Here is a 48,100-nt window from a genome sequence, read left to right on the forward strand (position 1 = left end):
GCACAAGGTCGGCGAACGCATCGGCGCCCGTATCGACGGCGTCCGGCTCTCCGGCGAGATCCCGACGGCGACGGCGGAGGCGATCCGGCTCGCGCTGGCGCTGCACAAGGTCGTGTTCTTCCGCGACCAGCAGCACGTCGACGACGCGGTCCAGTACGAGTTCGCGACCACCCTCGGCACGCCGACGACCACCCACCCGACCCTGCGCTCCGACGACGGCAAGATCCTCGTCCTCGACGGCGCCGCCAGCAGCTGGCACACCGACGTCACCTTCGTCGACCGCATTCCGAAGGCCTCGATCCTGCGGCCGGTGGTGCTGCCCGAGTACGGCGGCGCGACCACCTGGGCGTCGACCACCGCCGCCTACGATCAGCTGCCCGCGTCGCTGAAGGGGCTGGTGGAGAACCTGCGTGCCGTGCACACCAACGCGTACGACTACGCGGAGGTGCTCTCCGGCCGCGAGGTGGACGCGGCCGACGCCCGGTTCCGCGAATTCACCCGGGAGATCTACGAGACCGAGCACCCGGTGGTGCGCGTGCACCCGGAGACCGGCGAGAAGTCGCTGCTGCTGGGCCATTTCGTGCAGGAGTTCGTCGGGCTCAAGCCGTCGGAGTCGACCGCACTGTTCCAGCTGCTGCAGGCGCGGATCACCAAGCTGGAGAACACCGTGCGGTGGAACTGGTCCCTCGGCGACGTCGCCATCTGGGACAACCGGGCCACCCAGCACTACGGCGTCTCCGACTACGGCTCACAGGCGCGCAGCATCCACCGGGTGACCCTCGCCGGCGACGTGCCCGTCGACGTGCACGGGGAGACCAGCCGCGCACTCAAGGGCGACGCGTCGGCGTTCTCGGTGGTCGAGCAGGTGCGTCCGCTGGCCGGGGCGCGCGCCGCCTGACCGGAGCGTCCGGGCCCCGGACCAGACCCGCGCGAATCAGCGCGGGTCGGGGCCCGTCGGCGTGCGGGGTCGCGCAGTCAGGCCACCAGGTCGCGGTACTCGCCGTGGCCCTCGATGAACTCGGCGACGAACGAGCACGAGGGGACGATCTTGAGGCCCTGCCGGCGGGTGACGTCGAGCGCGTACCGGATCAGCTCGGTGGCCAGCCCCTGGTCCTGGAAACGGGGATAGGTCACGGTGTGGCTGAAGTTCCGGGTCTCGGTCATGTCGACGTAGTCGGCGAACGCCGCCAGGTCATCTCCGACGTACAACTCGAACTGCTCCTGTTCGACGTTCTGCACGAGGCGTGCGGCCACCGAAAACACCTCCCACCAGGGCTGGAGTCGCATGGATAAGTCAACCGTACGCGCCGCCGCGCCGCCGTGGCATCCGTTCGGGCAGGCGACTTCGGGGATCGGTGCCCGGGGACGGAAATCGAGAGTTATAGTTGCGCAGTGCAACACGAGGTGCGGTCCGCGGCGGTCGAGGCCGTGCATGACCAGCTGGTGCAGATAGTGCGCCAACTGGTGACCGGCGATCGTGGCGACCCCGATCGGCAGATCAGCTTCGCCCAGCAGTCGCTGCTCGCCTTCGTCGCGCGCAACCCCGGCTGCCGGGCCACCGAGATCGCCGTCGCGTTCGCGGTCCACCGGTCCACGGTCTCGCGTCAGGTGCGCGGATGTGTGGAATCCGGCTGGATCGAGTCCGGTGCGGGCAGCGTCCGCACCGGGTATCCGCTCGAACTGACCGACGCGGGCCGCCGGGTGCTCGACGCGACCGCGTCCAAGGACCGCGACGAGGTCGGCGTCCGGCTGTCGGCGTGGTCGCAGGGCGAGGTCGAGGACTTCGCCCGCGCGCTGACCCGGTTCGCCCAGACCACGCCGCCGCCCACCCACGAGACCACCGGAGACAGTCCCCATGCGTGAATTCGCCTGCAACGCCACGTTCGGCATCGGCGACGACGAGTCGATCGTCCGGTCGGTGTTCACCCAGGCCGAGCAGCACCCCGCGCGGGTGCTGTTCTCCCGGCCCGTCGGCACCGGCTGGCAGGACGTCACCGCCGCCGGGTTCGCCGAACTCGTCACCGGGGTCGCCAAGGGGCTGATCGCCGAGGGTGTGGCGCCGGGCGACCGGGTGATCCTGCTCGCCGCCACCCGCTTCGAGTGGACGCTGCTGGACTTCGCGATCTGGGCCGCCGGCGCGGTCACCGTGCCGATCTACGATTCGTCGTCCTCGGACCAGGTGCACTGGATCGCCTCGGACTCCGCCGCGGTGCTCGCCGTCGTCGAGACCGGCGACCACGCGGCGTTGTTCGACCGCACCGACCTGCCCGAGGCGTTGCACAAGATCGTCACCATCGACGACGGCGCGGTCGACGCGTTGGTCGCCGCCGGCGTCGGCGTGCCGGAGGCCGACCTGACCGCCCGCCTGGACGGGGTGCGGGCCGACGCGCCGGCCTCGCTGGTCTACACCTCCGGCACGACGGGCCGGCCGAAGGGCTGCGTGCTGACCCACCGCAACTTCCTCGCCGAGGTCCGCGGGATCCTCACCTCCTCGATCGGCCGGACCGCGGCCTATCCGGGCCGGCGCATCCTGACGTTCCTGCCGCTCGCCCATGTGCTCGCCCGCGCGGTCTCGCTCGCCGCCTTCGAGGCCGGCGCGACGCAGGCCCACTGGTCGGACTTCAAGACGATCACCGGACAGTTCGCCCGGTTCGCGCCGCACACGATCCTCGGGGTGCCGCGGGTGTTCGAGAAGGTGCGCGACGCCGCGGCCAAGCAGGCCGAGACCGGCGGGGCCGCGAAGGCGCGGATCTTCGCGTTCGCCGAGCGCACCGCGATCCGCTACAGCCAAGCGCAGGACGGCCCGCGGTCCGTCCCGGTCGGACTGAAGTTGCAGCACACGCTGTGTGACCGGCTGGTGTACGCGAAACTGCGTGCCGCGCTGGGTGGTTCGTGCGAGGTGACGATCTCGGGCGGCGGCGCGCTGGCGGACCGGATCGGGCACTTCTTCCGCGGCCTGGGTGTGCCGATCTACGAGGGTTACGGGCTGACCGAGACCACTGCGGCGCACTGCGTCAACATGCCCGGCGCGCAACGCATCGGCACGGTCGGGCGGCCGCTCGGCGGCAACAGCGTCCGCATCGCCGAGGACGGTGAGATCGAACTGGGCGGCGGGGTCGTCTTCGGCGGCTACTGGAACAACGAGGCCGCGACCGCCGATGCGCTGTACGACGGTTGGCTGCGCACCGGCGACCTGGGCCGGCTCGACGAGGACGGCTACCTGCGGATCACCGGCCGCAAGAAGGACCTGCTGATCACCGCCGGCGGCAAGAACGTCGCCCCCGGCCCGATGGAGGACCGGCTGCGCTCGCACACGCTGGTCTCGCAGGCGGTCGTCGTCGGGGACGGGCGGCCGTTCATCGGCGCGCTGCTCACGGTCGACCCCGAGACGTTCGACGACTGGAAGAGCGCCCACGGCAAGGCCGCCGACGCCACCATCGCGCACCTGCGCGCGGACGCGGACCTGCTGAGCGAGTTGCAGCTCGCCGTCGAGGACGCGAACTCCGGTGTCTCGCACGCCGAGTCGATCAAGAAGTTCGTGGTGCTCGAACGCGACCTGACCGAGGAGTCGGGTGAGCTGACGCCCACGTTGAAGGTCAAGCGGCACGTGGTCGCCGAGCGGTTCGCCGACGAGATCGACGGCCTGTACGTGCGCTGACTGCGGCGCCACCTGCGCGGTCGTTGGTAGCGTGGACAGTGGGAGCACGATCGCAGGGAGGACCGCCGTGACCGGAACGTTGACCGCCCGAACCCCTTACGGCGATGCCCGCGGCCGCGACGAGGGCGGCGTGTTCGTCTGGCGCGGCATCCCGTATGCCGCGCCGCCGGTGGGGGAGCTGCGGTTCCGCGCGCCCCGTCCACCCGCCGTCTGGTCGGGCACGCGCGACTGCACCGAGTTCGGGCCGATCGCGCCGCAGAGCCTGGACAACGCGATCCCGATGGACCCGGCCTCGGTGCGCGACGAGGACTGTCTCACGGTGAACGTCTGGGCGGCGCCGCCGTCCGCCGAACCGCGCCCGGTGATGGTGTGGATCCACGGCGGTGCCTACTACCTCGGGGGCTCGTCGCAGGCCATCTACGACGCCCACCGGCTCGCGGCCTCCGGCGAGGTCGTGGTCGTCACCGTCAACTTTCGGGTCGGGGTGTTCGGTTTCCTGGATCTGTCCTCGCTGTCCGACGCCGAGCACGTGTTCGAGACGAACCTGGGCCTGCGCGACCAGATCGCCGCCCTCGAATGGGTGCGGGACTGCATCGGTGGGTTCGGCGGCGACCCCGGCTGTGTCACCGTGTTCGGCGAGTCGTCCGGTGCCGGATCGATCACGACGCTGATGACGGTGCCGCGCGCGCAAGGACTGTTCCACCGCGCCATCGCGCAGAGCCCGCCCGCCACCTCGGTGTACGGCGGCGACCGGGCGGCGACCGTCGCACGCCGCTTCCTCGACCTGGTCGACCTCGCCCCGGAGCACGCGGGCAAGCTCGTCGAGATGCCGGTCGACCAGTTGATCGCCGCCGGCGACACGCTCGTCGACGAGATCCCCACGAAGGTGCCCGGCACGCTCGCGATGGCCCCCGTCGTCGACCGCGACCTGGTGCCGCACTATCCAGTGGCGGCGTTCCAGAAAGGGCTCGCGCACCGGATCCCGCTGATCATCGGGACCAACCGCGACGAGGCGTCGATCTTCCGGCTGATGCGTTCGCCGCTCATGCCGGTCACCTCCGACTCGGTCAGCGCGATGTTCGCCGGCATCGTCGCCGACAACGAGGGTTTGCCGCCCGAACGCATCGCCGCGATCATCGCCGCCTACCCGGATCTGCCGAGGGCCAAGGGAGTCATGGCGCTCTCGCGCGACGCGGCGTTCCGGATGCCGAGCCAGTGGATCGCCGACGCGCACAGCCGGTTCGCGCCGACCTGGATGTATCGCTTCGACCAGGCCACCCCGATGCTCAAGGCCGCACGGATCGGGGCGGGTCACGCCGCTGAACTGCCGTATGTGTTCGGCAATTTCGGCACGATGAGCCCCGACCCGACGTTCCTGCTCGGCGGGCGGCGCACCGCGCTCGAGGTGTCCGGCCGGATGCGCCGGCGCTGGGTGTCGTTCGGTGCGCACGGCGTGCCCGCGGCCCTCGACGGCTCCAAGCACTGGACGCGCTACGACGAGGACACCCGCACCACCCTGGTCATCGACAAGGTCGACACGCTCGTCGACGATCCGGACTCCGCGCTGCGGCAGGCCTGGGGCGACGACGTGATGGGCTTCAGCTGACGGTCATGAGCCGGTGACCGCGGCGACCGACAGCTGGTGGAGTTGCGCGTCGGTGCCGGCGCAGCCCGTGCCCTCGTGCGGCAGGACCACCGAGTCGAAATCGTTGGGCGGGTACACGCGCAGCCCGCTGACCGGCGTCGGCTTGCATTCGTCGGCCGGATAGTTCGCCACCTGCACGGCGCGCACCTGCGCACTCGCCTTCGCGCCGGGAGCCAGCTGCACCGGCCCGCCGGACGGCCCGTTGCGGGTGGCCGCCGCGCCGACCTGTGCCGCGCCGTCGGCGCCGACGTACGAGACGCCTGGGAAGCCGTCGAGTTCGCAGGTGCGCGAACCGGTGTTGGTGAACACGATCGGGAACATCACCGACCCTGCAGCGCCGTTCGCCTGACCGAGCGTGATCGACAGCTCGCCGGTGCGGCAACCGTTCGGGTTGGCGGCGGTCGAGGCCGGCGCGGCGGTGGTGGCGGGCGCCGCGCCCTCGGACCCGGAGGCGCTGTCGGTGCCGGACCCGGAATTCTGGCCGGGGGACTGCGCGGTGGTCTGCGCCGCCGGGTGCGAGGACGAGGCCGCGGTCGGGGAGCCGGACGTGCTGCACGCCGACAAGCCCAGTGCGGCTGTGCAACCCAGCACGGCAAGGCCTCCGAGGGTCCTTCGGGAAGGGTGCATGTCAGCCTCCCACCAGCGGTCGCAGGGTGCGTCCGGCCAGTTCGACGACGCCGGGCGTGTGGCCGTTGACGGCCATGTTGATGACCAGACCGTCGATGCCGTGGTCGAGCACGCGGGTGCGCAGCTGCTCGGCCACCTCGTCGGGGGAACCCACGAACTGGCGCGCGGTGGCCGCTGCGCGTTCGGACGCGGACATCGCATCGAGGTCGACGCCGCGCACCCCCAGGTACTCGCGCTGCAGCCGGCGGGCGCGATCGCCGTCCTCGTCGAGGATGACCGACGCCAGGTAGCTGGTCTCCAGCGTGCCGCGGTCCCGGCCGGACTCCTCGCAGCGGTCGGCGAGGGCGGCCATCTTGCGGGGCAGCTCGTCGGCGTTGCAGATGATGTTGAGGTGGTCGGCGTAGCGCGCGGCGAACCCGAACGTCTTACGCTCCCCGCTGCCGCCCAGCAGGATCGGCAGGTCGTCACGGAAGCGCGGCTCGTTGATGGCGCCGTCCGCGCGATACCACTTGCCCTCGTAGGTCGGCCGGTCGCCGCGCAGCATCGGCGCGATGATCTCCAGCGCCTCGCCGAGCCGCGCGAACCGGTCGGTGAACGTGCCGAACTCGTAGCCCAGCTGCTGGTGTTCGAGCTCGAACCAGCCTGCGCCGATGCCCAGAACCGCCCGCCCGCCGCTGACCACGTCGAGCGTGGTCACCGTCTTCGCGAGCATCGTCGGGTTGCGGTAGGTGTTGCCGGTGACCAGCGCCGAGAGCTGGATCGTCGAGGTCGCGGTGGCCAGGCCCGCGAGCGCCGTGTAGGACTCGAGCATCGGCTCGTCCAGCTGCCCGAGACCGGGCAGCTGATAGAAGTGGTCCATCACGAACACGGTGTCGAATCCGGACGACTCCGCTTCGCGCGCTTGAGCGATGACGGTCGGGAACAGGTCCGCGACCGGACCGCCGTAGCTGAAGTTGGGGATCTGGTATCCGAGTCGAATGCTCACGGGGTCGGACGCTACTCCGCTCCCGGTGCACGCGCACGGGTGTTGCGCCCCCGCGCGGGTCGGCCCGGTGATCCGCTCAGGCGAGCCGGGTGCGCATCAGCATCACGTTGTAGTCCGACCAGGTCGTTGCGACGTAGTACAGATCCGGCCCGCTCGACCACGGGTGGATGTATGCGCCGTACAGCCCAGGCACGGACCGCCCGCTGATCAGCACCTTCGGCGTCGACCACGGACCCTGCGGTCGGTCGGCCGTGCGCATGACCACCGAGCTGGTCGCGTCGGTGTAGAGCGTGACGAACTTGTGCAGATAGTCGTTGTACGCCACCGACATCTCGCTGACCGGCGAGGCCATCACCGGCACCGCGGCGGCCGGGAGCGTCGGGGTCCAGCCGGTGCCGTTCCAGTACTCGTACGCCAGTTGATCGGTGAAGTCGGCCTCCCGCACGCGCGACAGGTAGGCGGCGCCGTCCCGGCCGGACGGGGTGCCGAAGGCGTAGACGTAGCCGTCGCTCTTCACGTAGGCGGCCATCTGGAAGTTGTGGTTGCCGGTGACCGGGTCGTTGGTGCGCGCGGTCGTCGGGAGGACTGTCCAGTTCTCGCCGTTGTCGGTGGACGATGCGAGCGCCGAGAAGTTGGTGATCCAGGCGCCGGGAAGTCCCCAGGACCGCACCGACATGTAGTTGATGTACTGCACGCCGCCGACCTCGATTCCCGCGGTCGGGATCGTGGTCATCTCCACGCCGTTGATCTTCTTGCTGGGGATGATCTCCTTGGCGTGGTTGCGCCGGTCCAGTGCGGCGCTGTCGATGCGCATGCCCCGGCTCAGGTCACGATCGCTGCTGCGCAGCAACACGTTCGAGCGCCAGTCGCCGAGCAGGCCCTGGCACAACGGGTTCCAGCTGAAGCCGACGGTGTCGCCGAAGGCGGTCAGCACCTGTCCGCCGCCGTTGTCCCACATGATGCCGAGATCGGTGCCGACGACGTTGAACCGGAAGGCGGTGTCGTTGGGGCTGTCCAGGCCGGTGATGTGCTGCACCGCCTGGGTCTCGCCCTTGAGGTTCGGCAGTCCGCCGTCGCGGCCGTTGAGCCAGGGGATCGGGTTGGTGCTGCCGAAGGAGCTGCCCTGGGAACTGCCGGTGCCGCCGATGCTCCCGGTACCGCCGACACTGCCGGTCAGCCCGGTGCTGCCGAGACTGCCGGTGCCGGGGCCGTCGCTGCTGCGGCACGGCAGGATCCCGGCGGTCGCGGCGGTCGCGGCGGGCGCCAGCGTCGCCGGTGCGACCGCGGCCAGCGTCGCGAGCGACAGTGCGGTCGTCGCGAGGGAGGTGAGCAGACGGGTGCGGGGACGCGGCATCGGATCGGCCCTTCGGTCGGCGACGGTGTCGTCCGGGACGATGAATCGAGATGCCCGGGCACGCCGACGTTAGCAACCGCGGTGTGCGCCGGGCGCCGTCATCCGGTCACGATTCGGTCAAACGACCGACGGGCCGGCGGCTGCCGGTCACATGGCCGTATCGGCAGACGCCGGAAGTGCTTGTCGTCGGCTAGCGTGATGTCGATGTCGTCCGAGGAATCCTGGGCCGAGGCGTTCGGTCGCATGCAGGCGTTCGCGTTCACCACCGTCCACGGGCTGATGCGTTCCCAGGTCCACGAGGACGGCGCCACCGAAGAGCGCGAGGTCGAGTTCTGGCACCAGAGTCCGGATCGGTGGCGGATCGAAGACGAGCTGGGCCTGTGGTACCTGGACGACGGCGAACGCGTCCTGCTGCGCACCGGCAACGACATGGCACTGGTCTCGTTGACGACCCACCTGGGGCCGCTGCCGCATCCGCGGACGGTGCTGGGAACCGTGTTCGGTGGGCGGCGCGTGTTCGGGTGGTCCGACGACTTCACCCGGCCGCTCGGCTCCGGCACGCCCGTGGTGGTCGCCGGACGCCGCGCCACGGAGTTTCGGCTCGCCGCAACACCCGGCAAACGGGCGGACAAGCCCTACCCGCTGCGGGTCGCGGTCGACGAACGAACGGGAATTCCGCTGCGGGTGGCCACCCCAGAGGCGGGGTACGTTCACGAGATCGTTGCGCTCGACGTGGATTCGATACTGCCGCCGGACATCTTCGAATGGCGCGGGCCGGTGTCGACCGCCACGCGCGACGAGCGCGAACGCCGCAGGGCAGGACAGAACTGGGCGCGCGAGCAGGACCTGCCGGTGCCGCGGTGGTGGCCGCGGGGTGTGAGCTACTCACCGAGGGAGGGCGACCCGGAGACCGGAGCGTTCAGGGCCACACTGGACGTCAACGGTCTCGCCGTCCTGTTCCGCTGGCCGTGTGGCACAGCGCTTCCAGAGAAGTGGAAGGACGGATTCCGTCAGTATCCGTTGCACGAGTGGGCCGACGAGGAATGGCATTGGGCGCTGCTGGTCGACACGCCACTGAGCGAGAGCGACCTCGCGCGGGTCGTCGAATCGATACCGCGCGATCGATGACCGGAGCACCGGTTGCCGGTGTGCACCCGGCTCGGTGACCTAGTCTTCGGACGGCTCGTCGGGGGCCGAATCTGTTGGGACTTCGGTGTCCGGAGCCGCGGGGGAGGCCTCGTCGAGCACGCTGGCGGTCACCCCGTACGGCAGGAACCGCACCCGGCGCCGGCGGTCGGTGTTGTCCTTGAACACGCGTAGCGCGTCGAGCTCGCCGGCGAAGACCTGGTCGACGCGGGCACTGCCGTCGGCATCGACGGTGTAGATCGCCCAGACCCCGTCGCCGGACTCGCCGGTCGTCTCGGGCTGACGGCGGCCGCCGGTGAACACGTGCGAGAACACCGCGGTGTTGCCGGACTGTTCGATGTAGCGGCCGACGCGGTCGAACGCGTCGCGCAGGCCCTCACCGGCCTCGCGGGCGAGCCGTTCGATGTCGTCGGGATCGAATCCGAAGGGACCGTTGCTGCTCATGTCCCCAGTATCACCGGCTCGCGGTGGACCCGCCAGCCTGCGCGGTGGCCTGCTGCTCGAGCGCGCGCCTCGACTCCTCGTGCAGCAGGTCGAGCAGTTCGCGTTCGATCGCCGCGAACTCCGGCGCCGTCAGCAGCGACAGCTCCCGTGGCCGCGGCAGGTCGACGACGACCTCGCGGCGCACCGTCGCCGGCCGCGCCGACAGCACCACCACCCGGTCCGACAGGAACACCGCCTCGCGCACGTCGTGGGTGATCATCAGCACCGTCCACCGGTAGCGCTGCCACACCTGCTGCAGCCACGACTGCATCTCGGTGCGCGTGAGCGAGTCCAGCGCGCCGAACGGCTCGTCGAGCAGCAGCAGGTCCCGGCCCTGCACGACCGTGCGCAGCAGCGCCGCGCGCTGGCGCATGCCGCCGGAGAGCTCACCGGGCCGGGCGTCCTCGAAGCCGCCCAGCCCGAATGCGGGGAACAGTTCCCGCGCGCGATCGCGGGCCTCGCGCTTGCCCACACCGGCGACCTGTAACCCGAGAACGGTGTTGTCGAGCACCGAGCGCCACGGGAACAGCAGGTCCTTCTGCGGCATGTATGCGCAGTGGCCGGGTCGGCCGGTCACGTCCTGTCCGGCGGCACTGCCGTCGCCGACCAGTACCCGGCCCGAGTCAGGCCTGTCGAGGCCGGCGATGACGTTGAACAGCGTCGACTTGCCGCAGCCGCTCGGCCCGATCAGTGAGACGAACTCGCCGGGCTGCACACGCAGCGACATCGCATCGAGGACCGGTCGGGCACGCCCGCGACCGAGTGGGAACGCGCGCTCGACCCGCTCGCAGGACAGGGCGTCAGACACGGCTCGCCTCGTTTCGTAGCGGGCCACGTTCGGCGCGGGCCCACGGCGCGACCACCTTCTCGACGGCGTAGGTCAGCGCGAACAGCACCAGCGAGATCAGCGCGGTCACCAGCACCGCCGCCAGCACCAGGTCGGTGCGGAACGAGTTCTTCTGCAGGCTCATGTAGATGCCCAGTCCCTCGCTGGCGCCGACATACTCGGCGAACACCGCCCCGACCACCGCATAGGTGATGCCGATCCGCAGCGCGGTGAAGAATCGGGGCAGCGCCGACGGCAGCCGCACATACCGGAACACCTGCCACCGGGAGGCCCCCATCGACCGCAACAGCGCGCCCGCGTCCGCGTCGGTCGCGGCGAAGCCCTCGATCAGCCCGATGGCCATCGGGAAGAAAGTGGCCAGCGCGATCACCACGATCTTCGGCAGCAGACCGAAGCCGAACCAGATGATCACCAGCGGCGCGATCGCGATGATCGGCAGCGTCTGCGAGACGACGAACAGCGGCACCAGCGCGCGGCGCAGCCAGCTCGAGAAGTCCACCGCGATCGCCAGCGCCCAGGCGAGCGCCAGCGACACCGCGAACCCGATCAGCGTCTCACGCACCGTCGCCCAACTGTTCAGGGCGAGGTCGTCGCGGTGCGCCCAGCCCTGCTCGACCACCCGCAGCGGCGACGGCAGGATCTGCGGGCTGATCCCGCTGGTCTGCACGTACACCTGCCACACCGCGATCAGCGCAGCCAGCGTGAGCATCGCCGGCAGTACACGTCGCAGCACCGCCGCGACCCCGCCGGCCGGGGTGTCGCGATGTGCCCGCAGCGCGGCGCTACGCGTGGCCGAGATACTCATCGGTGAAGTACGTCGACCAATCCGGTTCGTGCGCAAGTGGTTTGCCGTCGGGGCCGCTGAGCAGTCCGTGCTGATACAGGTATCCGGAATAGCCCGCCCACTGCTGGGTAGTCTGGCTGCCTACCTCGCCCTGCACGTCCTTCATATAGTCGGCGGCAAGCATCCGCTGGCCCTCGTGGACCAGCCCCGGGTCCTCGAACGCGCCGGGGTTGGCATCGATGAGGTCCTGTGCGGCCCGGTCCGGGTTGTCCGCCGCGAACCGGTAGCCGCGCTGCAGCGCCTGGACGAACTTTCGGGCCTGGTCGGGATGGGCGGCGAGCCAGTCACGGTTGCCGTCGACGACGATCGCGTACGCGTCAGGGAAGCCGTAGTCGGTGTACTTGAAGTACTTCATCGGCGTGCCGGCCCGCTGCGCCTCGATGCCCTCCCAGGCGTTGTAGGAGACGGTGAAGTCGGCCTTGCCGGAGTACACCGCCTGGTACGCAGAGGTGCCGAGCGTGACCGACTTGAAGTCCCCCTTGCCGCCGGCGCCGCGGATGACGCCCTGCAGCGTCGCCACCTCGCCGGGGTCGCCGAAGCCCGCGTACGTCTTGCCATCGAGGTCCTTCGGGGAGGTGATGTCGGCGCGGTCGGCGCGCACGCCGATACCGGTGGCCCAGTGCTGCAGCGGGGCGAGCACCGACTCGACGTTCGCGCCGGCGGCCTGCGAGAACGTCGACTGGTCCTGGGTGCTGATCCCGAACTCGGCGTTGCCGGAGCCGACAAGCGTGTCCACCGAGGTGTTGTTGTACGGCAGGATCTGCACGTCCAGGCCGGCATCCTTGAAGTAGCCCTCGCGCTCGGCCACGTACAGCCCGGTGTGGTTGGTGTTCGGCGTCCAGTCCAGCGCGAACCGGATGGTGTTCGGCGAGGAGGTCCCGCTGCTCGCGCAGGCGCTCAGTCCGGCGGCCGCGGCGACGACCACCGTCGCGCCGGCCAACAGGCGCCGCAGGCGGGTCACGCTGTATCCCCGGCGGGCTCGTCCCCGGCGGGCCACGTCAGCGGGTGCAGCGCGGTGTCCCAGAACATCAACTCGTAGCGCATGGCGACCGTGAACGCCTCGGTCATCGCGTCGCGCTCGGATGCGGTGGCGGCCTCGGCGGCCGCGTCGACGAGGGCGCGGGCGGTGGCCGCGGACTCCTGGAACTCCGGTGCGTCGTAGGTGCTCACCCAGCGCGCGTACGGGTGTTCGGGGTCGCGCTCGAGCACCTGCTGCGCGCTGCGGGCCAGGTCGCGGCCCACCTCGGCGTAGATCCAGAAGCACGGCAGCACCGCGGCGGCGGCCACCGGATAGGGCGCGGTCGCGGCCGTCGCGATCAGATAGGAGTAGTAGCCCAGGCAGGTCGGCGACGGTTCGGGCGCAGTGTCGGCCGGGGGCAGCGCGGCGAGCAGCGACTCGTGCAGCGTCGACTCGACCGTGGTCGCGGTGGCCGAGGAGTTCGCCCAGAACGCGGCGGTCTGCGGGTCGGGCGCCTGCGCGGCGGTCAGTGCCAGCGCCCGCGCGAAGCCGGTCAGGTACAGCTCGTCCTGCTCGACGTAGCAGCGGAACGCCGGCAGCGGCAGGGTGCCGTCGCCGAGGCGGCGTAGGAACTCGAGGTTCTCGATGGCCGCGCGAAGTGGCTTTGTCCGGTCCCACAGGTGATCGGTGAAGCGTCCGGACTCCGGACAGGTGTCGCCCATGACATCCCTTCGTCAGCATTACCTGAACAGGTGTGCGGGTGTTGTCTCAGCCCCGCCCGTGCGGAGCACCCCGTGTCGAGGATCGAGGCTAACACCTGGGATGTGGAGGTCGGGCGTTGCTGTGGGTGCGCCATTCCCAACACAAATCGACCCGATTCCGTGGTTTCCCCGTTTTCGACTCGATCTGTGTGTGGACAGGCGCGTTTCCACAGGCGTGGCGGCTCTCCACAACCGCTCCTCGCCGACGGTGGGTGCGATGTGGGCGCGGTGACACTGAGCCGGTGCGTCCACCGTTCGGGGTCCAGACCCTGGCCCAGCTCACCGCCACCGGCATCGACCGTTCGACGGTTCAGCGGCGCGGTCGGTACACCCGGCTGCTGCCGGCGATCTACGCGACCGAGCAGGTCACCACCCTGGCCAGGTGTTTCGCCGTGACGCTGTGGCAGCCTCGCGCGGTGCTGAGTCACCGCACCGCGGCGTGGTTGTGGCGGCTCACCGACGAGCCCGACGTCGTCGAGGCGACGGTGCCGCGTGCGGTGTCCGTCGGCGCGCAGGCCCCGTCGTGGCTGCGGCTGTACCGGCGCAACCTGGACCGCGACGCGAGGAGTTCCGCGTGGGGCATGCCGGTGGTGACCGACGCGCGCGCCCTGCTCGACTGCGTGGCCGTGCTCGAGGGCGAGGAGGCCGACCGGCTCGTCGACGCGGCCCTCGACCGCACCATCTCGCGTCGGGCAGTTGAGCAGCGGTGTGCTCGTGACGCGGGCACGCACGGTGCGCCGGCCGCTCGCCGCCAGCTGCGCGAGGCCGCCACCCTCGCCGACTCCGAACCGGAACGGCTGCTGGGCAGGGCGCTCGCGCGCCGCGGGTACCGGCTGCCGGCGAACACGGTCCGTGTTGTGGGCTACTGGCCGGACCTGGTCGACGTGCGTTCGCGGACGCTCATCGAGGTCGACGGGCTCGGCCCGCACAGTGAGCCGCCGACGTTCCGCCGCGATCGTCGACGTCAGAACGCGCTGATCGCCGAGCGCTGGTATGTGCTGCGCTACGCCGGCGCGGACGTGATGGCCGATGTGGAGGGTATTGCCGACGAGATCGTGTCGGTCCTGCGTCGCCGCCGGGCCAACCGGCGCGGGTGAGGCGGGGTGCGAGGTGGGCTAGATGGGCGAACCGGCGCGCCATCTCCAACACAAATCGCGCCGAAACCGGGGAAACCACGGAATCGAGTCGATTCGTGTGAGGAAAAGCGCGCGCGGGAGCGCAGCGGGTGGGAGAAGAGAGCGCGCGAGGACGAAGAGTGCGGCGCGGCGTGGTGTGGGAGCGACGGACAGCGCGGGTGCACGGACCAGGGCGCGCCGCCAACATCGGCGCACTGTCGTACCCGCGGTGCACGATGGACCCATGCCCGACGCCCTGGACCGCTTCACCGCCCCCACGCGGGAGTGGTTCCTCGGCGCGTTCGACGGCCCGACCCCGGCACAACTCGGGGCGTGGGAGTCGATCGGCGGCGGCGCGCACACACTGGTCGTCGCACCGACCGGGTCCGGCAAGACGCTCGCCGCGTTCCTGTGGGAACTCGACAAGCTCTCGGCCCGCGCGGAGCGGGTGCGCGGCACGAAGGTCCTCTACGTCTCGCCGCTCAAGGCACTGGCGGTCGACGTCGAGCGCAACCTGCGCGCACCGCTGGTCGGCATCACCCAGACCGCCAAACGTCTCGGGGTCGAGCCGCCGGAGATCACCGTCGGCGTGCGGTCGGGCGACACCACTCCGGCCGACCGGCGCGCGCTGGTCAAGTCGCCGCCGGACATCCTCATCACCACCCCCGAGTCGCTGTTCCTCATGCTCACCTCGGCCGCCCGCCAGACCCTGGCCACTGTCGACACCGTCATCGTCGACGAGGTGCACGCGGTGGCCGGCACCAAACGCGGTGCGCACCTGGCGCTTTCCCTCGAACGACTCGACCTGCTGACGGAGCGCCCCGTGCAGCGGATCGGTCTGTCGGCGACCGTGCGGCCGCACGAGGAGGTCGGCCGCTTCCTGGTCGGCGGCGCGCCCATCCGCATCGTCGCGCCGCCCGCGGCGAAGACCTTCGACCTGAGCGTGCGGGTGCCGGTCGCGGACATGACAGAGCTGGGTACCGATGGAGGCTCCGACGGCTTGAGCGGAGGGGACGCCCGGGTGCCTCAGCAGGGGTCCATCTGGCCGCACGTCGAGGAGCAGATCACGGATCTGGTGCTGGCCCACCGGTCCTCGATCGTGTTTGCGAACTCACGGCGGCTGGCCGAGCGGCTGACCGCGCGGCTCAACGAGGTGTACGCGGAAAGGCTGGGCGATCCGGTCGACCTCGACCACGCGCCGCCCGCGCTGCTCGGGGCGTCGACCGACGTCATCCACGGCGCCTCGCCGCTGCTCGCGCGGGCGCACCACGGTTCGGTCAGCAAGGACCAGCGCGCGCTGATCGAGGACGACCTCAAGTCCGGGCGGCTGCGCTGTGTGGTCGCCACGTCGAGCCTGGAGTTGGGCATCGACATGGGCGCGGTCGACCTGGTCGTGCAGGTGGAGGCGCCGCCGTCGGTGGCCAGCGGGCTGCAGCGCATCGGCCGCGCCGGGCACCAGGTCGGAGAGGTCTCGCGCGGGGTGCTGTTTCCGAAACACCGCACCGACCTGATCCACTGCGCGGTCACCGCCGCCCGCATGGTCGCCGGGCAGATCGAGGCGCTGGCGGTCCCGGCCAACCCGCTCGACATCCTCGCCCAGCAGACCGTCGCGGCGACCGCACTCGAACCGATCGACGTCGACGAGTGGTTCGACACCGTCCGGCGCAGCGGGTCCTTCGCGACGCTGCCGCGCAGCGCCTACGAGGCGACGCTCGACCTGCTCGCCGGTCGGTACCCGTCCGACGAGTTCGCCGAACTGCGGCCGCGGGTGGTGTGGGACCGGGACGCGGGCACGCTCACCGGCCGCCCCGGCGCGCAGCGGTTGGCGGTCACCTCCGGCGGCGCCATCCCCGACCGCGGGCTGTTCGCGGTGTTCATGGTCGGCGAGGGCGGTTCCCGGGTCGGCGAACTCGACGAGGAGATGGTCTACGAGTCGCGCGTCGGCGACGTGTTCGCGCTCGGCGCCACCAGTTGGCGCATCGAGGAGATCACCCACGACCGGGTGCTGGTCAGCCCCGCCTACGGGTTGCCCGGACGATTGCCGTTCTGGCACGGCGACGGGCTGGGCCGTCCCGCCGAGTTGGGGCAGGCGCTCGGCGCGTTCCTACGAGAGTCGGCTGCCGCGGACCCGGAGCAGTTGCGCTCGAAACTGGGCGACGACGGTCTCGACGAGAACGCCGCGGCGAACCTGGTCGCGCTGATCGGCGAGCAGGCCACCTGCACCGGCCGGGTGCCGAGCGACCGCACGCTGCTGGTGGAGCGATTCCGCGACGAACTCGGCGACTGGCGGCTGGTGCTGCACTCGCCGTACGGCCGGCCCGTGCACGCGCCGTGGGCGCTGGCGATCGGCGCGCGGCTGCAGCAGCGGTACGGGATCGATGCGGCGCCGACCGCGTCGGACGACGGCATCATCGTGCGGCTGCCCGACATGGAAGACGAGCCGCCCGGTGCGGACCTGTTCGTGTTCGACCGCAACGAGATCGAGGATGTGGTCACCGAACAGGTCGGCGGCTCTTCACTGTTCGCGTCGCGATTCCGTGAGTGCGCCGCCCGTGCGCTGCTGCTGCCGCGCCGCAACCCCGGCAAACGCGCACCACTGTGGCAGCAGCGGCAGCGGTCCGCGCAGCTGCTCGACGTCGCCCGCAGATATCCGCAGTTCCCGATCCTTCTCGAGACGGTCCGCGAATGCCTGCAGGACGTGTACGACCTGCCGTCGCTGCGCGAGCTGCTCGGCCGGGTCGAGCGTCGCCAGGTCCGTATCGCCGAGGTCGAGACCGCCACGCCGTCGCCGTTCGCCGCGGCGCTGCTGTTCGGCTACGTGGGCGAGTTCATGTACGAGGGCGACAGCCCGCTGGCCGAACGTCGGGCCGCCGCACTGTCGTTGGACACGAGCCTGCTTGCCGAACTGCTCGGCCGCGTCGAGCTGCGTGAGCTGCTGGACCCGGCGGTCATCGAGCAGACCGAGCAGGAACTGCAACGGCTCACCCCCGAGCGGCACGCACGCGACGCCGAGGGTGTCGCCGACCTGCTGCGGCTGCTCGGCCCGCTCACCGACCACGAGCTGCGGGCACGCAGCAACGCCGTCGGCGACGGGGCCACCGCGTGGGCGCAGGAACTGGTCGACGCGAAACGCGCACTGCGGGTGGGCTTCGCCGGCCGGCATTGGTGGTCGGCGATCGAGGACGCGGCGCGGCTGCGCGATGCGCTGGGGGTGCCGCTGCCGATCGGCGTCCCGACGGCGTTCATCGAACCGGTCGCCGACCCGCTGGGCGACCTGATCGGCCGGTTCGCCCGCACCCACGGCCCGTTCACGGTCGACGAGGTGGCCGCCCGGTTCGGTCTGGGCACAGCGGTCGCCCGCGACGCGCTGGTCCGGCTGGCCGCCGACAAGCGGGTGCTCGAGGGGGAGTTCCGCCCCGAACTGGCCGGCAGCGAATGGTGCGACGCGGAGGTGCTGCGGCGGCTGCGACGGCGCTCGCTCGCCGCCGCCCGCGAGGAGATCGAACCGGTCAGCGCCGCCGCGCTGGGACGGTTCCTGCCCGACTGGCAGCACGTCGGTCGGCAGGCCCGCGGGCTCGACGGCGTGGTCGCGGTGGTCGAACAGCTTGCGGGCGCACCGATTCCGGCGTCGGCGTGGGAGTCGCTGGTGCTGCCGCAGCGGGTGGCGGACTACCGTCCCGGCATGCTCGACGAGCTCACCGCCACCGGCGAATTGGTGTGGTCGGGGACCGGGGCAATCTCGGGTCGCGACGGCTGGGTCGCGCTGCACCTGGCAGACACCGCGCCGCTGACCCTCGTCCCGCCCGCCGAACTCGAACTCGCCGCGTTGCACACCGCGATCGTCGACGTGCTCGGCGGCGGGGGTGCGTACTTCTTCCGCCAACTCGCCGACCAGCTAGGGCCGGAGGTCGACGATGCCGCGACCGTCGCCGCGCTGTGGGACCTGGTGTGGGCGGGGCGGGTCAGCAACGACACGCTGGCCCCGGTGCGGGCGCTGCTGCACGGGACAGTGCGGTCCACGCCGAGCCACCGGGTGCCGCGGCGGGCCCCGCGCGCCCGGGTGTACGGCCGGGCCGCCCGGCTCTCGGCCGCGGCGCTGCCCACCCGGACCGGCCCGCCGACCGCCGCCGGCCGCTGGTCGCTGCTGCCGGCCGTCGAACCGGACCCGACGATCCGCGCGCACGCGCAGGCCGAGCAACTGCTCGACCGGTACGGCGTGGTCACCCGCGGCGCGGTCGTGGCGGAGGAGATCCCCGGCGGGTTCGCGTCGATGTACAAGGTGCTCAGCGGCTTCGAGGACGGCGGGCGGTGTCGGCGCGGCTACTTCGTCGCGGGCCTCGGCGGCGCCCAGTTCGCCACCTCGGCGGTCGTCGACCGGTTGCGCGGTCACGGCGACCGCCTCGACCAGACCGAGCCGCTGCGCTGCGCGATCACCCTGGCCGCGTGCGATCCGGCGAACCCGTACGGCGCAGCGCTGGCCTGGCCCACCCGCCCGGACCCTGCCGCGGGGGACGTCGCGTCCGGTGACAGGGGTGTCGGGCACCGGCCGGGGCGAAAGGCCGGGGGACTGGTCGTGCTCGTCGACGGCGAACTGGTGCTGTTCGTCGAGCGCGGCGGCAAGACGCTGCTGACCTTCGCCGACGGACCGGACACGCTGCACGCCGCGGCGCAGTCGTTGGCCGACACTGTCATCGAGGGTGCTGTCGACAAGGTGGTCGTCGAGAAGGTCGACGGGCAGTCCGTGCACGCGAGCGCGCTGGCGGCGACATTGACCGAGGTGGGCTTCTCGGCGACACCCCGGGGTTTGCGGTTGCGCTATGCGCCGGGGCTGCGGCTGACACCCGCCCGGCAACCTCAACAGGGGCGGGACGGCCGTGCCCGAGGGTGACACCGTCTGGCAGGCCGCACGGTTGCTGGACCGGGCACTGTCGGGAAAGACGCTGCGCCGGTGCGACATCCGCGTCCCCACCTTCGCCACCGTCGACCTCGCCGGGCAGGTCGTGGATTCGGCGGTCAGCCGCGGCAAGCATCTGCTCATCCGGGTCGGCGACTTCGACGTGCACACGCATCTGAAGATGGAAGGCCAATGGCAGATCCACCCGGTGGGCTCACGCTGGCGCCGTCCCGCCCACCAGGCGCGGATCGTATTCGCGACCGACGACGTCGAGGCCGTCGGCTTCTCACTCGGCGTCACCGAGGTGTTCGCACGCGCCGAGGAATCGGAGCGGCTGGCCTACCTCGGGCCCGACCTGCTCGGCCCCGACTGGGACCCGGCGCGCGCGGTGCGCAACCTGCGCGCCGACCCGGACCGACTCATCGGCACGACCCTGCTCGACCAGCGCAACCTGGCGGGGATCGGTAACGAGTACCTGGCCGAGGTGTGTTTTCTGCGCGGCGTGGACCCGCGGCGGCCGGCCGGTGAGGTCGGCGATGTAACTGCGTTGGTGGACCTCGCGCACCGGCTGTTCACCGCGAACCGGGACCGCCCGATCCGGACCACCACCGGCGACACGCGACGCGGCCGGCGCACCTGGGTGTACGGCCGGGCGAACCTACCGTGCCGACGGTGCGGCACCACGATCGAGACCGGGATGCTGGGCGACGATCCGACGCGCGAGCGCCGGCTGTTCGTGTGCCCGCACTGCCAGCGGTGAGGACCGCTCAGTTCAGGGTGAAGTCGCTGTCTGACACGGTGAATCCGTGCCCGTGCTCGTCGTGGCACGAGACGGTGTCGGCGCTCTCGGCGGTGCAGTCCAGTCCGGCAGCGGCCAGCGACTGGCCGACCGGCAGCGGCTTGGCGGTGCCGTCGACGCGAAGGAACTTCGGGTCGCCGGCGTTGAGGAACTGCGCCGCCGAGCCGACGGTCACCTGCACGGTGTTGGGGGCGGTCGGCGAACCCGAGCCGTTCGAGCCGGATACCTTCGGCGCGTCCGGCGGGATCGCACCGTGGCAGCCGGCCACCACCGGGGTGTCGGTGAACAGGCCGCACTGGAACTTCCCATCGGGGCTGGTGAAGTAGTAGAGGCCCGGTTGCTCGCCGGCGAATGCGGTCAGTGCGGTGTCGTCGGCCGCGGTCGTCGTCGGTGCGGCAGTGGTCGTCGGCACGACGGGGGCGACGACTGGTGCGGGGGCGGCGGCGGTGGTCATCGGTGCGGCGGTCGCGGCCGAGGTCGTGTCGGACGAGCCCGGCAGCATCACCACGCACGCCACGAGTGCACCCACTGCGGCCGCCCCCGACACCACGATGACGCGTGTTCGCGTGACCTCAACCATGCCTGGCATCGTAAGCGTGCGTTGCCGAGTGCCCGTGCGGCGGCCCGTTGGCCGTCCTGACAGGCCGGTCGCTCACCCGGCGGGCGATCCCGGCCCGCACACCGCGTCGACGAGCGCAGGCAGCGCGTGAGCGGCGGTGTCCCGGCACACGTGGTGGACCGCGTCGGACAGCCCGGTCTGCTCGGGATTGATCTCGACGACCGTGGCACCCGACCTCGCCGCCCGCAACGGGAGTTCGGCGGCGGGATAGACGACCGCGGACGTGCCGACCACGACCATCAGGTCGCAGTCGTCCGCCGCCGAGACGGCGGTCGCCCAGGCATCCCGGGGCAACTCCTCGCCGAACCAGACCACCCCAGGCCTGATCGGGCCACCGCACGCCGTGCACGCAGGCGGCTCGACCCGTTCGGCCGGCTCGGCGGTTGCAGCCGATACCAGGCCGTCGGCGGGGTGCCCGCAAACGCTGCACCGCGGCGCGAACAGGCTGCCGTGCAGATGCGCGTCGACCGCCGATCCGGCGCGCTCGTGCAGGTCGTCGACGTTCTGGGTGATCACCGTCAACTCGGCCGCGCAGGCCCAGCGGGCCAGCGCGAGGTGACCGGCGTTCGGCCGCACCCGGCCGCACCTGCGCGGCGCGCCACTGATACCAGGCCCACACCAGCGCGCGGTCGCGCGCCCAGCCCTCGGGGGAGGCGAGCTCGGTTGGGTCGAACCGCTCCCACAGCCCGGTCTGGGCGTCGCGGAAGGTGGCGATGCCGCTCTCGGCGCTCATCCCCGCACCGCTGAAGACCGTGACGCGCCGGGCCCGTTGCGCGGCCGCCACCAACGCGGGATCGAGGGAGGGTTCAATGGAGGTCATGGCGACGATTGTGCTCCGCGCGCGGTACCTGCTCCGATGACCGGCGAACTGCTGCCGCATCCCGCGACCGGCGAACTGTTCCCGTCGCCGGTGCTGCCGGGTGAGGGCTGGCCCGGAGACCCGGCCGACGGACACACCCCGGTCGCGCACACGGCGCAGGACGTCGGCCGGCTTGCCGACGGCGCCCGGATCGCCGAGCTGGATGCCCGCATCTCGGTGTGCCGGGCCTGCCCGCGGTTGGTGCAGTGGCGCGAGGACTCGGCCCGCGGCAAACGCCGTTCGTTCGAGGCGCAGCCGTACTGGGGCCGGCCGCTGCCGGGTTTCGGTGACACGTTCCCCAAGCTGCTGATCGTCGGGCTGGCGCCGGCCGCCAACGGCGGCAACCGGACCGGCCGCATGTTCACCGGCGACCAAGCGGGCGACTGGCTGTTCCGTTCCCTGCACCGCATCGGCGTGGCCGCCAAGCCGACGGCCGAGAACACAGCGGACGGGCAGAAGCTGTTCGGGGCGCGGATGGTGTCGGCGGTGCGCTGCGCCCCGCCCGCCAACAAGCCGGACATCACCGAACGCGACTGCTGCGCACAGTGGCTCGACGCCGAGTTCCTGGCCGTGCAGCGCTGGGTGCGGGTCATCGTCGCGCTCGGCTCGTTCGGCTGGGACGCCTCGCTGCGGATGGTGCGGCGCACGGGCGGCACGGTGCCCACACCCAAGCCGAAGTTCGGCCACGGCGCCCGCGCCGAGTTGCGCACCGCGGATGGGCAAGCCGTCACGCTGCTGGGCTGCTTCCACCCCAGCCAGCAGAACACCTTCACCCGCAAGCTCACCGAGCCGATGCTCGACGACGTGTTGACGACCGGCCGCGACCTCGCGGGCCTGTCGTGGGGATGCGGCGGCAGCGCCCCGCGCTGAGTCCTGCACCGCCGGTTCGGCACTCGTGACAGTATCGAGCCCATGCCCCGTCACCTTCCGGAGAAGCCGCCGCTTGCCAACAGGGCCGAGGAGACCGTGTGGCGGGCACTGCTCGGTCAACTCGGCGACCGCGATCTGGTCGTTGCCGGGCAACGGGTGACCGACCGGCTCAAGGACCACGAGATCGACTTCCTGGTGGCGATCGAGGGCGCGGGCATCGTCGCGCTCGAGGTCAAAGGCGGCGAGGTGTGGCACGACGGCACCGGCTGGAAGCAGGTGCGCGGCGGCCGCGACGCGACCATCCACCCTGTGCGTCAGGCCCGTGAGGCCTGTTACGCGCTGCGTTCCTTCGTCGAATCGGATCCGCGATGGACCGGTCGCCGGCTCCATTGGGACCACATGGTCGTGCTGCCGAACACCGAACTGCCCGCCGACTTCGCACTGCCGGACTGTCCGCGCTGGAAGGTGATCGACCGCACCCAACTCGACCGGTTCGCGTCGCTGCTGTGGGAGCTCGCCCACGACCACGAACTGGGTCGGCCGCTGGTCACCACCGACGACGTCGATTCGCTGACCGAGGTGCTCGGCGGACGGGGACTGCCGCAGCGCGACGTCGTCTCCCGCGCGCTCGACCACGAGGACGCGGCCGATGCGCTCACCGCGCAGCAGGCGATCATCCTCGACGCGGCCCGTCAGCTGCGCCGCATCGAGGTGCGCGGGGGAGCGGGCAGCGGCAAGACGTTCCTGGCGCTGGAACAGGCACGGCGGCTGGCGCAGTCGGGTCAGCGGGTCGCGCTGGTCTGCTACTCGCACGGTCTGGCGTCGTATCTCAAGCGGGTCACCGACGCCTGGCCGCGTAAGCAGCGCCCGGCCTATGTCGGCGAGTTCCACGCCCTCGGCAAGCTATGGGGTGCGCCGAAGGGGCCGGACGAGTCGGTGCGCGGCCCGGAGACCGTGCGCTTTTGGGAGCAGGACCTGCCGAACCAGATGTACGAGCTGGCGCTGGCGCTGGAGTCTGGGCGCCGGTTCGACTCGGTGGTGGTGGACGAGGCGCAGGATTTCGCCGACGCCTGGTGGCCGCCGATGCTCGCCGCGCTGCGCGACGACGAGGACAGCGGCGTCTTCGTCTTCGGCGACGAGGGGCAGCGGGTGTTCGACCGGCAGGGCGTGCCACCGATCCCGCTCGTACCGTTGGCGCTCGACACCAATCTGCGCAACACCCGGCAGATCGCGCAGAGCTTCAATCCACTTGTCGGACAGCGGATGCGGCTACTCGGTGGCGACGGGCCGGACGTGAGTTTCGTGTCGTGCCGCGGGTTGGACGCGCTGGCGGTGGCCGACGACCAGATCGACGTGCTGCTCGACGCCGGGTGGCGGCCCGAGGACGTCGCGCTGCTGTCTACGGGCAGCCGGCATCCCGAACAGGTCGGTCGCCAGCAGCTCGGCAACGAGGCGTACTGGGAAAGCTTCTGGGACACCGATCAGGTGTTCTACGGCCACGTGCTGGGATTCAAGGGGCTCGAACGCCGCGCTGTCGTGCTGGCCGTGAACGAGTCGGAGCCGCAGGAACGTTCGCGCGAGCGACTGTACGTCGGGCTCTCCCGCGCCCGCGATCAGCTGATCGTGTGCGGCGACCCGAACCTGGTCTGCGAGGTCGGCGGTCCCGAACTGATGCGCCGGCTGGGATCGGTCGCCGGTGTGACCGTGCCGTCGGTGTGACCGTGCCCGTCGACGTAGCGGTGCCGGCGACCGCTCAGCTGTCCTCGACGTAGCGCAGCACGCCGAGCATCGCGTGCTCGTCGACGTCCCGCGGATCCGCCATCGTGCAGCGCGCCAGCCGGGCGCGGATCGCGTCACCATCGATGCCCGACCCGATCAGCACCAGCGCGGTGGCCCGGGGTTCGTCGCGCTCCCACCTCGACCGCTCGAACCGCACGAAGCGCCCGACAGTCTGCACGGTGAACTTGTCGCGGTGCCCGGGCAACCCGAAGTGCACGAACCCCTTGATCCGGTACAGCCCGGCGGGCTGCTCCTCGAGGAACTCCGCGAACCGTCGCGGGTGCACCGGGTCGTCCGCGGTGAACTCGACGCTCTGGTAGCCGGCGTGCAGGTGCCCAGAGTGGTCCCCGTCGTCGCGGTCGCTGTCTTCGCTGTCGTGCACCTCGGCCCACAGCTCGTCGAGCGTCAGCTGTCGTGGTCCGTCAAACGCCGGACGCGCCCGCGCGTCGAACAGCAGGCCCGGATCGATGCGGCCGTGTACTGCCTCGAGAACCGGTGCGCCGGAGGTCAGTTCGCGCACCGTGGCCAGCACCGCGCGACGATCCTCGTCGCCGACCCGGTCGATCTTGCCCAATATCACCAGGTCCGCCATCCGCAGGTGCTGGTCGATCTCGGGGTGGACGGCGCGGGTCGCGGGGAACTCCGCCGCGTCGACCACCTGCACCAGTCCGCCGTAGCGCACCCCGCCGTGGTCGCTGCCGAGGATCATCCGGATCAGGTTGCGCGGCTCGGCGAGACCGCTGGCCTCGACGACGATGACGTCGATGTCGGCCGCCGGCTCGGCCAGCCGGCCGAGCATCTCGTCCATGTCGCCGCCGTCGACAGCGCAGCACATGCAGCCGTTGCCGAGCGAGACCATCGAATCGACCTGCCCGGCCACCAGCATGGCGTCGATGTTGATCGCGCCGAAGTCGTTGACGATCACCCCGACCCGCACCCCCATGCGGTTGCGCAGCAGGTGATTGAGCAGCGTCGTCTTGCCCGAGCCCAGGAATCCGGTGAGCACGACGACCGGGATCCGCCTCACCGGCCCACCGTCTTCGGTGTCGCGGTCTTCGGTGTCGCGCGCAGCCGCGGCGGGTCGGTCAGGACCGGCGTTCCCGGTGCAGCGGACTCGGCCTCGAGCCGCCCCGCGAGCGAGCGGGAGAACCCGACCAGCGTGGCGAGGTCGAGGCCGTACGGGGTGGTCGAGGCCAACGGTTCGAGGCCCTCCACGCAGCGCCGCAGGAGGGCGGCGGCGCCGGACGGGTTGCCGCGGGCGCAATGGGTGAGACCGACCGCATACTGCGCCAACGCCTTCCACAACCGCTGGTCACGGCGATCGGATTCGGCCGCCGACCTCTTCGCCTGTGTGGCCTTCCAGGCGTCCTCGAACACCTCGTGCGCGTGGAACGGACGTCCCCCGTCGAGCAGCCGCTGCGCCTCGTCCACGGTCTCGGCGGGGCTGCGGAGCACGCCCTCCGGTTGACGCGGAACCCCGGTGGAGCCGTACGGAAGGGGGCGGCCCAGGCCGTCCCGGGGCCGGGCGTTGCGGGCCCGCCCGGATGCGTCGCGGTCCCGGGGGATCCGCCGGATCGGTTCGCCGGCCATGCCCTCCACTATCCCAGCGGTGTCGTTGCGGGCCGATCCGGGGCGTCGGGCCGGTGCAGCACCCGCTCGTGCACGAACAACGCGACCAGCACGATCAGCCAGACCGCCAGCGCCACCCAGGCCTCCCAGTCCGCGGTGGTGACCAGCCACGACTGATCGGTGACCAGGCCGAGTTCGCGGCACGCGACGCCGTACATGCCGACCGGGAACACCATCGCCCACCAGGTGGTGCGGTAGTCGAGCGCCAGGCCCTGCCGACCGCGCTGCCAGATCATCAGGCCGACCAACAGCGGGATCAGCCAGGTGGCGAACCCCCACAGCACCATCGACAGGGTCCGCACGAAGTCCGGCGCGAGCAGTTGGTCGGCCGCCGGGGCCGACGAGACCTTGGCGCCCGCGACGATGCTGATCGCAGCGGAGCCCATGAACACCCAGAACGGCGCGACCGAGTCGGCCAGCTCGAGTCGGCGCAGCAGCAGCCGGGCGAACTCGACCGACGCGATCAGCAGCCATTGCACGACCCCGATGGCCCAGCAGATCGCGGCCAGCGCGGCCAGGTCGGGGCGCGCGGTGGCGTGCGCGAGGGTCGCGGCGGCCACCGCGACCGACTGGGTGCCGACCACCCACAGGAACCAGGTGCCGTTGACCGGATCGAACACGCTGTCGCGGCGCGCATGCGCGATCAGGCCGAGCGGCACGCCGTAACCGAGGCCGAGCCACGCCACGAAGCCGATCACCAGCAGCACCGCGCCCGCCCAGTGCACCCCGGCGTTGGTCATCCGGGTCGAGAGCACGTTGGACGCGGCCACGAAGGTCAGGAAGGTGAACCCGCGAGGGCTGACGAGTTCCGCCAGGAATTCGCCCGGCCAGCAGGCGAGCCGGGTCAGGTGGATGACACACAGCATGAGGTAGGCGGCGATCGCGACGGCCAGTAGGGCGAGCGAGACGTACCGGGCGGCATCGGCGGCGAGGGCGGTGGAGATGATGCCGGTCGCCATCACGAAGGCGAATTCGGCCGGGCTCAGACCGCGGATCCGGTGCACGCCCACAGCGTAGGAGACACGGATCGGTGTCATGGCCGATTCGTGGCGCCATTTTCGTACCGGCGGACTCGTCGGTCATTTGTGAGTTGTCACCGAGTTGCGGAGGCTTTGGGTGTTATACAACCGAAACGTTTGCCGCGCCGAGGATTTCCCGCCCGCTCGCCGGAAATGACGCTACGTTGTGCACATCGTCGGTGAGGTACGCGGCAGTGTTCGCCGGAAGGCGGGAACTGTCGGAATCATCGTCGTGCGTGACGTTCACCGACGTCGTGTCGAATGGCGCGCGGGACCGATTTCGCATTGCGTCTCGTGCCATTCGACGGATGTGTCGTGATTCGACCGAATGGCCGCGTGAATCCGGCCGGTGGGCGGTTCCACACAACATCATTGCCGGTCGGGCTGGATCCGGCATCGTTCGGACGGGGACGACGATGGTCGACGCACATTCCTCTGGAGTTCACACGCTCGCCTGCGCGGTGATCCGCGGCGAGTTCGACGACACCGCGGTGGACGCCCGGGTGTTCGCCCGGATCCGCGACGGCGACATCGACGTGTGGATCGAACAGATCGAGGCCACCGGTCTGTTCACCGAACTGGAGATCCACTATCTGCGGGCGCAGTGGTCGGACTCGCCGGAGTTGTTGGTGGCCGCCTTGATCGGCGACCTCGACGAGGTGCGGATCGGCCACTCGGCGACGGCACTGTGGGGCCGGTCGCCGGCGGGGAGACCGGACGAGGAGTGGCCCACAGCCGTCAACGGGTGACGAGCCGGTCGGTGGTCAGGTTCTCGGTCCGGTACCGGACCTGCCGATCCGTCGTGGCCACCGGTGTTGGACACAGGTCCGACTCGATTCGGCCCGTGCGATCGGCTCGGCCGGCGACGAAAAGCAGCTGCCATCAGGGAAAATGCCCTGCAGGTGCGGGTTCGGTGGGCAGACAGGCATCGGCCGGGCGGGTCCGACGGTGACCCAGACTCGCCGACTGTTATCGAATTGTTATAAACGAAACGGGATTCGGCCTGTCCTCGGCGCGGGTTCGCCGGTTACCGTCTACTCATCGTCGGAGTTGTCTTCAGCGTTACGCCGCAGGTCGTGACGGTGCGGAGGTTCCGGCACGGTTGAGAAGGACCGCCGTTCGGGTGCGGTTCAACTCGAGGAACGGCGGGATCGGCAGGCCCGTTCGGTTTGAGAGTGAGGACGGCAGATGATGGGTAGCTCGTTTACGGCGTTGCAGTCGCTGGTCAGTGCAGCGTTGTGTGGTGAGTTCGACGGGCGCGGACTGGACGACGATCTGCTCGACCGCATCCGCGAGGCGAATGTGGACGAGTGGGTCGAGCAGCTCGAATACACCGGCCTGTTCACCGACCTCGAACTGGCCTTCCTTCGCTCGGAGTGGCAGGCGCACCCGGAGCAGCTGGTGACCGCGCTGTTGGACGGCGCCTATGAGTCCGCTCTTCTCGGCGACCGTTCCGCCCGGCATCACGCCGCGTAGACCCTTCCATGAACTGCGGTGACCCGTCCGGGTCACCGCAGTTCTGCATGTGCGCCGTCGACGACGAGCGCGTGGCCGTCCCCGAGCCGATGATGGGCGATTCCGGCCGCCGCATAGTCGGCGGCGATCCGGCGGATGGCGTCCTCCTCGGGATATCCCGGGGTGCCGAAATGGGGGACCACCCGGTGCTCGATCAACCCGAGCCCGTCCCACCGCACGGGAGATCCCGGGCTGACGGCCGCGACTTCTGCGGGATCGTCCACGGACTCCAGCCCGGCCAGCGACGGCCCGGCCACGCACGCGCCGGCGCTGTATCCGCCGTAGGCGAGCGCGTCGCGGGCCAGTGATTCGGCGATCACCGCATCGGCGCCGCTGCGGGCGAGCTGGACCCGCAGCACGAAGGTGTTGCCGCCGCGCACCCAGATCAACTCGCGGTGTTCGAGGGCGCCGCGCAACCGGTCCGGCGCCCCGATGAAGTCCCGCAGATCCAGTTCCACCGGCTCCAGCCCGATGGCGCGCAGTGCCGGGAACTCGCTGGTGACGGCGTTCTGCCGGGCACGCTCCGGCCACGCGTCGAGCGCATTGCCGACGACCGCGACCCCGGCACCGGGCCGGACCAGCGCGCGGAGGCGCTCGGGATGGTTACCGAGGCGCAGAGAGGACAGGAACAGCCGCATCCGCCGGACGCTACCCGTCCGTTGCCGGTTCGATACGTACTCCATCGATGCAGACGCCCTGACCTGCCGTCTGACAGGAACCCGTTCGCCGAAATGTGCCGTCACTGCCTCGATTCAGAGCCCGATTAGCGGTTTTCGGCTTTCCAACCTCGGGTCGTGTCTGTCTATAGTCAGTGATCCCCCGGGGCCGGGTCATCTTCCGCCGGGTTGTGGGCGCAACCACCACGGGGCTCAGACAGGTTGCACATTCACACGCAGAAAGTCAGAAAGTTGGAAACAACACAGAGTGCGCAGTCGCGCCGCTGCACGGTTGGCGTGGTTCGAGAGTCGGCTGACGGCGAGCGCCGGGTGGCCTTGGTGCCGAAGGTGGTGGAGAAGCTCCGCGGCCGCGGCGTCGAGGTCGTCGTCGAGGCCGGGGCGGGGTTGGGTGCGTTGATCCCCGACCAGGCCTACCTCGATGCCGGCGCGACGATCGGCGACGCCTGGTCGGCGGACGTCATCGTGAAGGTGGCGGCACCCGACGCGGGTGAACTCGCGCGCGTGGCGCGGGGCACCACGCTGATCGGGTTCCTGAACCCCCGCGGCAACGCGGACGGCATCGAGGCGCTGCGCGAGGCCGGGATCCGCGCGTTCGCGGTCGAGGCGATCCCACGTATCTCCCGCGCCCAGGTGATGGATGCGCTCTCCTCGCAGGCGAACGTCGCCGGCTACAAGGCCGTGCTCGTCGCCGCGAACGAGTCGACCCGGTTCTTCCCGATGCTCACCACCGCCGCGGGCACCGTCAAGCCCGCGACCGTGCTGGTGCTCGGTGTCGGCGTGGCCGGCCTGCAGGCGCTCGCGACCGCGAAGCGTCTCGGCGGCCGCACCACCGGCTACGACGTGCGCCCCGAGGTGGCCGATCAGGTCCGCTCGGTCGGCGCGCAGTGGCTCGACCTGGGCATCGACGCCGCCGGCGAGGGCGGCTACGCCCGCGAGCTCACCGAGGCCGAGCGGGCCCAGCAGCAGCAGGCGCTCGAGGATGCGATCAAGGGCTTCGACGTGGTCGTCACGACCGCGCTGGTCCCGGGCCGTCCCGCGCCGAAGCTGGTGACCGCCGCCGCCGTCGAGGGCATGCGCCCCGGCAGCGTCATCGTCGACCTGGCCGGCGAGACCGGCGGAAACTGCGAGCTCACCGAGCCCGGCCAGACCGCCGTCAAGCACGGCGTGAGCATCTGCTCGCCGCTGAACCTGCCGGCGACCATGCCCGAGCACGCGTCCGAGTTGTACTCGCGCAACGTCGAGGCGCTGCTCGAACTGATGTTGAAGGACGGCGTCCTGGCGCCGGACTTCGACGACGAGATCATCGCCGCCGCCTGCGTGGCCGGCGCCGACCGGACCGACCCCGTCGCCGTGGGCGCCGCCGCGGCGGACGAGAAGTAGGGGAGAAGGCAGCAGATGTACACCGAATTGTTGGCGAACATCGCGATCCTGGTGTTGGCCGGGTTCGTCGGGTTCGCGGTGATCTCCAAGGTGCCCAACACCTTGCACACCCCGCTCATGTCGGGCACCAACGCCATCCACGGCATCGTCGTGCTCGGCGCGCTGGTCGTGCTCGGGCACCTGCCCGCGGGCGCTCCCTGGTCGATCAAGGTCATCCTGTTCGTCGCGCTGGTCTTCGGCACGCTGAACGTCGTGGGCGGCTTCGTGGTCACCGACCGGATGCTCGCCATGTTCAAGCCGAAGAAGGACGTCAAGGACTCGGCCGCCAAGAAGGGGGCTGACGCCTGATGAGTTACCTCGTTTCCATCCTGTACATCGTCGCGTTCGGGATGTTCATCTACGGTCTGATGGGCCTGACCGGCCCGAAGACCGCCGTGCGCGGCAACTACATCGCCGCGGTCGGCATGCTGATCGCCGTCGTCGCGGTGCTCATCGACATCCGGGACAGCTCGAACTGGATCCTGATCGTCGCGGGTCTGGTCGTCGGTGTCGTGCTCGGCGTCCCGCCGGCGCTGCGCACCAAGATGACCGCGATGCCGCAGCTGGTCGCGCTGTTCAACGGCGTGGGCGGCGGCACCGTCGCGCTCATCGCGTGGGCCGAGTTCCTCAACTCGAAGGGCTTCACCGAGGTCGACTCGGTGCCGTCGGCGCCGTTCATCGTCGGCTCGCTGTTCGCGGCGATCATCGGCTCGGTCTCGTTCTGGGGTTCGCTGGTCGCGTTCGCGAAGCTGCAGGAACTGCTGAACAAGAACTTCGAGAAGAAGGTCGTCGCCGCTGCGAAGGCCTTCCAGCTGGCGAACATGATCCTCGCGGTCGTGTCGATCGGTATCGCGATCTACATCGGCATCAACGCCAACCCGACGCACGAGCCCACGTCCGCGCTGTGGATCGGCGGCCTGCTCCTCGCCGCCGGCATCATGGGCCTGTTCGTGGTGCTGCCGATCGGCGGCGCCGACATGCCGGTCGTGATCTCGCTGCTCAACGCGCTGACCGGTCTGTCGGCCGCGGCCGCGGGCCTGGCGCTGAACAACCAGGCGATGATCGTCGCCGGCATGATCGTCGGCGCGTCCGGTTCGATCCTGACCAACCTCATGGCCAAGGCCATGAACCGGTCGATCCCCGCGATCATCTTCGGTTCCTTCGGCGGCGGCGACGACGCCGGCGCCGCAGGGATGTCGGCCTCGGGCGGCGCCGTGAAGGCCACCTCGGCGGCGGATGCGGCGATCCAGATGGCGTACGCCAACCAGGTCATCGTCGTGCCGGGCTACGGCCTGGCGGTCGCGCAGGCGCAGCACGCGGTCAAGGAGATGGCGTCGTTGCTCGAGGAGCGCGGCGTCGAGGTCAAGTACGCGATCCACCCGGTCGCCGGCCGCATGCCCGGACACATGAACGTGCTCCTGGCCGAGGCCGACGTCGAGTACGACGCGATGAAGGAAATGGACGACATCAACGGCGAGTTCGGCCGTACCGATGTCACGGTCGTCATCGGTGCCAACGACGTCACCAATCCGGCCGCGCGGTTGGACTCGTCCAGCCCGATCTACGGGATGCCGATCCTCAACGTCGACCAGTCGAAGTCGGTCATCGTGCTCAAGCGCTCGATGTCGTCGGGCTACGCCGGTATCGACAACCCGCTGTTCACGGCGGCGCAGACGTCGATGTTGTTCGGCGATGCGAAGAAGATGGTCGGCGAGGTCACCGAGGAACTCAAAGCCCTCTGATCTGATCCCGGCGCGTGTGCACCTGCCGTCGTATCCACCCTGTGGCGACGTCGGCAGGTGCACACTCGTCTTTCGGGAGGAGGGGACTCGATGATGACGACCCCACGGCCGACGGTGCCGCGCCAGATCTGGGTGCTGGTGGCGGCCGCCTTCGTCATCGCGGTCGGCTACGGCCTGATCGCGCCGGTACTGCCGGAGTACGCGCGCAGCTTCGACGTCGGCGTGACCGGGGCATCGGTGATCATCAGCGCGTTCGCGTTCTGCCGGTTGGTGTTCGCCCCGGTCAGCGGACGGCTCGTCCACCTGCTCGGTGAACGCCCCACGTATCTGACCGGGCTGTTCATCGTCGCCTGCTCGACCGGGGCCTGCGCGTTCGCGCAGTCCTACTGGCAACTGCTGGTCTTTCGCGGACTCGGCGGCATCGGCTCGACGATGTTCACGGTTTCGGCGATGGGACTGCTGGTCCGGCTGGCGCCGGTGCGCGCCCGCGGGCGGGTCAACGGACTGTACGCGACCGCGTTCCTGCTCGGCGGCATCGGCGGGCCGATCATCGGCGGCCTGCTCGCGGGGCTCGGCATGGCGGTGCCGTTCCTGGTGTACGCGGTGGCGCTGCTGATCGCGATGGCCGTCGTCTACCTCCAACTGCGTGACGTCGGCGGCAAGCCGGCCGGGCAGGGCGCCGCGCATGCTGCGATGACCGTGCGGGAAGCGTTGGCGCACCGCACCTATCGCGCCGCGCTCGGCTCCAACTTCGCGAACGGCTGGTCGGCGCTGGGGGTGCGGGTTGCGCTGGTGCCGCTGTTCGTCACGGCCTTCGGCGGCGGTCCGGGGCTCGCCGGACTGAGCCTGGCTGCCTTCTCCGTCGGCAACGCGGTGGCGCTGACGCTCGGCGGCCGGTGGGCGGATGTGCGGGGCCGCAAACCGCTGGTGCTCACGGGCCTGCTGATCACCGGAATCGCCACGGCCGCGCTCGGTTTGAGTGAATCGGTGGCCCCGTTCCTGATCGTCTCGACCGTCGCCGGGCTCGGGTCCGGGCTGCTGAACCCGCCGCAGCAGGCCGCGGTCGCCGACGTGATCGGATCCCGCCGCAGTGGGGGGACCGTGCTGGCCGGATTCCAGATGATGTCCGACGTCGGTGCGATCGCCGGCCCGATCCTGGCCGGGGCGCTGGCCGAGCACGTGTCGTACGCCGCGGCGTTCGCGGTGACCGGCGCGATCTCGCTGCTCGCGCTGCCGGCGTGGCTGCGTGCGCCCGAGACCCTGGTCGTGCCGGAGCAGTCGGCGGCACACACCGCAGAGGGCGGTTCCGAAGCCGGGCCGGACCCCGCGGGCGATGGCCGCGTCAGCGGCACCCACGGGCCACCCCCGCCAGCGCACGACGATCACCGTCGGTGATCGGCAGGTCGTAGGTGACGGCCACGGTGAGGAACTTGCCGGCGTAGAAACAGCGATACGCCCGGTTGGGCGGCAGCCAGTCGGCGGGGGTGTGGTCGCGCTTGTCCTGGTTGTCGCTGCCGCGCACGGCCAGCAGGTTGTAGTCCAGATCGTTGGCGAACCGGATGCGCCGCGGCAGGTCCCACCGCCAGGCGCCCATGTCCCAGGCGGCGGCCAGCGGATAGACGTGGTCGATCTGCACCACCGCGGCCTCGCGTTTGCGGAAGTCGATCGTCGTCCCCGAATACGGGTCGGCGAGCCGGCCGGTGAGCACCACGCAGTTGCGGGTGCCCGGCCGATAGGTCACCGCGGTCATGGACCGGGCCAGCACGTTGTTGCGGGTGTCGCAGCCGTCGTGCGCGCCGGGCGCATCGCTGTCGTCGGTCCAGGCCGGACCGAACACGCATCCCTGATCACCGCTGCACTTGCGCTGGTATCCGGGCCGGTGCTCGCGCGTCGCGACGACCCGCACGCGGCCCAGCAGCGCCTCGACCTGCACGCGGGTGGGGCTGCCCGGTGCCGGTTCGCTCGAACGCAGATGCACCACCGAACATCCCGCCAGCACGGTCAGCGCCAGCGCCGCCGCAGCCACTACCCGCACCCGCCCACCCGACAGCCATCCGGCCATGGTTCCCCCCGACATCCGGAACGCCCGATCCCCCTCGGCCGTCCACTGCAGTGTGCCCGACGACACCGACAACGGCGCGGGATTCCGGTCGTTCGGTGTGGTCCGGTCGGGTCAGCAGTCCGGGTCGGCCAGGCGCAGCGGGTTCTCCAGCATGGCCCCGATGTCCGCGAGGAACCGCGACCCCTGCTCGCCGTCGACCAACCGGTGGTCGAAGGACAACCCGAGCGTGGTGACCGACCGCACCGCCAGCTCGCCTCGGTGCACCCACGGCCGTTGCCGGATCGCGCCGAGGCACAGGATCGCTGCCTCACCCGGTGTCAGGATCGGGGTGCCGGCGTCGACACCGAACACCCCGACATTGGTGATGGTGACGGTGCCGCCGGAAAGCGCTGCGGGCGTGGTCTTTCCCGACCGCGCGGTCTCGGCCAGGTCGTCGAGCTCGCGGCACAGCTCGCGCAGTCCCAGCAGGTGCGCGTCCTTGATGTTGGGCACCGTCAGCCCACGTGGGCCCGCGACCGCGATGCCGAGGTTCACGTAGTGCTTGGTGACGATCTCGCAGCGCTCGCCGTCCCAGGTGGCGTTCAGTTCCGGATGAGCGCGCAGGGCCAGCAGCAGCACCCGGGCGACCAGCGCGAGCGGTGTGGCGTGCAGCCCCGCGTACGACGGGGTGTCCCGCAGGTCCCGCAGCAGCTCGACGGCGGCGGTCACGTCGACGGTGAGGAACTCGGTGACGTGCGGTGCGGTGAACGCGCTGCGGGTCACCGCGTCCGCGGTGTGTTTGCGGACCCCGCGGATCGGCGTGCGGGTCTCGCGTTCCGGGGTGACGCGGTCCGGTACGACCGCGTCCGGCACCGCCCCGGCAGTCTTCGCGACTGCCCGCACGTCGTCGTCGGTGACCAGCCCGTCCGGCCCGGTGCCATCGACGACGGTCAGGTCGACGCCCAGGTCGCGCGCGAGCTTGCGTGTCGACGGCTTGGCGGCCGGGTGCAGTTGCGCCGCAGGGGTCGTCGTCGCCGAACCGGGGTCGCCGTTGCGGGGTACGGTGGCCGACTGCAGGTGACGTCGCCGGCTGGGGCGCGGCGACAGTGGTCCGGACCCCACGAGCACCGGTGCGCCGCCGGATGCGTCGTCGTTCTGCCCCGGAGAATCGGCGTCTGTGCCGGTGCCGGTGCCGGTTGGAGTGTCGATGGCGATGACCGGAGTGCCGACGGCGACGGTGGATCCCGGCTCGGCCAGCAGCTGCGTGACGGTCCCCGCGAACGGGGAGGGGAGCTCCACCAATGCCTTCGCGGTCTCGACCTCGGCAATGGTCTGGTTCAGCTCGACGCGGTCGCCGACCGCGACCGACCACGACACCAGGTCGGCCTCGGTCAGGCCCTCGCCGAGATCGGGGAGGAAGAACACCTGGTTGCCCACGAGGGACCACCCTTCTGCTGGGGACGGTTCGGATCAGGCGGACGGTTCGGCTCAGGCCGACAGCGTGCGGTCGACCGCGTCGAGGATCCGGTCGGCGTCGGGCAGGTGGTGTTCCTCGAGCCGCGCCGCCGGATACGGAACGTCGAATCCGCCGACCCGCAGCACCGGGGCCTCGAGGTGATAGAAGCAGCGTTCACTGATCCGTGCGGCGATCTCCGCGCCCAGGCCCAGGAACACCGGCGCCTCGTGCGCGACCACCAGCCTGCCGGTGCGCCGGACCGAGGCCTCGACGGTGTCGAAGTCGATGGGGGACAGCGACCTCAGGTCGATGATCTCCAACGAGGTGCCCTCCTCGGCGGCGACGTCCGCCGCGGACAGTGCGGTGGCGACCAGCGCGCCGTAGGTGACGACGGTGGCGTCGTGACCGGACCGCACCACCCGGGCGCGGTGCAGCGGTTCAGGGTCGAGGCCAGTGCCGAGGTCCACGGTCGTGTCGACCGGGCCGCGTTCCCAGTACCGCCGCTTGGGTTCGAAGAAGATGACCGGGTCGGGGCTCGCGATCGCCTGCTGGATCATCACGAACGCATCCGCCGGCGTGCTCGGGCTGACCACGCGCAGTCCCGCGGTGTGCGCGAAGTAGGCCTCGGGGGACTCCGAATGGTGCTCGACCGCACCGATGCCGCCGCCGAACGGGACCCGGATGGTCAGCGGCATGCTCACCAGGCCGTCTGTGCGGTGCCGGATCTTCGCGACCTGCGACACGATCTGGTCGAAGGCCGGGTAGATGAAGCCGTCGAACTGGATCTCGCAGACCGGACGGTAGCCGCGCAGCGCCAGGCCGAATGCCGTTCCCACGATGCCGGATTCGGCGAGTGGGGTGTCGATGACGCGGCGGTCGCCGAAGTCCTTCTGCAGTCCGTCGGTGACGCGGAAGACCCCGCCGAGGGTGCCGATGTCCTCGCCGAGCAGGACGACCTTGTCGTCGCGTTCCATGGCGCGGCGCAGGCCGGCGTTCAACGACTGGCAGAGCGTCATCCGGGTGGGTCCGGCGGAACCCGAACCGGTGTCGGCGACGTCGATCGTGGCGGTGCTCATGATCCGACCTCCTCCCAGCGCGCCAGATAGCGGCGGTACTGCTCTCGTTCGTCGTCGACCAGCGGGTGCGGATCGACGTAGACGTTGTCGAACAGGCTCAGCGGCTCCGGGACCGGCAGTGACCGGGCCGCGTCACGCAACCGGGCGGCCGTGTGGTCGGCGCTGGCCTGGACCCGCCGGACGGCCGCATCGTCGAGGCGGCCCTCGCGTTCGAGCAGCCGGCGCACCCGGTCGATGGGGTCGCGCGCCTTCCACAGCTCCGTCTCGGCGGCGACGCGGTACCGGGTGGGATCGTCGGAGGTGGTGTGTGGGCCCATCCGGTAGGTGACCGCCTCGATGAACGTCGGCCCGCTGCCCTCGTAGGCGCGCGCCGCGGCCCAGCGGGTCACCGCCAGGACCGCGAGCGCGTCGTTGCCGTCGACGCGCACACTCGGGATGCCGAAACCCAACGCGCGCTGGGCGATCGGTGTCGGCGTCTGCAGTCGCACCGGCTCGCTGATCGCGAACTGGTTGTTCTGGCAGAAGAAGATGACCGGCGCGTCCCACGACGCCGCGAACACCAGTGCCTCGCTGACGTCGCCCTCGCTGGTGGCGCCGTCGCCGAAGTAGGCCACGGTGGCGGTCGTGGCGCCGTCGAGCTGGGTACCCAGGGCATATCCGGTGGCGTGCAGGGTCTGCGCGCCGATGATGATGGCGGGGTTGGTCATGTGCAGCTCGTCGGGATCCCAGCCGGCCTTGCCGACGCCGCGCCACAGTCGCATCATCCGGGCCGGGTCGACGCCGCGGCAGTGCGCGACCGCGGACTCCCGATAGGTGATGAACAGGTAGTCGTCCGGATGCAGGGCCCGGACCGAGCCGACCTGCGCAGCCTCCTGCCCCTCGTAGGACGCCCACAGCACCAGTTCGCCCTGGCGTTGCAGCGCGGTGGCCTCGTGGTCGATGCGCCGGGTGACGACGAGGTCCTCGTACAGGTCGAGCAGTTGCTCGGGCCCGACGTCGGCGACCAGCGAGGAGAAGTCGGGGTGGTGGACCCGTTGCCCGTCGGGCTGGATCAGCTGCACGGCGAGATTGAATCTGTCGGGTGCTCCGGCGTGTACCGGGCGACCGGTGTCGATGGTCACCGTGGCCTCCCTCTCGGCGGCCCCGCACGGCGCTCGTGGCGCCGATCGAGGCGATGACGTGTCCTACCTCACAGCATCCACGGTTACGTCAGCTGCGCAAGTGATCACGTTCCGGTTGGTCAAAGTGCACAGAATCAGGGGGTCAGACCGTGTCATACTGCGTCACATGACCAAGTTCGATGCCACCGATGCGCGACTGTTGCTCGAACTGTCGCGGCGCCCCAGGGCCAGCGGGGTCGAACTCGCCGAACGGGTGGGCGTCTCACGCAACACCGTGCAGGCGCGGCTCGCGCGCTGGGAGGCCGAGGGGGCGCTGGCCGGCTTCGAGCGTCGGGTCGATCCCCGTTCTCTCGGGTATCCGCTGTCGGCGTTCATCGCCACCCGGGTCGACCAGCACCAGCTCGATCGGGTGGTCGATGCGCTGGCGGCCATCCCCGAGGTCGTCGAGGTCAACGGGATGACCGGGCTGACCGATCTGTCCGTGCGGGTGGTGGCACGCGACACCGACGACCTCTACCGGGTGACCGGTGCGGTGCTGAAGATCCCGGGTGTGGAGCGGACCAACATGGCGCTGGTGATGCAGGAGCTGGTGCCGCCCCGGATGGTCCCGCTGCTCGAGGCGCTCGCGGGCGACTGAACGCAGCCCGGCACAACCGATCTGTCAGTCGTCCGGCGGGTCCGGTGGTCGGGCGCGGTCGCGTCGGCGCGCTCGCACCCACAGGGCGACGAGGCCGACGACGACCACCGCGGCGACCACGTCCGAGACCCAGCCGATGCGGTGCTCGACGGCGCGGTACGACCGGCCCGCCAGGAATCCGACACAGCCCGCGGTCAGCGCGAACAGCAGCGCGCCAACGGCATTGGCCGTCAGGAATCGGCGCGGCGAAACCCCGGACGCCCCGGCGAGACCGGGGACGAGCGAGCGGACGGTGCCCACCTGCCGGCCCAGGATCACCGTCACGGTGCCGCGGCGACGCAGCAGGGACTCCGCCCGTTCGATCTGGGCGGCGGACACCAGCCGGGTGGGGATGCGTCCGAGTGCCCGCTCGCCCCAGCGGTTCCCGACGGCGTAGCCCGCCGCGTCGCCGACGATCGCGCCGGCCGTCGCGACGGCGACGACCGCCCACAGCGGGACGATCCCGTCCGACGCCGCGACCCCCGCCACGAAGACCGCGGTCTCGCCGGGGACCACCAGGCCCAGGAAGGTCGAGGCCTCGAGGGCGGGCAGCAGGAACGTCACGAGCAGCACGAGCCAGGCAGGAAGCGCCAGTAGCCAGTCCGCGGCCCGCTCGAGCATGCGCTGAACGCTACCGGTCGGTGACCGGCGTCACCGTGCGGACCCCGGAACCGTCGCCGGTGGCGCGAATCGGGCGGAACTCGCGACTTGTTCCCCGAGTCATCGACGGTTCGTCACCGAAGTGCACCCGATTGTTCACTTTTCCCGAGCACCGTACTCCTCGGCTCGATCAGGACGAGACAGATTGCGCCGCGGTGGGTTTCGCCCTCCCGATCCCGTCGCAGACTCCCTCGGGCCGACCCGAGACCTACGTACCCGCTCGCAGAAACGGAAAAGGACACGATGAAGATCCGCAAGTTCGCCGTGACGTCGGCGCTGGTGATCGCCGCGACGGGCATCGCCGCCGGAACAGCCAACGCCGTGCCGGTCCAGGCGCCGCAGCCCGGGCAGAGTGCGGTGCAGGCCGATGCTCACGCGCTGAACTGGAAGCTCACCCGCGACGGCGACCACGTCATCGTCAACACCGACTCCGGAAAGCTCAGCACCGAGAACGGACAGTTCGTCGTCCGCAACGCCGCCGGTGCGGTCGTCGCCTCGGTTCCGTTGTCGTACATCAACGACGGCAAGCAGTTCCCGGTCTCCGCCGAGATCGACGGCAACGCCGCGACCCTGACTCCCAGCAAGGACGCCTCGAAGGCCAAGCCGGCGTCGAAGTACTCCAACCTGCACCAGGTGGACCTCAACTCCGCCGTGTCGGCCATCAAGGACCCGATCGGCCTCACCGCACAGATCGGTGGCTTCGTCGGTGCCGCGGCCGGCATCGTCGGCGGTTGCCTGCTCGGTGCGGCCGTCGGCGCCACCGTGTCCGCGCCGGCCGCGCTGCTGTTCGGTGCGGGCCCGATCGCCGGCTGCGTCGGCGGTGCGCTGCTGCTCGGCTCGGGTGCCTCGCTGGCCGGCACCGTGATCGGCGGCCTGGGCTCCGGCCTCGCCAACCTCCCCACCTTCCAGCAGAAGCTCAACGACCCGGCCAAGAAGTAACGACAGCCGGTCACCCCGCGGCCCATCCGAGTCGACCGACTCGGGTGGGCCGCTCGCGTGTGTCCGCCGGGTGCGGGAAGTGTCCGATTCGGTCAACAGCCGGACATTCCGGTGCATGCGGGCGTAGAACACTTACCAGGGAACAACAAACGACGAGTTCAGTTCGCGATCAGGTGGGCGTGCTCGGGACCGGCCGCCTTCCGGAAGGGCGTGCCATGACCGTTTCGTCATCTCCCCACACCACGACACCCCGCATGTCCGGCAGGCGGGCCGCCGCGATGGTCGGGATCGCCGCTGCGGTGGTCGTTTTGGGCGCCGGATGCGGCAGTTCGAACAATTCTTCGAGCCCGACCACGACGGCTGCTGCGACCACGACCGTGCCGGCCGGGGCGCCCGCCGCCGGCGCCGACGCCGCGACGACCAAGGCCGTCACCGACGCGTATGTGGCCTTCTTCGACGGCACCACCGATGCGCAGAAGAAGATGTCGCTGCTCGAGAACGGACAGGCCTTCGCAGACACCATCAACGCGCAGGCCGATTCGGCGATGGCCAAGGGCACCACCGCGGCGGTGTCCTCGGTCGACGTGGTCGCCCCCGGCCGGGCGACCGTCGTGTACACGGTGTCGATCAACGGGCAGCCCGCGCTCAAGGACCAGACCGGCTGGGCCACCGAGGTCGACGGGCAGTGGAAGGTCTCCCAGGTCACGTTCTGCAACCTGCTGACACTCGAGGGCAACCCGCCCGCCGTCTGCCAGGGGGCGTCCGCGCCGGCACCGGCGCCGGCACCGCGCTGACCCTCGCAGCCGTACCGGGAGGGGCACCATGGGCGACACTGCAGCGCCGAGGGCGACGGCGGCCGACCGGGCTGCCCTCGGAACGGTGTGCGCGGTCCTGTTCCTGACCTTCCTCGACACCACCGTCGTCAGCGTCACCCTCGGCAACGTGCAGTCGGACCTGCACGCCGGGGTCATCGCGCTGCAGTGGGTCGTGAACGCCTACACGCTGGTGTTCGCCAGCCTGATGCTCACCGCCGGATCGCTCGGTGACCGGTGGGGCCGCAAGAAGGTCATGGTCGGCGGGATGGTGATCTTCTGTGCCGGCTCGGTGGTCGCCGCGGTCGCCCCTGGGGTCGGCATGCTGATCGCCGGCCGCGCGATCATGGGTATCGGCGCGGCCGCGTCCGAGCCGGGCACGCTGTCGGTGATCCGGCACATCTACCCGGACCGGCGACTGCGGGCGCGCGCGCTCGGCGCGTGGGCCGCGGTGTCCGGGCTGTCACTGGCGCTGGGCCCGGTCATCGGCGGTCTGCTGGTCGGCGCGTTCGACTGGCGTGCGGTGTTCTGGTTCAACGTCGCTCTCGGCGCCGCACTGGTGCTCGCCGCGCTCAAGTTCGTGCCGGACAGCGCCGATCCGCAGCCCGGCCCGGTGGACCTGTTCGGGTTCGTCTTCGGTTCGCTGTTCCTGGGCTGCGTGATCTTCGCGGGGATCTTCGGCGAGAACGCCGGCTACAGCGCGCCCTGGGTGATCGCGCTGTTCGTGATCGGCGGGGCCGGACTGTTGGTGTTCATCCTGGTCGAGCGCCGGGTGCCGAACCCCATGGTCGACTTCCGGTATCTCAAACGGCCCATCGTCAGCAGCGCGCTGGTGGTCGCGTTCGCCGTGTACTTCGGCATCTTCTCGATCTTCTTCTTCACCGCGCTGTACCTGCAGGAGGTGGTCGGGTATTCGGGGTGGCGCACGGCCGCGGTGTTCTCGCCGATGGCCGCGGCAATCGTCATCGGCGCGCTGCTGACCGGCCGCTGGGTGGCGCGCAGCCACGCGGCCACGCCGATGATGACCGGGTGCGTGATCGGCGCCGTCGGGATCCTGCTGACCCGCGCGAACCTGAGCATGAATCCGTCGTTCGGCCCGCTGGCGATCACGCTGGCGATCGCCGGGCTGGGGTTCGGGACCGCGGTGGTCCCGTTGACGTCGGCGGTGCTCGGCGGTGTGCCGGCCGCGCACTCGGGCATGGCCGCGGCCGCGACGAACACGATGCGGCAGGTCGGCGCGGTGATCGGGGTGGCGGCGCTGGGCAGCCTCGTCAACTCGCACCTGACCGCCGGGCTGACCGGACGGCTCGACCAACTGGGCATCCCGGGGAACTTCCAGTCGATCATCATCGACGCGATCGAGAAGGGCACGGTCCCTGCCGGCGGCGACCAGGCGGCCTCGGCGGCCTACGGGCCCATCGTGAACAAGGTCATCCACGCGACATACTCGGCGTTCCACGACGGCCTGGACACCGCGTTGCTGGTGTCGGCGGTGCTGATATTCCTGGCGGCCGGGGTGACCGCCGTCGCCGCCTGGCAGGAGAGCCGGATCGCGGCTCGGGCACGAGCCGCCTGAGCGGTGTCGCGCGAGTTCGGTGAGCGGCACCTGTCGGCCGACGTCGGTACGGTGGTCCGGTGACCGACCTCGACACCCGGCTGCACGGCCTGTGGACACCCGGCAGGGGCCTGCAGTTGTGGGGTCACGATGAGGAGGCCTTCGCGGCCGCGGTGGGCGCCCGGCTGGGAGTTCCGCGTGGGGATCGGCGGTTGCGCCGGCGCGCGGAGGTCGGCGTGCTCGGCGACGCGGCGGCGGACGGCGGGGCGTCGGACGGGCACGCTGTGCGGCGGGTCTCGGTCCCCGCGATCGCGTGCGCGCCGCTTACTGCGGCCGGCGTCCTCGGCGAGCTCGACCCACGGGATCCGTCGCTGGGCCCCGACCTGCGCTACCTCGTGCATGTGCTGCGCGGCCTCGACCGCTGGGTACAGGCCGGCCGGGTGGTGCCGGAACTGTACCGGGCCGACGACGAGTGGTACGCCCGGTGGCGGCTGGTCGGCGGTGAGCCGCAACGTGCCTGGCTCGCGGAGTTGGCCGCGGTCATGCCGCCGGTGCTGCGCGGTCCGCAGTTGACGCAGCCGATGGTGGTGCTCGAGGACTTCGTCGCCGAGTTGACCGATCCGCTCGCGCGGCTCCGGATCTGGGCGGATCCAGGGCCGGAGGAGCCGTCACCGGACGACGCGCTGCTGCGCGCGCTGGTGACCGAGGAGGAATTCGCCGGGGTGGGCGGACCGGTCGCGTCGGCGCTGGAGAAGTGGCGGGAATCGTTGCGCGCGGGCGAGCCCGAACTCGTGCTGCGGCTGGTCGAGCCCGACGATGCGGACGAGCTGGTGCTGGTCGACGACTCCCCGTGGCGGCTCGAGGTGTGCCTGTGTGCGGAAGGCCAAGCGCCGGTATCGGTTTCACTCCGCGTGCCGGACCCACACGCCATCAGGATCGCGGTGCGGCAACTGAGCAAGGCGCTGACCGCCTATCCGCGGCTGCAGGAGGTGCCGCGAGACCCTGATTCGATGGACCTGCTGCTGCCGGTCGCTGTGGTCACCGATCTGATGACCTATGGCGCGGAAGCGCTGCAGGCGGCGGGCGTGCGGGTATTGCTGCCGCGGTCCTGGAGCGCGTCGGCGACGCTGCGCCTGCGAGCGGACACCCCGGAGTCACCGGCTTCCAGTGCCATCTCGGCGGTCGGCATGGATCAGATCGTCGACTACAACTGGGAACTCGCGCTCGGCGATGTCGTGCTGACCGCGACGGAGATGGCGCAGCTGGTGCGGGCCAACGCCGACCTCGTCCGGTTGCGCGGCGAATGGGTGCAGGCGGATGCGGCCACGCTCGCGGCGGCGGCTCGCTATGTCGCAGGACAGCCGACCGGTCCGCGCAATCTCGGGGCGCTGTTCGGCGAGTTGACCTCGGCGGCGGCGCCGCCCGTGCCGGTCGAGGAGGTCACCGCGACGGGTTGGCTCGGTGCACTGCTCGACGGCGCGCACGCGCCCGAGCCGGTGCCGGTGCCGGTGGGGCTGCGCGCGGATCTGCGCCCGTACCAGCAACGCGGGCTCGAGTGGCTCGCCTACATGAGCGGCCTCGGGCTGGGTGCCGTGCTGGCCGACGACATGGGGCTCGGCAAGACCGTGCAGCTGCTGGCGTTGCTGGCGCACGAGCGCGAGCTGCCGGCCGGCGTCCGGGAGACCAGGCCGACGTTGCTGGTGTGCCCCATGTCGGTCGTCGGCAACTGGCAGCGCGAGGCGGCCCGGTTCGTGCCCGGCCTGCGGGTACTCGTGCACCATGGGACCGGAAGGCTGTCGGGCGACGAGTTCGTCGCGCAGGTCGCCGAGAGCGACTTGGTGATCACCACCTACGCGCTGCTCGCCAAGGACCGCGCGCACCTGTGCGAGGCCGGATTCGACCGGGTGGTGCTGGACGAGGCGCAGCACATCAAGAACCATGGCACCGCGCAGGCACGGGCCGCTCGGGCCGTCCCTGCGCGGCACCGGATCGCGCTGACCGGCACCCCGGTCGAGAACCGGCTCGACGAGCTGCGCTCGATCTTGGACTTCTGCAATCCGGGGATGCTCGGCAGCGCGCAGGCGTTCCGCGCCCGGTTCGTCAACCCGATCGAACGCGAGCACGACGCGGTCGCGGTGTCGCGGTTGCGCGCGATCACCGCGCCGTTCGTGCTGCGTCGCGTCAAGACCGACCCGACGGTGATCTCCGACCTACCCGACAAGCTGGAGATGACCGTGCGCGCCAACCTCACCGCGGAGCAGGCCGCGCTGTACCGGGCGGTCGTCGACGCGATGCTCGAACAGATCAAGGACGCCAAGGGGATGAAGCGCAAGGGGGCGGTGCTCGCCGCGCTCACCCGCCTCAAACAGGTGTGCAACCATCCGGCGCACTTCCACGGCGACGGCTCGTCGGTGATGCGCCGCGGCCGGCATCGGTCCGGCAAGCTGGCGCTGGTCGAGGACATTCTGGACGGTGTGCTGGGCGACGGGGAACGGGTGTTGTTGTTCACGCAGTTCCGCGAGTTCGGCGACCTGATCGTTCCGTGGATCCGGGAACGGTTCGACCTCGCCGAGGTGCCGTTCCTGCACGGCGGAGTGAGCAAGTCGCGGCGCGACGGCATGGTCGAGGAGTTCCAGTCCGAGGACGGTCCACCGGTGATGGTGCTCTCACTCAAGGCCGGCGGCACCGGGCTGAACCTCACCGCGGCGAACCACGTGGTGCACCTGGACCGCTGGTGGAACCCCGCCGTGGAGAACCAGGCCACCGACCGCGCGTATCGGATCGGGCAGCGCAGGGATGTGCAGGTGCGCAAGCTGCTGTGCGTGGGCACCTTGGAGGAGCGGGTCGACGAGATGCTCACCGGCAAGCAGGAACTGGCCGATCTTGCGGTCGGGGTGGGGGAGAGCTGGATGACCGAGCTGAGCACCGACGCGCTGCGAGACCTGCTGATGCTCACCGAGGATGCGGTCGCCGAATGAGCGAGCATGCGGGCGGGTTCCCGGGGGTGCGGGCGAGGTCGCGGCGCGGCCAGTTCGGGTCGACCTGGTGGAGCCGGCAACTCGTCGAGGTGATGGAGCGGCTCGTCGACGGCGGGAGGCTCGCGCGCGGGCGCAGCTATGCGCGCGGCGGGCGCGTGCTCTCGCTCGAGGTGGTCCCCGGGATGGTGCGCGGCGAGGTGCAGGGCAGCCAGCTCGAACCGTTCCGGGCGATGTTCACGATGCGCAAGTTCGATGCGTACGAACTCGCGGAGCTCCGCGACGAGGTGACCCGAACGCCGGGCATGCTGGCAGCCCTGGCCTCCGGCACCGTTCCGAACGAACTGGGCGGGTTGCTGCTGCCCACCGACGCGCAGGACCTCGACTTCGACTGCAGCTGCCCGGATTTCGGCTGGCCCTGCAAGCACGCCGCGGCATTGACCTACCTGACCGCGGAGCGGCTGGACGTCTCGCCCGCGGACATCCTCACGCTGCGCGGGGTCGACCTGGAGAGTCTGATCTCCGAGGTCGGCGATCGCGGCGACGACCTGACGGACTTCTACGGCGACGAGCTGACGCTGCCCACCCTGCCGCGCGTCGCACCGCGGGCGGCGACCGAAGACCTCGATCCGATGCTGCTGCGGTCCGTGCTGCGCGCGGCCGGCGGTGGCGTGCGCGAGGGGGAACAGGAGTTGGCGGGGCTGTATCGGCGGTTGATGGGGGACTGAGATGGTGGTCAGTCGAGTTCGGTACTGACCATGTGACGGATGAGCGTGCGCGAGTCGAAATCGGGCACGGTCAGTCCCAGAGCGCCGGTGGGCGCGAGCACGGCGATGCCGTGCAGACCCGACCACAGCGCCGCGGCGGACAGGGTGGCGTCGTGGTCCGATTCGAGGCGCTCGATCAGGGTGACGAGCCGGATGAACAGTGGTCGCGATACCTCGCGGAGGTCCGCGCCGGAACCTTCGAGCAGGTCGTGGCGAAACATCAGCGTGAACATCGCGGGTCGGCGCACGGCGAAGTCGATGTACGCGTCCGCGAAAGCGAGGATCTGCTCGACCGGATCAGTCCGGTCGCTGTGGAGTTCTGCCTCCAGGTCTCGTAATCCAGCAGCGGCGATTGCCGCGAGGAGCGCCTTGTGCGTAGGGAACCACCGTCGGGGTGCGCCGTGCGACACACCCGCCCGCCGTGCTATCTCGCGCAGGCCGAGGTCAGGCGATCCGGTTTCCTCGAGCAGCGTTATGCCGGCTTCTACCAGCGCGTCCTTGATGTTGGAAGGGGTCACGTAGACATTGTCTTCCATGATGTGTAGACAGTGTCTATGTCATGGAGGGCAGCGGTCGCATATGGCGTGTGCAGGTTCGTGTTCATCGGTCCTGCGCTCCACCTCCTGGGCAGGCCCATTGTGACTGGGCGCCGCCATATCCCGAGAAATGGCGCCGTGGTACTTGCGGCCAATCATCTGGCGGCGGTGGACTCGTTCCACCTGGCACTGGTTGCGGGTCGTCCGGTGAGCTTCCTGGCCAAGGCGGAGTACTTCGACGGCGTTGGATTGCGGGCGTCGCTGCGGCGTTGGTTCTTTCGTGCGGTCGGCCAGATTCCGGTGGAGCGCGCGGGCGGTGACGCCGCCGCGCCCGCGCTGGACGCGGCGAAGCGGATCGTGGCGGGTGGAGGCGCGTGGGGTATTCACCCCGAGGGGACTCGCTCGCCGGACGGTCGCCTGTATCGGGGGCGCACCGGCGCGGTTCGTGTCGCAATGGCAGCGGGGGTTCCGATCGTTCCGGTGGCGATCACCGGTACGGGAGGCCGGCCGCAGGACCGGCGCGGGCCGAGGGTGCGGGTCGAGATCCTGCCGCCGTTCGACCTGGGGCCGTATCGGAGCGCAGGGGCCGGCGGAGTGCGGTCCGCCACCGATGAATTGATGCGGGCTATCGGCCGCGCGTCTGGCCAGGAGTATGTCGACGCGTACGCACGGTCCTGGGGTCGCTCAGCCGACGGGGGCGTATGCGCCGAATCCGCGGCAGACCAGGCCGTTTCGGAACGTGAGCACCTCGGCGACGCCGTGTCCGCGCTCGTTGCGGTAGTTGATGACGATCGTATCCAGAGAGGTGCGAACGTCTTCGACTGTGAAGTGCAGGTCGGGCAGGAGTGCGAGGCCTGTGGTCCAGTAGTCGCGCAGGGCCGGCTTGCCGCGGACGACGCCCGACGGGTCGCCGAGGAACTCGACGATCTTCGGTGACGTGAACTCGACGTCTTCGGTGTAGTGGCTCAGGATCCGGTCGAGGTCGTGGGTGTTCCAGTCCGCCGCCCACTCGGCCGCAAAGCGTTGCGCGAATTCATGATTCATGACGTGGACCGTACCCGTCGCGCGGCCGACAATCCATCACCAGATTCGATGACATCGAACATGTGTTCGCGTATGGTGTGGTCATGGGGATCGGGGAGATCAGGGGTGACGAGCAGACCGCCGCGCTGCTCGATACCGAGCTGTGGCAGCTCAGTGACGCTCAGCTGATCGAAGCCATCCCCGCCGTCACCGAACAGA

General features: G+C 70.6%; 43 protein-coding genes, 2 pseudogenes and 1 riboswitch (1 of these 46 running past the window's edge). Of the genes and pseudogenes, 23 read left to right on the forward strand and 22 right to left on the reverse strand.

Annotated elements, in window-relative coordinates; translation table 11 throughout:
• On the forward strand, window positions 1-898 hold the 3' portion of the coding sequence (locus G4X40_RS21405; protein ID WP_277835612.1) for a TauD/TfdA dioxygenase family protein. Its footprint begins 74 nt before the window's first position; 898 of the gene's 972 nt are visible here — the last part of the coding sequence; its start codon lies beyond the left edge, outside the window; its stop codon occupies window positions 896-898.
• A gap of 77 nt (window positions 899-975) precedes the next feature.
• Here the strand turns inward: G4X40_RS21405 and G4X40_RS21410 are convergent, their stop codons facing one another.
• A complete protein-coding gene (locus tag G4X40_RS21410) occupies window positions 976-1,254 on the reverse strand; it encodes a GNAT family N-acetyltransferase (protein ID WP_277835616.1) in 279 nt (92 codons plus the stop codon).
• A gap of 138 nt (window positions 1,255-1,392) precedes the next feature.
• Here G4X40_RS21410 and G4X40_RS21415 point away from each other — a divergent pair, with 138 nt between their 5' ends.
• The 3 genes from G4X40_RS21415 (at window position 1,393) to G4X40_RS21425 (ending at window position 5,264) form a co-directional block, all read left to right on the forward strand.
• A complete protein-coding gene (locus G4X40_RS21415; RefSeq protein ID WP_277835619.1) occupies window positions 1,393-1,863 on the forward strand; it encodes a MarR family winged helix-turn-helix transcriptional regulator in 471 nt (156 codons plus the stop codon).
• Window positions 1,856-3,658, forward strand: a complete 1,803-nt coding sequence (locus G4X40_RS21420) for an AMP-dependent synthetase/ligase (protein WP_277835623.1) — start codon at window positions 1,856-1,858, stop codon at window positions 3,656-3,658. Before G4X40_RS21415 ends, G4X40_RS21420 begins: the two co-directional genes overlap by 8 nt.
• Before the next feature lie 67 nt (window positions 3,659-3,725).
• Window positions 3,726-5,264, forward strand: coding sequence for a carboxylesterase/lipase family protein (locus tag G4X40_RS21425; protein WP_277835625.1), 1,539 nt, complete (start codon window positions 3,726-3,728; stop codon window positions 5,262-5,264).
• A gap of 3 nt (window positions 5,265-5,267) precedes the next feature.
• Here the strand turns inward: G4X40_RS21425 and G4X40_RS21430 are convergent, their stop codons facing one another.
• The 3 genes from G4X40_RS21430 to G4X40_RS21440 form a co-directional block, all read right to left on the reverse strand.
• Window positions 5,268-5,894: a DUF4232 domain-containing protein gene (locus G4X40_RS21430; protein ID WP_277835631.1), complete on the reverse strand. Its 627-nt coding sequence runs from the start codon at window positions 5,892-5,894 to the stop codon at window positions 5,268-5,270.
• 37 nt (window positions 5,895-5,931) lie between these two features.
• Window positions 5,932-6,915, reverse strand: a complete 984-nt coding sequence (locus G4X40_RS21435) for an LLM class F420-dependent oxidoreductase (RefSeq protein WP_277835634.1) — start codon at window positions 6,913-6,915, stop codon at window positions 5,932-5,934.
• 76 nt (window positions 6,916-6,991) lie between these two features.
• A complete protein-coding gene (locus G4X40_RS21440) occupies window positions 6,992-8,269 on the reverse strand; it encodes a DUF4185 domain-containing protein (RefSeq protein ID WP_277835636.1) in 1,278 nt (425 codons plus the stop codon).
• A gap of 204 nt (window positions 8,270-8,473) precedes the next feature.
• Here G4X40_RS21440 and G4X40_RS21445 point away from each other — a divergent pair, with 204 nt between their 5' ends.
• Complete coding sequence (locus G4X40_RS21445) at window positions 8,474-9,397, forward strand: hypothetical protein (RefSeq protein WP_277835638.1); 924 nt, start codon at window positions 8,474-8,476, stop codon at window positions 9,395-9,397.
• Between the two features lie 39 nt (window positions 9,398-9,436).
• Here the strand turns inward: G4X40_RS21445 and G4X40_RS21450 are convergent, their stop codons facing one another.
• The 5 genes from G4X40_RS21450 to G4X40_RS21470 form a co-directional block, all read right to left on the reverse strand.
• Window positions 9,437-9,859 carry a hypothetical protein gene (locus G4X40_RS21450; RefSeq protein WP_277835641.1) on the reverse strand — a complete coding sequence of 141 codons (423 nt, stop codon included), beginning with the start codon at window positions 9,857-9,859 and terminating at the stop codon, window positions 9,437-9,439.
• Window positions 9,860-9,869: 10 nt separating this feature from the next.
• Entirely contained in the window at window positions 9,870-10,706 is an 837-nt protein-coding gene (locus G4X40_RS21455; protein WP_277835643.1) for an ABC transporter ATP-binding protein, read from the reverse strand.
• Complete coding sequence (locus G4X40_RS21460) at window positions 10,699-11,550, reverse strand: ABC transporter permease (RefSeq protein ID WP_277835645.1); 852 nt, start codon at window positions 11,548-11,550, stop codon at window positions 10,699-10,701. Before G4X40_RS21460 ends, G4X40_RS21455 begins: the two co-directional genes overlap by 8 nt.
• Window positions 11,528-12,550 (reverse strand): ABC transporter substrate-binding protein, encoded by a 1,023-nt coding sequence (locus G4X40_RS21465; protein WP_277835649.1) that lies wholly within the window; start codon window positions 12,548-12,550, stop codon window positions 11,528-11,530. The genes G4X40_RS21460 and G4X40_RS21465 overlap by 23 nt, the downstream gene beginning before the upstream one ends.
• Window positions 12,547-13,269, reverse strand: a complete 723-nt coding sequence (locus G4X40_RS21470; RefSeq protein WP_277835652.1) for a TenA family protein — start codon at window positions 13,267-13,269, stop codon at window positions 12,547-12,549. The genes G4X40_RS21465 and G4X40_RS21470 overlap by 4 nt, the downstream gene beginning before the upstream one ends.
• A riboswitch (TPP riboswitch) is annotated at window positions 13,257-13,352 on the reverse strand. (Overlaps the previous gene by 13 nt.)
• A 198-nt stretch (window positions 13,353-13,550) precedes the next feature.
• Between G4X40_RS21470 and G4X40_RS21475 the strand changes: the two genes are divergently transcribed.
• From G4X40_RS21475 to G4X40_RS21485, 3 genes are all read left to right on the forward strand, one after another.
• Complete coding sequence (locus tag G4X40_RS21475) at window positions 13,551-14,405, forward strand: DUF559 domain-containing protein (RefSeq protein WP_277835654.1); 855 nt, start codon at window positions 13,551-13,553, stop codon at window positions 14,403-14,405.
• 262 nt (window positions 14,406-14,667) lie between these two features.
• Window positions 14,668-19,311: an ATP-dependent helicase gene (locus G4X40_RS21480; protein ID WP_277835659.1), complete on the forward strand. Its 4,644-nt coding sequence runs from the start codon at window positions 14,668-14,670 to the stop codon at window positions 19,309-19,311.
• Entirely contained in the window at window positions 19,298-20,077 is a 780-nt protein-coding gene (locus G4X40_RS21485) for a DNA-formamidopyrimidine glycosylase family protein (protein WP_277835662.1), read from the forward strand. Before G4X40_RS21480 ends, G4X40_RS21485 begins: the two co-directional genes overlap by 14 nt.
• Before the next feature lie 7 nt (window positions 20,078-20,084).
• Here G4X40_RS21485 and G4X40_RS21490 read toward each other — a convergent pair whose 3' ends face one another.
• Together G4X40_RS21490 and G4X40_RS21495 are read right to left on the reverse strand one after the other, a co-directional pair.
• Window positions 20,085-20,696, reverse strand: coding sequence for a hypothetical protein (locus tag G4X40_RS21490; protein ID WP_277835666.1), 612 nt, complete (start codon window positions 20,694-20,696; stop codon window positions 20,085-20,087).
• A 72-nt stretch (window positions 20,697-20,768) separates the two neighbouring features.
• Window positions 20,769-21,555: pseudogene (locus G4X40_RS21495) on the reverse strand (SIR2 family NAD-dependent protein deacylase).
• Window positions 21,556-21,591: 36 nt separating this feature from the next.
• Here G4X40_RS21495 and G4X40_RS21500 point away from each other — a divergent pair.
• Window positions 21,592-22,464: a uracil-DNA glycosylase gene (locus G4X40_RS21500; protein WP_277835670.1), complete on the forward strand. Its 873-nt coding sequence runs from the start codon at window positions 21,592-21,594 to the stop codon at window positions 22,462-22,464.
• 42 nt (window positions 22,465-22,506) lie between these two features.
• Window positions 22,507-24,183, forward strand: coding sequence for a nuclease-related domain-containing DEAD/DEAH box helicase (locus tag G4X40_RS21505; protein ID WP_277835672.1), 1,677 nt, complete (start codon window positions 22,507-22,509; stop codon window positions 24,181-24,183).
• A 34-nt stretch (window positions 24,184-24,217) separates the two neighbouring features.
• Here the strand turns inward: G4X40_RS21505 and G4X40_RS21510 are convergent, their stop codons facing one another.
• Genes G4X40_RS21510 through G4X40_RS21520 form a run of 3 tightly spaced genes read right to left on the reverse strand, consistent with a single transcriptional unit; the run spans window position 24,218 to window position 26,909 of the window.
• On the reverse strand, window positions 24,218-25,270 hold the full coding sequence (locus G4X40_RS21510; protein ID WP_277835673.1) for a CobW family GTP-binding protein: 1,053 nt from the start codon (window positions 25,268-25,270) through the stop codon (window positions 24,218-24,220).
• The gene (locus G4X40_RS21515; RefSeq protein ID WP_277835674.1) at window positions 25,267-25,833 is read right to left on the reverse strand and encodes a DUF309 domain-containing protein; all 567 of its coding nucleotides are present in this window, start codon (window positions 25,831-25,833) and stop codon (window positions 25,267-25,269) included. The genes G4X40_RS21510 and G4X40_RS21515 overlap by 4 nt, the downstream gene beginning before the upstream one ends.
• A gap of 8 nt (window positions 25,834-25,841) precedes the next feature.
• On the reverse strand, window positions 25,842-26,909 hold the full coding sequence (locus G4X40_RS21520; RefSeq protein WP_277835675.1) for a tellurite resistance/C4-dicarboxylate transporter family protein: 1,068 nt from the start codon (window positions 26,907-26,909) through the stop codon (window positions 25,842-25,844).
• Between the two features lie 398 nt (window positions 26,910-27,307).
• Here G4X40_RS21520 and G4X40_RS21525 point away from each other — a divergent pair, with 398 nt between their 5' ends.
• Window positions 27,308-27,640, forward strand: coding sequence for a hypothetical protein (locus G4X40_RS21525; RefSeq protein ID WP_277835676.1), 333 nt, complete (start codon window positions 27,308-27,310; stop codon window positions 27,638-27,640).
• 439 nt (window positions 27,641-28,079) lie between these two features.
• Entirely contained in the window at window positions 28,080-28,367 is a 288-nt protein-coding gene (locus G4X40_RS21530) for a hypothetical protein (RefSeq protein ID WP_277835677.1), read from the forward strand.
• A gap of 32 nt (window positions 28,368-28,399) precedes the next feature.
• On the opposite strand, the gene G4X40_RS21535 is transcribed toward G4X40_RS21530, so the two are convergent.
• Window positions 28,400-29,044 carry a Type 1 glutamine amidotransferase-like domain-containing protein gene (locus G4X40_RS21535; RefSeq protein WP_277835678.1) on the reverse strand — a complete coding sequence of 215 codons (645 nt, stop codon included), beginning with the start codon at window positions 29,042-29,044 and terminating at the stop codon, window positions 28,400-28,402.
• Between the two features lie 270 nt (window positions 29,045-29,314).
• On the opposite strand from G4X40_RS21535, the gene G4X40_RS21540 reads away from it, so the two are divergent.
• From G4X40_RS21540 to G4X40_RS21555, 4 genes are all read left to right on the forward strand, one after another.
• Window positions 29,315-30,463 (forward strand): Re/Si-specific NAD(P)(+) transhydrogenase subunit alpha, encoded by a 1,149-nt coding sequence (locus G4X40_RS21540; RefSeq protein ID WP_277835679.1) that lies wholly within the window; start codon window positions 29,315-29,317, stop codon window positions 30,461-30,463.
• A gap of 15 nt (window positions 30,464-30,478) precedes the next feature.
• Window positions 30,479-30,811 carry an NAD(P) transhydrogenase subunit alpha gene (locus tag G4X40_RS21545; RefSeq protein WP_277835680.1) on the forward strand — a complete coding sequence of 111 codons (333 nt, stop codon included), beginning with the start codon at window positions 30,479-30,481 and terminating at the stop codon, window positions 30,809-30,811.
• A complete protein-coding gene (locus G4X40_RS21550; RefSeq protein ID WP_277835681.1) occupies window positions 30,811-32,244 on the forward strand; it encodes an NAD(P)(+) transhydrogenase (Re/Si-specific) subunit beta in 1,434 nt (477 codons plus the stop codon). Before G4X40_RS21545 ends, G4X40_RS21550 begins: the two co-directional genes overlap by 1 nt.
• 93 nt (window positions 32,245-32,337) lie before the next feature.
• The gene (locus G4X40_RS21555) at window positions 32,338-33,639 is read left to right on the forward strand and encodes an MFS transporter (RefSeq protein WP_408642272.1); all 1,302 of its coding nucleotides are present in this window, start codon (window positions 32,338-32,340) and stop codon (window positions 33,637-33,639) included.
• Here the strand turns inward: G4X40_RS21555 and G4X40_RS21560 are convergent.
• From G4X40_RS21560 to pdhA, 4 genes are all read right to left on the reverse strand, one after another.
• Window positions 33,587-34,321 carry an HNH endonuclease family protein gene (locus tag G4X40_RS21560; protein ID WP_277835683.1) on the reverse strand — a complete coding sequence of 245 codons (735 nt, stop codon included), beginning with the start codon at window positions 34,319-34,321 and terminating at the stop codon, window positions 33,587-33,589. The genes G4X40_RS21555 and G4X40_RS21560 overlap by 53 nt on opposite strands.
• 96 nt (window positions 34,322-34,417) lie before the next feature.
• Window positions 34,418-35,722, reverse strand: a complete 1,305-nt coding sequence (locus tag G4X40_RS21565) for a dihydrolipoamide acetyltransferase family protein (RefSeq protein ID WP_277835684.1) — start codon at window positions 35,720-35,722, stop codon at window positions 34,418-34,420.
• Between the two features lie 51 nt (window positions 35,723-35,773).
• A complete protein-coding gene (locus tag G4X40_RS21570; protein WP_277835704.1) occupies window positions 35,774-36,757 on the reverse strand; it encodes an alpha-ketoacid dehydrogenase subunit beta in 984 nt (327 codons plus the stop codon).
• Between the two features lie 56 nt (window positions 36,758-36,813).
• The gene (gene pdhA / locus G4X40_RS21575) at window positions 36,814-37,938 is read right to left on the reverse strand and encodes a pyruvate dehydrogenase (acetyl-transferring) E1 component subunit alpha (RefSeq protein ID WP_277835685.1); all 1,125 of its coding nucleotides are present in this window, start codon (window positions 37,936-37,938) and stop codon (window positions 36,814-36,816) included.
• A gap of 166 nt (window positions 37,939-38,104) precedes the next feature.
• Here pdhA and G4X40_RS21580 point away from each other — a divergent pair, with 166 nt between their 5' ends.
• Window positions 38,105-38,575: an Lrp/AsnC family transcriptional regulator gene (locus G4X40_RS21580; RefSeq protein WP_277835686.1), complete on the forward strand. Its 471-nt coding sequence runs from the start codon at window positions 38,105-38,107 to the stop codon at window positions 38,573-38,575.
• A 24-nt stretch (window positions 38,576-38,599) separates the two neighbouring features.
• Here G4X40_RS21580 and G4X40_RS21585 read toward each other — a convergent pair whose 3' ends face one another.
• Window positions 38,600-39,235, reverse strand: a complete 636-nt coding sequence (locus G4X40_RS21585; RefSeq protein WP_277835687.1) for a DedA family protein — start codon at window positions 39,233-39,235, stop codon at window positions 38,600-38,602.
• A 282-nt stretch (window positions 39,236-39,517) separates the two neighbouring features.
• Here G4X40_RS21585 and G4X40_RS21590 point away from each other — a divergent pair, with 282 nt between their 5' ends.
• The 5 genes from G4X40_RS21590 (at window position 39,518) to G4X40_RS21610 (ending at window position 46,283) form a co-directional block, all read left to right on the forward strand.
• Complete coding sequence (locus G4X40_RS21590; RefSeq protein WP_277835688.1) at window positions 39,518-40,213, forward strand: hypothetical protein; 696 nt, start codon at window positions 39,518-39,520, stop codon at window positions 40,211-40,213.
• 254 nt (window positions 40,214-40,467) lie between these two features.
• On the forward strand, window positions 40,468-41,007 hold the full coding sequence (locus G4X40_RS21595; RefSeq protein ID WP_277835689.1) for a hypothetical protein: 540 nt from the start codon (window positions 40,468-40,470) through the stop codon (window positions 41,005-41,007).
• 28 nt (window positions 41,008-41,035) lie between these two features.
• On the forward strand, window positions 41,036-42,601 hold the full coding sequence (locus tag G4X40_RS21600; RefSeq protein WP_277835690.1) for an MFS transporter: 1,566 nt from the start codon (window positions 41,036-41,038) through the stop codon (window positions 42,599-42,601).
• 59 nt (window positions 42,602-42,660) lie between these two features.
• Window positions 42,661-45,558, forward strand: a complete 2,898-nt coding sequence (locus G4X40_RS21605; RefSeq protein ID WP_277835691.1) for a DEAD/DEAH box helicase — start codon at window positions 42,661-42,663, stop codon at window positions 45,556-45,558.
• On the forward strand, window positions 45,555-46,283 hold the full coding sequence (locus tag G4X40_RS21610) for an SWIM zinc finger family protein (RefSeq protein ID WP_277835692.1): 729 nt from the start codon (window positions 45,555-45,557) through the stop codon (window positions 46,281-46,283). Before G4X40_RS21605 ends, G4X40_RS21610 begins: the two co-directional genes overlap by 4 nt.
• An 8-nt stretch (window positions 46,284-46,291) precedes the next feature.
• Here the strand turns inward: G4X40_RS21610 and G4X40_RS21615 are convergent, their stop codons facing one another.
• Window positions 46,292-46,858 carry a TetR/AcrR family transcriptional regulator gene (locus G4X40_RS21615; protein ID WP_277835693.1) on the reverse strand — a complete coding sequence of 189 codons (567 nt, stop codon included), beginning with the start codon at window positions 46,856-46,858 and terminating at the stop codon, window positions 46,292-46,294.
• A gap of 18 nt (window positions 46,859-46,876) precedes the next feature.
• On the opposite strand from G4X40_RS21615, the pseudogene G4X40_RS21620 reads away from it, so the two are divergent.
• Window positions 46,877-47,335, forward strand: a pseudogene (locus G4X40_RS21620) (lysophospholipid acyltransferase family protein); the annotation flags it as partial.
• Between the two features lie 207 nt (window positions 47,336-47,542).
• Here the strand turns inward: G4X40_RS21620 and G4X40_RS21625 are convergent.
• Window positions 47,543-47,902 carry a nuclear transport factor 2 family protein gene (locus G4X40_RS21625; RefSeq protein ID WP_277835694.1) on the reverse strand — a complete coding sequence of 120 codons (360 nt, stop codon included), beginning with the start codon at window positions 47,900-47,902 and terminating at the stop codon, window positions 47,543-47,545.
• Window positions 47,903-48,100 lie beyond the last annotated feature (198 nt).

Origin of the sequence: Speluncibacter jeojiensis, assembly GCF_029589495.1 — a bacterium.
Classification (GTDB): domain Bacteria; phylum Actinomycetota; class Actinomycetes; order Mycobacteriales; family Mycobacteriaceae; genus Speluncibacter; species Speluncibacter jeojiensis.

Excerpts from the sequence above, each read along its gene's own strand:
- G4X40_RS21420 (WP_277835623.1), top strand. The coding sequence starts at position 1,856 with ATGCGTGAATTCGCCTGCAACGCCACGTTCGGCATCGGCGACGACGAG.
- G4X40_RS21440 (WP_277835636.1), bottom strand. The coding sequence starts at position 8,269 with ATGCCGCGTCCCCGCACCCGTCTGCTCACCTCCCTCGCGACGACCGCA.
- G4X40_RS21445 (WP_277835638.1), top strand. The coding sequence starts at position 8,474 with ATGTCGTCCGAGGAATCCTGGGCCGAGGCGTTCGGTCGCATGCAGGCG.
- G4X40_RS21450 (WP_277835641.1), bottom strand. The coding sequence starts at position 9,859 with ATGAGCAGCAACGGTCCCTTCGGATTCGATCCCGACGACATCGAACGG.
- G4X40_RS21460 (WP_277835645.1), bottom strand. The coding sequence starts at position 11,550 with ATGAGTATCTCGGCCACGCGTAGCGCCGCGCTGCGGGCACATCGCGAC.
- G4X40_RS21470 (WP_277835652.1), bottom strand. The coding sequence starts at position 13,269 with ATGGGCGACACCTGTCCGGAGTCCGGACGCTTCACCGATCACCTGTGG.
- G4X40_RS21480 (WP_277835659.1), top strand. The coding sequence starts at position 14,668 with ATGCCCGACGCCCTGGACCGCTTCACCGCCCCCACGCGGGAGTGGTTC.
- G4X40_RS21490 (WP_277835666.1), bottom strand. The coding sequence starts at position 20,696 with ATGGTTGAGGTCACGCGAACACGCGTCATCGTGGTGTCGGGGGCGGCC.
- G4X40_RS21500 (WP_277835670.1), top strand. The coding sequence starts at position 21,592 with ATGACCGGCGAACTGCTGCCGCATCCCGCGACCGGCGAACTGTTCCCG.
- G4X40_RS21505 (WP_277835672.1), top strand. The coding sequence starts at position 22,507 with ATGCCCCGTCACCTTCCGGAGAAGCCGCCGCTTGCCAACAGGGCCGAG.
- G4X40_RS21515 (WP_277835674.1), bottom strand. The coding sequence starts at position 25,833 with ATGGCCGGCGAACCGATCCGGCGGATCCCCCGGGACCGCGACGCATCC.
- G4X40_RS21520 (WP_277835675.1), bottom strand. The coding sequence starts at position 26,909 with ATGACACCGATCCGTGTCTCCTACGCTGTGGGCGTGCACCGGATCCGC.
- G4X40_RS21525 (WP_277835676.1), top strand. The coding sequence starts at position 27,308 with ATGGTCGACGCACATTCCTCTGGAGTTCACACGCTCGCCTGCGCGGTG.
- G4X40_RS21530 (WP_277835677.1), top strand. The coding sequence starts at position 28,080 with ATGATGGGTAGCTCGTTTACGGCGTTGCAGTCGCTGGTCAGTGCAGCG.
- G4X40_RS21535 (WP_277835678.1), bottom strand. The coding sequence starts at position 29,044 with ATGCGGCTGTTCCTGTCCTCTCTGCGCCTCGGTAACCATCCCGAGCGC.
- G4X40_RS21545 (WP_277835680.1), top strand. The coding sequence starts at position 30,479 with ATGTACACCGAATTGTTGGCGAACATCGCGATCCTGGTGTTGGCCGGG.
- G4X40_RS21550 (WP_277835681.1), top strand. The coding sequence starts at position 30,811 with ATGAGTTACCTCGTTTCCATCCTGTACATCGTCGCGTTCGGGATGTTC.
- G4X40_RS21555 (WP_408642272.1), top strand. The coding sequence starts at position 32,338 with ATGACGACCCCACGGCCGACGGTGCCGCGCCAGATCTGGGTGCTGGTG.
- G4X40_RS21560 (WP_277835683.1), bottom strand. The coding sequence starts at position 34,321 with ATGTCGGGGGGAACCATGGCCGGATGGCTGTCGGGTGGGCGGGTGCGG.
- G4X40_RS21570 (WP_277835704.1), bottom strand. The coding sequence starts at position 36,757 with ATGACGCTCTGCCAGTCGTTGAACGCCGGCCTGCGCCGCGCCATGGAA.
- G4X40_RS21580 (WP_277835686.1), top strand. The coding sequence starts at position 38,105 with ATGACCAAGTTCGATGCCACCGATGCGCGACTGTTGCTCGAACTGTCG.
- G4X40_RS21585 (WP_277835687.1), bottom strand. The coding sequence starts at position 39,235 with ATGCTCGAGCGGGCCGCGGACTGGCTACTGGCGCTTCCTGCCTGGCTC.
- G4X40_RS21590 (WP_277835688.1), top strand. The coding sequence starts at position 39,518 with ATGAAGATCCGCAAGTTCGCCGTGACGTCGGCGCTGGTGATCGCCGCG.
- G4X40_RS21595 (WP_277835689.1), top strand. The coding sequence starts at position 40,468 with ATGTCCGGCAGGCGGGCCGCCGCGATGGTCGGGATCGCCGCTGCGGTG.
- G4X40_RS21600 (WP_277835690.1), top strand. The coding sequence starts at position 41,036 with ATGGGCGACACTGCAGCGCCGAGGGCGACGGCGGCCGACCGGGCTGCC.
- G4X40_RS21610 (WP_277835692.1), top strand. The coding sequence starts at position 45,555 with ATGAGCGAGCATGCGGGCGGGTTCCCGGGGGTGCGGGCGAGGTCGCGG.
- G4X40_RS21615 (WP_277835693.1), bottom strand. The coding sequence starts at position 46,858 with ATGGAAGACAATGTCTACGTGACCCCTTCCAACATCAAGGACGCGCTG.
- G4X40_RS21625 (WP_277835694.1), bottom strand. The coding sequence starts at position 47,902 with ATGAATCATGAATTCGCGCAACGCTTTGCGGCCGAGTGGGCGGCGGAC.